Raw genomic sequence first — 57671 nt, forward strand, 5'->3', positions numbered from 1 at the left:
CGCTCGCCGACGTCGATGCTGGTCTCGGTCCGTTCATCGACGTCACTCACCGGCACCTCGTAGACTCTCTTTGCGGGACGACTAACTGTAATGCTTACGGTAAGTTTATTCAACAGCCGGAGCGCCGGATACGAGGGAGCCGATTTGGTCAAGGTCATGGAGGGCGTGCGCGTCCTCGAAGTCGCACAGTTCACGTTCGTCCCCGCAGCGGGGGCGATCCTCGCCGATTGGGGCGCCGACGTCATCAAGGTGGAGCACCCGGTGCGCGGTGACACCCAACGCGGCTTCATCAACATGGGCGGATTCCAACTCGACCCCAACCGCCATCCGCTGATCGAACACCCCAACCGCGGTAAGCGCAGCGTGGGCATCGACGTGTCGACGCCCGAGGGTCAGGAGGTGCTCTACGAGATCGCCAGGACTTCTGATGTCTTCCTCACCAATTACCTTCCCGCACAAAGGCAGAAGAACAAGTTCGACGTCGAACACATCCGCGCCGCGAACCCCGACATCATCTACGCGCGCGGAAGCGCATACGGCGACAAGGGACCCGAGCGCGATACCGGAGGTTTCGACGGCACCGCGTTCTGGACGCGCAGCGGGGTCGGGCACGCCTTGACCCCCGAGGAAATCGGCGGCGCACTGTCGCAGGGCATTCCGGCGTTCGGCGACTCGATCGGCGGGATGAACATCGCAGGCGGGATCTCGGCCGCACTGTTTCACCGGATGCGCACCGGCGAGGCGGTCGAGCTCGACGTTTCGCTGTTGAGCACGGCGTGGTGGGCCGGCGGTGCCAGCATGACACAGGGCATGGAGACCGGCGAGACCATGCGCTCGCTGATGCCGGATGCCGCGGGCCCGAGCGTGAACCCGTTCATGGCCAACTACCTGACCTCCGACGGCGGCACGATCAACTTGTGCATCGTCAGCCCGACCGGATACATCCGCGACGCGTTCGAACATCTGGAACTGCCGGAGCTCGCCGACGACCCCCGTTTCAGCGACGTGATGCCGCTGATCGAAAACGCCGCAGCCGCAGTCGAATTGATTCGAGAGAAGATTCGCAGCAAGCCGTTCGAGTACTGGCGCCAACGGCTGAAGACGATGAAAGGCCAGTGGGCGCCGTTCCAGAGCTTCCTCGATCTGGCCACCGACGAGCAGGCGCTGGCCAACGACATGGTCGTCGAGGTCGAGGCGGCCGACGGCGGTGAGCCTTTCAAGGTCGTCCGCGGCCCGGTGCAGTTCAATCACGAGCCGCTGGAGACGACGCGCGCACCGCAGGCCAGCGAGCACACCGAGCTGGTGCTCATGGACATCGGCATGGACTGGGACCGCATCGAGGCGCTGAAGGAAAAGGGCGCCATCGCGTAGCGTTCTTCTGCGCGAGCGACCGTGTCTGCCCACGGACGCGCCGCGACAGGTGTGCATTTCGCGGTCGCTCGCGGCGAAGCTACGCCCGCTCGACGCGCACGGGTACGCCCGTCAGCCACGCCATGCCCGACAGCGCCTCCACATGGGCGGGGTCGCTGGATGTCAGCTGGTTGACGTTCGCGCCGCCGGCGCGGTTGGCCAACCGCCAACTCCCGGTTCCCTTGTGCCCCCAGCCGTGTGGCACCGCGACGACACCGGGTACGAGGTCCTTCGTCGTCAGCACCGGCACGGTGATGGCGCCGTACGGTGACGCGATCCGCACCTCGTCGCCGTCGACGATGTGCAATTCGGCCGCGTCGTCGACATGTATCAGCGCATGCTGGCGACGGTCGCCGCGCATCAACAGCGGCGAGTTGTGCATCCACGAGTTCTCCGAGCGCGGCTCGCGCAGCCCGATCATCCGCAGCGGATAGCCGTCGGGCAGCACCCGCCGAGACAGCTTGTCGACTTCGTCGGCGATCCCCGGATGGGCCAGCCGAACCCGGCGCGACAGGTAGCCGACGGCCCCGCGCAGCACGCCCGTGCGGATGTGCGGTGCGACCACCACGCCATGCGGATGCTGCTCGGCCAGCCGTCGCAGCGACAGCCCGCCGCGCCGCAGCCCGAACCTGTCGCCGCCCTCCGACATCCGCACCAGGGCGTCCATCATCATCCGCGGCGAAGCCTCAATTCCCAACAGCCGCGCCACCTTCCGCATACCGGAGAACACCGTGAAGGCCGGCACGCGACGGGCCAGCCGCCGGGCCAGGTCCTCGACGATGTCCCACTCCCCGCGGGCCTGACCCACCGGCGCCAACACGGCTTCGGTCGCCTGCCGGAACGGCGTGGCCTGAAACCCCTGGAACGTGTACGGGAAGTCGTCGCGCTCGTACATCGTCGTGACCGGGAGGATGTAGTCGCACTGCGCGCCCGTCTCGGTGACGTAGAAGTCGAGCGCGACCGACAGCTCCAGCTCACCGAACGCCGCCTCGAGTTCCTCACCGTTGGGCACCGACAGCACGGGATTGCCTGCCGAGACGAACAGCGCCCGGATCTGGCGCTCGCCAGGGGTCGTGATCTCCTTGGCCATCAGCGCGGCAGGTTCCGAGCCGATCGCGCTCGGGATTCCGCTGATCCGCGAGCGCTTCCGCCGGTAGGACCGCCGCATCACGGCGCCCATCGCGACGTTCTGCCACTTCTGGCCGACGGTGTGCATGGAGCTGAACACCGAGCCGCCCGGCACGTCGAGGTTGCCGGCCATCAGGTTCACCGCGTCGATCAGGTACGTGGTCAGCGTGCCGTGGGTGCCGACACAGGTGCCGAGCCTGCCGTAGACCGCCGCCCGCGGCGTGGTCACCAGATCGCGGGCCAGTGCGCGGACGCTCTCGGCGTCGATGCCGGTGCGGGCCGCCGTCGACTCCGGAGTGAACGGACCGCACAAATCCCGAAGCCAGTCCACGCCGTCGGCCTTCCGTTTCACCGCGGCCACGTCGACCAGACCCTCGGCGAACATCACCTGGAGCAGGGACAGCAGGAACAACGAGTCGGTATCCGGCACGATGCCGAGCCATTCGAACGCCACGGCGGTCTCGCTGCGCCTCGGGTCGACGATCACCACGCGCCCACCGCGCTTGACGATGTCGTGCATGCGGTCCTTGATCCGCGGCGCGGTGAGGAAACTGCCGTGGGACACAACCGGATTCGCGCCCATTATCACCAGGAGGTCGGTCCGCATGAGGTCCGGAATGGGCACCGAGGTCGGCACACCGTAGAGCAGCTGGCTGGCGATGAGCCTGCTGTTGGTGTCCTGAGAGGATGCGGTGAAGTAGTGGCCGTGACGGCCGAGGCCCTTCATGAACAACAACGCCGCGAAGGTGTGCGCGTAGCTGAAGGCGCCGGGATTGCCCATGTACCAGCCGACCGCACCGGAGCCGTGGCGGCGCAGGATCGCCGACAATCGGGCCGCGATGTCGTCCATCGCCTCGTCCCACGTCACCTCTCCGAAGCCGTACGGCCCGCGGCGCAACGGCCGCGTCACCCGATCCGGATCGTTGACGACCTCGGTGAACGCGATGCCCTTCTGGCAGGCGAAACCGGCGGACAGCGGGTGGTCCTTGTCCGGCCGCAGCGCTACGAGGCGACCGTCCTCGACGGTCGCGATCATCCCGCACAACGGCTCGCAGATCCGGCAGAAGGTCGGCTTGTTCTCGATGACCGGCGCCACGCCGATTACGATACTGTAAGAGTTACAGTTACACGTCGGATCGGCGTTGACCAGAGAGGATCAGGCATGCACGACGTGGCGATCATCGGTGTCGGACTGCATCCGTTCGGCCGCTTCGAAGGCAAGTCCGCGATGGAGATGGGCGTCGACGCGATCTTCGCCGCCGTCGCCGACGCCGGAGTCGAGTGGCGCGACATCCAGTTCGCCACCGGGGGCAGCTGGACGGTGGCCAACCCCGACGCGATCGTCGGCATGGTCGGGCTGTCCGGCATCCCGTTCACCAACGTGTTCAACGCCTGCGCCACCGCGGCCAGCGCCGCGAAGGCCTGCGCCGACGGAATCCGGTTGGGCGACTACGACATCGGCATCGCGATCGGTCTGGACAAACATCCGCGGGGCGCGTTCACCGAAGACCCCGCCCTGGTCGGCATGCCGCGCTGGTACGCCGAGAACGGTCAGTACCTCACCACCCAGTTCTTCGGGATGAAGGCCAACCGCTATCTGCATGAGCACGGCATCTCCCAGCAGACGCTGGCCAAGGTGGCGGCCAAGAACTTCCGCAACGGCGCGCTGAACCCCAACGCGTTTCGCCGCAAGCCCATCCCCGAGGACCAGATCCTCAACTCCACGATGCTGAACTATCCCCTCACGCAGTACATGTTCTGCGCTCCGGACGAGGGTGCGGCCGCCGTTGTGATGTGTCGCGCCGACATCGCCGAGCGCTACACCACCAAACCGGTGTACCTGCGCGCGGTCGAGGTCCGTACCCGTAAGTACGGCGCCTACGAGGTGAACACCACGTTCGCACCCGTCGAGGAGGACGTCGCACCCACCGTCTACGCCGCGAAAGCCGCGTTCGAAAAGGCCGGTGTGGCACCGCAGGACGTGGACGTCATCCAGCTGCAGGACACCGATGCCGGCGCCGAGATCATCCACATGGCCGAGTGCGGTTTCTGCGCCGACGGAGACCAGGAGAAGCTGCTGGCCGACGGGGCCACCGAGATCAACGGATCGCTGCCGATCAACACCGACGGCGGGCTCATCGCCAACGGCGAGCCGATCGGCGCGTCGGGGTTGCGCCAGATCCACGAGTTGGTCCGCCAACTGCGCGGCGAAGCCGGTGATCGCCAGGTGCCCGGCGAGCCGAAGGTCGGCTTCGCGCAGCTCTACGGCGCACCCGGAACCGCCGCCGCGACGATCCTCACGAGGTGACCATGACCCAATTCACCGGGGCGCCGATCTTCGACGCCGACCAGCACATGTACGAGACGGCCGACGCGCTGACCAAGTACCTGCCCGAGAAATTCTCGCGCGCCGTGCAATTCGCGAAGTTCGGCCGGCACACTCGCATCGTCATCAACAACCGCGTCAACGACTTCATCCCGAATCCGACGTTCGAGCGCGTCGCCGCGCCCGGCGCCCACGAGAAGTTCTTCGCCGGCGAGAACACCGAAGGCCTGACGCTGCGCGAGATGCAGGGCCCGGCGATCGAAGCGCCCGCCGCGACGCGCAACCCCGACGACCGCATCGTCGAACTCGACCGCCAAGGCGTCGTCGAAGCGTTGAACTACCCGACCTTGGCCAGCCTCATCGAGCACGCCACCGCCGATGATCCCCAACTCAGCCTCGCGATCATCCACGCCCTCAACCAGTGGATGTGCGAACACTGGACCTTCAACTACCAGAACCGGATCTTCTCCACGCCGATCATCAACCTCTCCGAGGTCGACGGTGCGCAACGCGAACTCGAGTACATCCTCGACAACGGCGCCAAGGTCGCGCTCGTGAAGCCGGGACCGGTTCGAGGACTGCACGGTTGGCGCTCACCGGCGCTGCCCGAGTTCGACCCGTTCTGGCGCGACGTCGAAGCTGCCGGGTTGCCCATCGTGCTGCACGCGAGCTATCCCCCGCTCGACGACTACGTCGGGCAGTGGGAGCCACCGCACACCCAGAACTTCATGGCGCAGAGCGCGTTCCGGTGGATGGTGCTCGGCCACCGCGAGATCGCCGACATGATCACCAGCCTGATCTGCCACGGCACGCTGACGCGCTTCCCAAAGCTGCGAATCGCCAGCGTCGAGAACGGCAGTTCGTGGATCGGACCGCTGTTCAAGGACTTCGACGATCTCTACCGGAAGATGCCACAGAACTTCGGTGAGCATCCGCACGAGGTGTTCCGGCGCAACATCTGGGTGAGCCCGTTCTGGGAGGGTTGTGTATCCGACGTCGTCGAGACGGTCGGCTGGGACCGGGTGCTGTTCGGCTCGGACTACCCGCATCCGGAGGGTCTCGCCGAGCCGAAGGGCTTCTGGAAGTATGCCGAAGGCATGGACGTGCGTCGCACCTACGACTTCATGGGCGACAACGCGCGCCGGTTCATGGGCCTGCCGATCGCCAACCCGGACCCGGACGCCGTCAGACCGCCCGCGCTGTCAAACGCCTGACGAGCGCGACGAGAAGTCGCGCGTAAGCAGTGCAAGCGTGGCAGAGTGCGCATAGCCGGACGTTCCCCGGGAGGAGCCAGCATGCCCACGATCACCACCAGCGACGGCGTCGAGATCTTCTTCAAGGACTGGGGGTCGGGTCAGCCGATCGTGTTCAGCCACGGTTGGCCGCTGTCGGCCGACGACTGGGACACGCAGATGTTGTTCTTCGCCCAGCACGGGTACCGCGTGATCGCCCACGACCGCCGTGGGCATGGCCGCTCGGCGCAGGTCGCCGACGGACATGACATGGACCATTACGCCGACGATCTCGCCGCTGTCGTCGAGCACCTCGACCTTCACGACGCAGTCCACATCGGCCACTCCACCGGCGGTGGCGAGGTGGCGCATTATCTGGCCCGGCACGGGCAGGCGCGAGCGGCCAAGGCGGTGCTGATCAGTTCCGTGCCGCCGCTGATGGTCAAGACCGACGCCAACCCCGGCGGGCTGCCCAAAGACGTGTTCGACGATCTGCAAGCGCAATTGGCCGCCAACCGCTCGGAGTTCTACCGCTCGCTCGCGGCCGGCCCCTTCTACGGGTTCAACCGGCCGGGAGTGGAGCCGTCGGAGGCGATCATCGAAAACTGGTGGCGCCAAGGCATGATGGGCGGCGCCAAAGCGCACTACGACGGCATCGTCGCCTTCTCGCTGACCGACTTCACCGAGGACCTGAAGAAGATCACCATCCCGGTACTGGTGATGCACGGCGACGCCGACCAGATCGTGCCGTACGAGAACTCCGGTCCGCTGTCGGCGAAGCTACTGCCCAACGGCACCTTGAAGACCTACCCCGGCTATCCGCACGGTGCGTTCGTCACCCACCACGACGTCATCAACCCGGATCTCCTGGAGTTCATCCGGTCCTGACCGCCCTCACTTCATCGCGCGACGCGAGGCTTTCACGATGAGTTTGCGCACCCGCTCGGAGATGTAGACAGCAAAGAGTCCGTTGAAGACGTCCTCGCGCAACCGCGTCAACGTCGAACTCGTGAAGCGCCACCGGCCGTCGAGCTTCTCGTAGGTCTCGTGGTAGTGACCGTAGCCGCGCAGGTTGACACCGGGGCCGAAGCGCACGACATCCTCGAGCGCCCACACCCCGCGTGCGGTCGTCGGCGATGTCAGCTCGATCTCCGGGGCGTGCACCTGATGCACCGTGGCCTGGCCGCGCAAGCTCTTCCGGGTGAACGCGACGAACTCGTCGGCGCCTCGGATCACCTTTCCACCGGCGGGGGACGTGTCACTGAGAAAGTCATCGGCGAACAGGGTGCGCCACGCCGCCCAGTCCTTGGTGTCCAGAAGTCGGCAGTAGCGCGCCTTCAGTTGCTTGATCTCCTCGATCTCGACGAGGTCGACCTCGGTCATCTCGTGGACATCTTCTGTGCCTGCTCGACGTAGAACCGCGCCGCCCGTTCGAGCGACTCGGCGGTGGGCCGCGGATGCCACCCGAGTTCCCGTGACGCCTTACTGTGGTCGGCAGGCGCCATGATGTGCAGCAGCCGGATCCCGGTGGTGTTCATCGGGATCTCCCGCCGCAACAGCCGGGCCACCACGCCGGCGACCCGTACGGTCGCGTACACCACCGGAAGCGGGACGCCGAAACGCGGTGGCTTCGCCCCGACCGCCCGTGCGGCTGTGGTGAGCATGTCACGCATCGGCATGTAGCTCTCGGAGATGATGTATCGCTCGCCCACGCCGCCGTGTTCGGCAGCGAGCAGGAAGGCCTCGGCGACGTCTTCGATGCCGACGACCTCGGTGGACACGCCCTTGATGTAGGCCGGGATCTTGCCGAACGCGGCGTACTGAACCATCAGCCCCTGGTGCGGTTGCCAGTCGCGGGGCCCGTACGGGTTGGACACGTTCATCACCACGGCGGGCAGGCCGCGGTCGCGGGCGTAGGACAGGACCAGTTCCTCGGCCTGACGGCGCGATTCGATGTACGCGCCGCCCCGGTCCCCCCAGTCGAACGGCATGTCCTCGGTCACGGGACGGCTTCCGTCGCCGAGGGCGATCGTTCCGATGGTGCTGCAGAACACGAACCGGTGCAGGCCCGCCTTCGCCGCGACATCGAGCACCCGGCGCAAACAGTTGACGTTGGTTTCGAACAGCGGTGCGGGGTCGCTCAGATGAAATCTGGTGTCGACGATGCAGTAGTGGACGACGTCGCGGTCGGCCATCGCCGCGCGAAGCGCTTCTTCGTCGTACAGGTCGCCGTAGCAGCGCTCGACGTCGAGGTCGTCGATGGCGACCGTCGAACTCGTCTTACGCAGGTACACCCGCACGTCGTCGCCGCGCTCGACGAGTTTGCGCGTGACGTGTGAACCGACGAACCCGCTCGGGCCCATCACCAGCGCGCGGCGCGCGGGCTGTTTCGCTGTCGGGGGTGCGTCTGTCATGTTCTCTACCTCGCGAGCGACCGGAAAATGTCAGATTTTCGCGGCGTTTCGTGTGCAAACACGGACGCTCGCGAAAAAAGGGTTAGGAGGCTTTCTTGGCCGGCGGGGCGTATGCGGGCTTGCCGAGGCCGAGCACGTACTGGGCGATCATGTTGCGGAACACCTCCAGCGTGCCGCCGTAGATGCCGACCAGCGGCGCGAAGCGGTACACGTACTCGGCCGCGCCGTCGTCGATCGCCCCGTCGGTGCCCAGCGGCAGCGAGGACGCCGTGCCGAGCAGATCCATCAGATCCGGGGAGATGTCGCGCATCGTCTGCGCCAGGGCAACCCTTCCGAAGATGCTGGTGGCCGAGAAGGCCGCCTCCATGCGGGCGACGCTGCGTCCCAACCGGTATGCCACCGATCCGTCGTCGATCAACTTGCGGCCGTTGGGATCCGGCTCGGCGACCAGCGCGGCGGCCTTGTCGACCGCGGCGGCCATCGTGTTGGCCTGGTGCATCATGATCGAGACATCCTGCAGACCGTCGACGGCCGCTTCCACCGCGCCGTGCTCGACGTTGAGTGGTTCGCGCACCACCGTCCAGCCGTCGTTCACCTCGCCGAGGCGGTACTTGTCGTCGACGCGGACATCGCTGTAGTAGACGATGTTCGTCCGGTCGCCGTCGACGGTGCGGATGCCCTGGATCTCGATTCCCGGCGAGTCGAGCGGCACCAGGAACATGGTGAGGCTCTTGTGCTTCGGCGCGTCGGGGTCGGTGTTGGTGATCAGGAAGACGTACTGGCAGTTGTGGGCGCCGGTGGTGAACATCTTCGAGCCATTGATAATCCAGCTCGATCCATCCGCTTCCCGCACGGCCCTGGTCTTGCAGGTCGCGACGTCGGATCCGCCCTCGGGCTCGGTGTAGCCCAGGCAGAGCCGGACCTCGCCGGTGTACACCCGCGGCATCACCTCGGCCTTGAGTTCGGGTGAGCCGAACTTGTCGACCGACCGCGCGATCATCGCCGTCGTACCGAACGTCACCCACGGCACATGCGCACGGCGCTTCTCCAGCTCCCAGATGCGCCGCCGGACCCGGTTGAACCCGCCTTCGGATTCCGGCTTCCATTCGCGCGCAAGGTATCCCGCCTTGCCGAGCGCCAGATGCACACCCTCGTCGAAGTTGTCGCCGGTCTCGCGGTCCCGCCGAATCACCTCCTCGGTGACGATCTCGGCCAGGAAAGCGCGCGACTCCTCGAGGAACGCCTGATCCTCTTCGGACAGTTCGACCCGTGAGAAATCCATTAATTACCCTCTCCGCTCTCGCGAGCCGCGACGATGCCGGCGATGTACTTGGCGGCGGCGGCCGGGTCTCCCCCGGCGAGCGCCCACCCGCGGGCCCGCAGCAGGTACGCACTGGCGGCGGCCTCCGCCGAAACCCCCAGCCCGCCTTGCACCTGCACCGCCATCGTGGCGGCCTTGGACGCCTCCTCGGCCATGAACACGAACGCCGACGGCGCCAGTTCGGGCCGCTCGTCGGGTTCGTTGTCGAGGAACCACGCGGCGCGGCGCGCCAGGTTACGCCCGCCCTGCACCGTGATCGCGATGTTGGCCAGGGGATGCGAGATCGCCTGCAACGTCGAGATGGGCACCCCGAGGGTGTAGCGGGTCTTGGCGAACTCCGCGGCGATCGTCATCGTCTCCTCGACCAGACCGACGAGCGCCGCGCCGGTCAGCACCCGCCATTCGTCCAGTGCCCGTTGGTATTCCGCCTGCGCGTCGGCCCCGCTTGCCAGGACGGTCCGGTTGTCGGCGGCGGCCGGGTCGATCCACGCCATCGGCAGCCGGCCGATGTTGTCGACTTTGGTGGGGCGGGTCGCGAACGTCAGCTTGACGATGTCGTCACCGTCGCGCAGGACGATGTGGTCGGCGATCGATCCGCTGGGCAGCAGGCGCACCCCGGATACGCTGTCCTGCTGGGGGTCCAGCCCGACGATCTGCGTGCCGCTCACGATGTCGGGGTCGGCCGCACCGAGCCGGCCGAGCAGCCGCGCCGCGCTGACGTGGTCGATCCATGGCACCGGTGCCAGCGAGCGACCGATCTCCTCGGCCACCAGGGTGAGGTCGACCAGGGTGGCGCCGTCGCCGCCCGCGTCTTCGGGCAGCGCCATGGTGGCCGCGCCCATCGTGCACAGCCGCTCCCAGAGGCTCTTGTCGAAACCGGATGCCTCCGCGGCGCGGACGGTTTCGATCGAACAGTGCGCCTTGAAGAAGTCCTTGTACGCCGCCTGCAGCGCCTGGTGGTCGTCGGACAGGCTGTAGTCGAGCCTGCGCAGTTCGTAGCGGTCCATCACTGCTCCTCGTCGGCGCCGAAGAAGAACTTCTGCGCGTTGTTGTACAAGTAGTTGTCCAGCACCTCGGCCGGCAGGTCAAGGGCGAGCGCCTCGGGCACGACGCGGCGCATCTTGAGCACCGGCCAATCCGATGCGTAGATCACCTTGTCGGGTCCTCGGGTCCGCATGTAGTGCAGCAGGCTGTCGGGCAGCCGTTTGGGTGACCACGCCGACGTCATCAGGCGCAGATTCTGGTACTTGATCAGCAGGCGGATCGCGACGTCCCACCACGGGTCGGCACCGTGGATCATGCAGAGCTTGAGTTCGGGAAATCGCACGCAGACCCGGTCGAGGTGGATCGGGTTCTGCACCTCGCCGGGGATCGGCGGTCCGGGGATCCCGGTGTTGACGCACAGCGGCAGCCCGAGTTCGGCGCATTTGGTGTAGAGCGGGTAGTAGACCGCGTCGCTGGGCGGGTACTGCCCGTCCCCCCAAAAGCTCGGTCCCACCGCCGCATACGCCACCGGCAGGTCGTTGACGACGGATGCCAGCTCCCGCAGCGACGGGATCGGCCGCAGCAGGTTGACCCCGCCGATCGCCAGCGCGAACCTGTCGGGCCGGGCGTCGACGAACTTGCGTGCCGTGGTGGAGGGTTTGGCGATGCTGTCCATCAAGATCGCCTTCTGAACCCCCTGCTCGTCCATCTCCTCGAGCAGCTCGCCCATGTCGACGGGCGCGAACATCGACTGCGGGCCCTTGAAGTAGTCGTCGCGTACCTTGAGCATCCAGGTCGGCTGCTGTTCGGTCTCGCCGAAGTGCACGTTGACCAGGCAGTCAATGGCCCGGCTGGCGCGCGCGCTCACGCGTTCACCTGTTGTGTCGCAGCGGCTTTGGCCCAGCGGTAGTCCGGTTTTCCGTTTCCGAGGCGACGCACCTGGTCGACGAAGATGAACTCTTTGGGCGCCTTGAACCGCGCCAGGCTCGATGTGCAGTGCGCGTGCAACGGGTCGTGGGCGGCCTCGGCACCGTCGCGCAGCGAAACGAGCGCGACGATCTCCTCACCCCAGCGCTCGCTCGGCCGCCCCACCACCAGGGCGTCGGATATGGCCGGATGCGCGCGCAGCACCTCCTCGACCTCCTCGACGAACACCTTCTCGCCTCCCGTGTTGACGACCAACGAATCACGTCCGAACAACCGCAGCGTGCCGTCGGCGGCCAGCGATCCCCGGTCGCCCGAGATCACCACACGCTGGCCGTCGACCACCGGGAAGGTCCGGCGTGTCGCCGCCTCGTCGTCGAAGTAGCCGAGGGGAATTCGGCCGCCGCGCGCAACAAAACCGATCTCGTCCTCGCCGGGTTCGAGGAAGCGTCGGTAGTCCTCGGAGAGCACCAGCGCTCCCTCCCGCAGCTCGAAGGTCTCCTTCTGCTCACCGCGCTGGCTGCGGCCGAACCCCACGTTTCCGGTCTCCGAGGATCCGTACCCGTTGATGAGGGTGATCTGGGGCAGTAACTCCAGAAGCGCGCGTTGGTGTTTCGGGTTGGTGGCCGCCCCGCCGGTACCGATCGCGAACAACGACGACAGGTCGTAGGAGCCGCGTCGCAGCTCCTCGACCAACGGTGCCGCGTAGGCGTCACCGACCATCGTCATCAAGCCGACCTTCTCCCGCTGGGCGGTTTCCAGCACCGCTCGTGCATCGAATCGGGTTCGGTCGTAGAGGATCACGGGCAGGCCGTTGAGCAAGGCGGCGAACGCCGTCCACATCCCCGCCGCGTGCATCAGCGGAGAGACCGCGAACCAGGGTTGTCCCCCATGCGCGACCTTGGCGTGGATCTCGTCGACCGACTCGTGGTCGGCGCCGTTCATCGAGATGACGTAGGTGTCGCTCTGGCGCCACATCACGCCCTTGGGCCTGCCGGTTGTCCCGCCGGTGCACACCATCATGACGTCGTCGGGTGAGGCGGTGATGTCGATGTCGGTATTGCCCTGCGCCAGAACATCATCGAGTGTGAGGGCGTCGGCGAGCTGACGTTCGGACGTCCCGTCGTCGATCTCGATCAGCAGGTCCGCCGAAGCGGGCGGCAGCACGTCTGCGAACTTCGGGCCGAATGACCGGTGGTAGATGACCGCGCGCGGGCGCAGGTAGTCGAGGAGTTCGGCGACCTCGCGCGGCGTGTAGTTGTAGTTGACGTTGACCGGGACCGTGCGGGCCTTCAGACATCCGATCACCATGTCCGGGTACAGGTCGTTGTGCATGAGCAGCGCGACACGGTCTTGTCCGCACTCCCAGTTCTGCAGGTCGCCGCGTTCGCGGTGCGCGCCGAGTCCCTGAGCGGCGAGATAGTTGGCCAGGCGGCGGGTGCGGTCCGCCGATTCACCGAAGGTGCTGCGGCGGTTGCCGCAAACCGTCATCACCCGATCGGGCACCGCCTCGGCGATCGCGTCGAGAACCGCCCCGATCGTCCACTCGCTCATCGGCCGGCACCCCCGCTGTTCCCGTTGTGCGGTTTCATCCGCGACACGCCGCGATGTGCGGATGAAACCGCACAATGGCGCGTGATTCCGAAGGTCGGCATCACACGGCCGCGACGTTCGCGCCGAGCAGTTCGAGGGCGTTGTCGCGCATGACCTTTCGGGTGTCTTCGTGGCTGAACTCGGGGAACTGCGGGATGTCGGCGGTGAACGAGGTGGGATCTGCCAACCCCTCACCATGCGGCCAGTCGGACCCGAACAGAATCTTGTCCACACCGATGGTGTCGGCCAGCAGCTTCACGTCGTCCTCGTAGTACGGCGCGATCCAGACGTTGTTGCGCAGCTGCTCGACCGGATCCTCCTTGTAGTGGTACGGCGCGTTGTTGGCGGACTTCTTGAGCCGCTTGATCAGGCGGTAGACGAAGTAGGAACCGTTCTCGATGCTGACCACTCTGAGCTTGGGATGCCGGGTGAACACCTGGTGGACGATCATCGCGGCGATGGTGTCGTGGATGGCGCGGTCGTCCATGATCACCATGTCGAGCGGATCGCGCTTACCGAAGCCCTTGAACACACCGCTGCCGCCCCACAGCGCAGGGATCGCCATGTAGCCGGAGTCGGACAGGTGGAAGACCACCGGGACGCCCGCCTCGGCCAGACGCGCCCACACCGGGTCGTGCACCGGATCGCCGAGCGAGCGCGGCCGTACCTCACCCGGCACCGGCGCCGGCCGCACGCACACCAGCTTCGCGCCCCTGTTCAGGACGAATTCGACCTCCTCGATGGCCTTCTCGGGGTCGGCCAGCGAGATGATCGGCGCGGCGATGATGCGGTGATCGGGCCGGTCGAATCCCCAGTCCTCGTCGAGCCACAGGTTGAAAGCATGGACCGTCGCCATGGTGGCCGGGATGTCGTGCTTGAGTCCCTCCTCGACGCCGCACGCGAAAGTCGGCAGCATGAACACGGTTTCGAGGTTCTGCTTGTCGAGGATCTTCACGCGGGCGTCGCGGTTCTGGTACTCGGGATGGTCGGCCAGCCGGTCGACCTTCATCAGCGACGCCGGGTCGACACCTTCGGGTATCTCGCCGCGGAACAGCAGGTCCAGGCAGCCGGGTTCGATGATCGGGTCGAACGTCGGGTTCGGGATGAAATGGTTGATCACACCGCCGAACACCGCGTACGTGCGTTTTCCGTCGGTCAGCATCTGCACGCCGCGGCTGCGGAACTCTTTGGGCAGGTGCCGGGTGCACGCGTCGAGCGGTTCGTAATAGTGGTTGTCGACGTCGATGGCCATGTAGTCCAGGGGCTGTGGTGCGCTCATGTCGCATCCTCCTCACGTGTCAGGGGCGGGAAGTTCGGGGCGCGCTTCTCGAAGAAACTCGTGATGCCCTCGAGGAAGTCGGGTCGTGTCATCGACTCGTGCATCAGCTTCTCGGCGTGGTCGCTGGCGTCGAAGACATCGCGCATGGTGTCTGCGTACACCTGTTGTTTGATCACCGCCAGGGAACTGGGCGCACAGTTGGCGGCGATGTCCTCGGCGTAGCCGATCGCGCGGGCCAGCAATTCGTCGGCTGCCACCACCTCGTTGACCACGCCCAGCCTGGCGGCCTCGTCGGCGAAGAACACCCGTCCCGACAGCAGCAGGTCCATGGCCACGCCGGTGCCGACGATGCGCGGCAGCATCCACGAGATGCCGTATTCGGCGATCAACCCGCGCCGGGCGAAGGACGTCGTGAACTTGGCGCCCTCGGCCGCGAAGCGCACGTCGCACGCCAGCGCCAGCGTCAGCCCGATGCCCGCGCAGGCGCCGTTGACCGCGGCGATGACGGGTTTGCGCATGCCCATCAGGAAGTGCGGATGCCGGGCACCGACGAGCTTGCCGACGTCGGTGTCGGCCGCGGCGTCGACCGTCGTCGCGCTGATCGTCGTCAGGTCTCCCATGTCGGCACCCGCGCAGAAGGCGCGGCCGCTGCCGGTGACGACGATCGCCCGCACCGCAGGGTCGGCTTCGGCGTCATCCATGCGTTCGTAGAACGTGCCGGCAAGTCCGCCGCCCCAACCGTTCATCCGGTCCGGCCTGTTGAGGGTGAGCACCGCTACCCCGGTGTCGAGCACCTCGTAGCGGACCGGCGCGTCATCGGAGTCGGAACGGGCGTCGACGACGTGGTCAGGAGCGCTCACCCAGCAGTCCTCCTCCAGCGGCGCGCTTTGTGAATGCTCATACTGTACACCTATCGGTAGCGCCTTCCGCAACCGTTGCCGCCGCCTGCCGAACGTGGTCGGACGGCACGTCGAGACGCTTACGCATCGACCAGTCCGAGCCGCCGATACGCGGCGTCGATCTGGGCTTTCGCCTCAGCGGGCAGCTGCGCCTGGGGCGGACGAGAGTGCGGATACTCCCCGATCGGCAGGCCCAGCACCGACGCCGCGTATTTGAACGCCCCGCCCCAGTGGGTGAAGTAGTCGGGCCGCCCCGGATAGCAGGTGAACCACGAGCCCATGTCGAGGTCGAACTGGTCGAGCCCGGACTCGCGCGCGTGGTCCATCGCCTCCACGAGTTTGTCGTTGACGATGAGTTCCCAGTACTCGCTGAACACGCGTCGCTCCGGGGTTTCGAACAGATAGCCGGCGGTGCCCAATTGCGCGGGGCACACGATGCCGTCGCGCAGCCACCCGGCGCGGTACACGGTCTTGTCGCACTCCCACACCGCCAGACCGGGCGCCAACTCGTGCAGCATCCTGCTCGCCATCGGCCGGAAGGCGCCTTCCTTCGTCGCGCAGACCGCCGGAATCTCGTTGTAGATGGCGGCGCTTTCGGCCGGCGTCAGGACGTAGCCAGACGACGGCGAATTGAACATGCCCAATGCGATGTCGGTGCGGTCGGCGATGTAGCGGAAGAAGTTCAGCACACCCCGCCCGCCGTGCGCCTCCATCATCGGGGTCTGGATGTACACGATGTCGGCTCCGGCCTCCTGCGCGTGACGCGTGAGCTCCAGGCAGTCCTTGGCGGCCGTCGCCGCGGTGCACGCCTGCACGACGACATCGGGGTTGGCGGCGCGGCCCTCCTCGATTGCGACCTCCAGCAACCGCTTTCGCTCGTCGATCGTCAGCGCCCAGAATTCGGCGATACCGCTCGTGCACCACAGCAGCGGATGATTCAACGCACCGACACAGTGCCGCACCAGCGTCCGGTAGGCGTCCCAATCGATGTCGTCACCGTCGACGCCGCAGAACGGCGTGTAGAGCGAATCACCGATCCCGCGCAAATGATTGCGGGCCCACTCCCGGGCATCCTTCGCCGAAGCCACGACGACCTCCTCAGCCGATTCGATCGGATCTCACGTGAAGGCTCAGGTGAAATCTGAGCCCCCGTCGACATTTACGTTGGCGCCGGTCATATACGAGTTGCGGCGGGAGGCGAGAAATGCGACAACGGGCGCGATTTCGTCGGGCAGCCCCGCGCGCGGGAGATGCGCCGGATGACCGAAGTGCTCGCCGATGGCGGACATCAACGCGTACGGATCGTTGCCGTCGACGCCCACCGACTCGGCCCATCCGATCAGCGCTTCGGAGGCGATGCTGCCCGGAGAGACCACGTTGACCATGATCTCGTCGGGGGCCAGCAGCAGCGACAGGTTCTTCGAGATGCTCGTCAGCGCCGCTTTGGCGGCGGTGTAGGCGGGCAGGATCACGCTCTGCCGTTGCGTCGAATGTGCGGAGAAGTTGACCACCCGCGCCCATTCGGCCGCGCGCAACAGCGGTAAAGCCGAGCGCACGCAGTGCACCATGCCCATCACGCCGCTGTCGAACGCGATGCGCCACTGCTCGTCGGTCAGGTCCTCGAAGGTGCCGACCGCGTCTGGACCGACGGCGTTGATCAGGATGTTGAGCCGACCGTCCCAGCGCTGTGCGACTTCGCCGAAGGCTCGCTGCACCTGGTCGGCGTCGGTGGTGTCGGCGCTCAGCGCGAGCGTGTCCGGGCTTCCGATTTCGGCGAGGGCGGTCGCCGCGTCTGCGAGGACATCCGGCGTCCGCCCGACAACCGCGATCCTGGCCCCGTCCTCGGCCAGGCAGCGCGCCGTCGCAAAACCCATCCCGCGCCCGCCGCCGACCACGACGGCGGTGGCGTCCTTCAGCCCGAGGTCCATGCGGCCTTTCGCTCACCCGATTGCGTAGAAAAGCTTACTATAGGACTTACAGTAGAACAGCGAAATCACCGTGGAGACCGGCGACGGAATGGCTGCCGGTATGGTTGACGGCAACGGCGTGGCCGCGACACCCCTGCATTGGCGCAGATCAGAGGCGGCTGACGGTACATTCAGGTCCACCAACCCGCTTTGCAGGCTGCGCGGCTAATTCGATGGAGGTGCCCTAGTGGCAAGGCAGGCGACCGCGGAGAAGCGTCAACGACGCGAGCGCGGATCGATCAATCCCGACGACATCATCAAGGGCGCCTTCGAACTCGCCGAACAGGTGGGCATCGACAACCTGTCCATGCCGCTGCTCGGTAAGCATCTCGGCGTCGGCGTCACCAGCATCTACTGGTACTTCCGCAAAAAGGACGATCTCCTCAACGCGATGACCGACCGCGCACTGCGCCAGTACGTGTTCGCCACGCCCTATGTGGAGGCCAAGGATTGGCGCGAGACGTTGCGCAACCATGCGCGCACCATGCGCAAGACGTTCATGGGCAACCCGATTCTGTGCGACCTGATCCTCATCCGGTCGGCGCTGAGTCCCCGGGTGGCCAAGCTGGGCGTGCAGGAGGTCGAGAAGGCGATCGCGGGCCTGGTCGAGGCGGGTCTGTCAGCCGAGGATGCGTTCGACACGTACTCGGCGGTCTCGGTGCATGTCCGCGGTTCCGTTGTGCTGCACCGCCTTCGGGAGAAGAACCGGGCCGCCGACGAGGGCCCCAGCGACCTCGAGGAGACCATGAGCATCGACGCCGACAGCACACCGCTGCTGGCGCTGGTCACCGAGAAGGGCCACCACATCGGTGCGGCCGACGACAAGAACTTCGAGTTCGGCCTCGAGTGCATCCTCGACCGGGCGGAACGCCTGATCGAGGACGTCGGTAAGGCCAAGAAGACGGCCCGCAAGCGCTGACTTCTGGGCTTGCGCCCTCGTTTGTGGATCTGACGACGGTTTGGAGCGAAATTCGTCGCCAGATGCACAATCGAGCGGTGGTGGGCTGGACCGCCTAAACCTCCACGACGACGGCGCCGCCCTGGCCGCCGCCGGCACACATCGCTGCGACTCCGATTCCGCCGCCGCGCCGCTGCAGCTCGTAGACCAGCGTGGTGACCATCCGCGCACCCGATGCCGCGATGGGATGGCCGAGGCTGCAACCACTTCCGGAGAAGTTCACAAGCTCCTCGTCGATCCCGTACTCGCGGCACGCCGCGATCGGCACCGATGCGAACGCCTCGTTGATCTCCCACAGCGTGACGTCGGACGGCTTGAGGCCGGCGCGGTCGAGCACCTTGCCGATCACCTTCACCGCGCCGAGTCCGCAGTCGCGGGGCGGCACACCCGCTGCGGCCCAGGCTTTCACGGTGGCCAGCGTGGTGAGGTTGTTGGCGCCGGCGTAGTCGGCGTCGACGAGCGCCACCGCCGCCGCCGCGTCGTTCGTGCCGCTGCTGTTGCCCGCGGTGATCGAGAAGCCCTCGATCTCGGGGTGCAGCGGTTTGAGACCCGCCAGCTTCTCAACGGTGGTGTCGCGGCGCGGATGCTCGTCGACACTGAACTCGGTGACCGAACCGTCGAACTGCTGCACCTTCAGCGGCACGATCTCGTCGACGAACTTGCCCGCGTCCATCGCGGCGATCGCGCGCTGGTGCGACCGCGCCGCCCAGGCGTCCATCTCCTCGCGCGTGATGCCGACCGCCTGCGCGGTGTTCCACCCGACGGTGATCGACATGTCGCGTGTCGGCGCGTCAGGCGTCTCGACGTGGGTGGGCGGCATCCACTTCTCTTCGAACTTCAGTTCAGGGCCCGGGATACGCCAGTTGACCAGGGGCGTCATCGACAGCGACTGCACACCGCCGGCGATCAGCGCGCGCTCCATGCCGGAACCGATCTGCGCTGCCGCGTTGCCGATCGCAGTGAGGCTGCCCGCGCAGTGTCGGTTCACCGACTGGCCCGGAACATCGGGCAGCCCGCAGGCATCGGCCGCGTAGCGCGCCAAATCGCCGCCGCCGTAGTGAGATTCGGCGAAGATGAGGTCGTCGATGTCGTTGGGGTCGATACCCGAGCGACGGATCACCTCCGGCAGGACGGCGGTGATCAGCGTCTCCGGCGGGGTGTTGACCAGCGTGCCCTTGAACGAGCGGCCGATCGCGGTCCTGGCGGCACCGACGATGACGGGTGTTCCCATGTTTCTACCTCGGGTTTCGACGTTAGCGGCGTTACAAAACTAGCAGCTAGTGTAGCGGACCCCGCTACTCGGGCTCGGGTACGTGGAAATGCTCGTCACGCAGCCGGAACGCTTCCTTGGTGCCGTGCTGCGCGCGGGTCTTGACGAAGTTGAACTCACCCTCTGCGAACTGCAGGTTCGTCCCGTACGCGTGAAACAGGTAGCTCGCCACCTCCTCGCCCTGGTAGGCCTGGCTCTGCTCGACGAGGCGGAACGCCTCCTTGGCGATCACGACTCCATCTGCGGGCATCTTGGCGGCCTTCTCCGCCCAATACCGGGCCCGTGCCGCGACCTTGTCGGCCTCGCAGGTCTCGGTGAAGACGCCGAGGTGTTCGACCGCGCCGGCCTCGATGATGTCGCCGGTCAGCAGCAGCCGGCGGGCCAGCACCGGGCCCAGGCGGTGGAAGAACATGTGCAGGCTGCCCAGCGCGGGCCCGAGGAAGCGGGTCGCGGGCATGCCGATCTTGGTGGTGCGGGCGATGACGGAGATGTCGGTCATCAACGCCATCTCGAAGCCGCCGCCCAGCGCATACCCGCTGATCTCCCCCACCGTGACCTTCGGGAAGCCCATGAAGTTGTGGTAGAAGCCGAAGGACTTGCGGTCCACCGTCAATCGTCGACGTTGGCTCGGGCGCCTCTTCGCTTGCGCGGAGTCCTTTGCCTTCCGCTCTTCGCGCGAGCGCTCATCGCCATCGCCGTACCAGCCGTACGCGTTGTTCATATCGGCCCCCGTGCTGAACACCCCCTCGGCGCCGCGCAGCAGGACGACGGTGATGTCGTCATCCTCGGCGACCTGGTCGAGGTGACGGCCCACCGTCTCGCGCATCGCCGCGTCGTAGGAGTTGCGCTGCGCGGGGTTGTTCAACGTGATGGTCGCGATCCGCTTGTCGCGGTCGACGTCGAACAGCACGCGGTCATCGGCGTTGGTCATGGGTGTCCTCACTGAACGTCGGAAATGAGCTTGGCCTCAATGGTTTTGTCCGTTCCGGCCGCGAGCGTGTTGCGCCGGGCGACCGCAAGATGGTCGGCGGCCAGCTTGGCGGCACGGGACTGGTTGCCGTCGCGGATCGCGTCGAGCAGGCGTTGGTGATCCCGCAGCGCGGCCCGCATCGTCTTGTCGTTCATCGGATCGGCTCCGGTCTCGTCCCCCCACACCGACGACTCGTGCGCCGACCAGATCAGCTCCAAGGAGCCGATCAACAGGATCATCGGCTCGTTGCCGCAACGGGAGACGATCGTTTCGTGGAACCGCCGGGCGTTGGGGACGTATCGTGCTGGGTCGTCGAATTCGTCGATCTGCCTTCGTATCTCGTCCTCGAGATAGGGTACGACCTCGGTCATGCGGTCGGCCCTGGCGGCGCACATGCTCGCGCAGATCGGTTCGAGGTGCAGCAACGCGCCGCTGACGTCCGCCGGTGTCGCCGAGCGCGCCTGCAACACCATGCTGATCATGTGCGCGGTCCGGTCCGCCGACGGTTGATGCACGATCGCGCCGCCCATATTGCCCCGCCGCACCGAGATCAGCCCGTCCGTCTCGAGGATGTGGATCGCCTCGCGCAACGCCGGAGGGCTCACTCCGAACTCGGCGAGCAGGCCGTCTTGAGACGGCAGCACATCGCCCTCCTTGAGCCGCCCGGACAGGATGTCGTCGCGCAACCGCGCGGCGATGATCTCCGCGACTCGCGGCTGACGAATCCTGTGCGCGTTGGTCATTTCGTCCGGCGCTTCCCGAACTGAAATACCGACAGCCGCTCTGGTGAGGACGCCGACGTGCTGAACTCGCCGGTGCACAACACCTCGTCACCGAGCAGCAGCCGTGCCGTGGACGTCACGCGACCGTCGGCCTCCGCGCGGGTCACGTCGAATCTCAGCTCGGTGAGGATCGGCGTCGGCCTGCGGAAGGTGACGGTCAGCGAGCGGGTCTTGCCGGTTCGGCCGGTCGCGCAGCTGTGGTGCTGGGTCACGCAGTCGAAGAACACCGCGAGGAATCCACCGTTGACCAGGCCCGGCGGACCTTCGAACACGACCGGGAACGTGACCCGCCCCGACGCGGAGTCGGCGTCCAGTTCGTCGATGGTGTATTCGGGAAACGCCGGGTTGTACGCGCCGATGTCGAAGGCGTGGTCGAGGTAGACGCGTTGTGACTCGGTGGCGTCGGGTCCGATGCGCGGTGTCGGATCCGGGGGTGCCGCCGACGCGAGCTCGCGTTCCCACTCGTCGATCTGGCGCAACATCACATCGACGGTCGGATGTTCGTGTTCGAGCGAAAGCAGCAGACTGCTGAGCCGGCGAAGGGCGCTTGCGGCGGCGACGGTCTGCGCCAGCGGTTGCTCGCCATAGCTGGGCGTGTCCTGTGCCATCGATGGCCTCTCGTCGGCGGCGCCGTCTATTCGACCGCTGTCCTTGCTAACTTGTACAAGATAGCAATACTGTATGTCTAACCGTATAGCTCGAGATTGGCGGATTCAACGGTGACCGATGCGGCCGACGAGGGCGTGGTGCAGACATCACGCGACGACGCGATACTGCGCATCACGCTGAGCCGGCCCGCCCGGCGTAACGCGTTGAGCCGCAGCATGACCGACACACTCGTAGCGACGTTGACCGCCGCCGCCACCGACGACTCCCTGCGGGTCGTGCACATCCGCGGCGACGGGTCGGATTTCTGCGCGGGGGCGGACTGGGTGGCGTCCAACGCCGGTGGTCAGCGCCCGCGGACCGGGGATATCGTCCGGCGCCAACCCCACACCGCACACCGGGTCGTCGAACTGATCCACACGCTGCACCTGCCGGTGGTGTGCACGGTGCGCGGATGGGCCGCTGCCCTGGGGTGCAACCTCGCGCTGGCAGCCGACTTCACCGTCGCCGCAAAAGACGCCGTGTTCTGGGAGCCGTTCCTCGGCCGCGGTTTCAGCCCCGACTCGGGCTCGTCCTGGCTGTTGCCCCGGCTCATCGGCCTGGCGCGCGCCAAGCGGATGCTGCTGCTGGGCGAGAAGGTCAGCGGCGCCGACGCGGCCGAGTGGGGCCTGATCCACGCCGCGGTACCTGAATCCGAATTGTCCGCGGTGAGCGACGAACTCGTCGAGCGGTTGGCGTCCGGACCGACCGTCGCGCTCGGCCTGGCCAAACAGTCCGTCCACTACGGTCAGCACGCATCGCTCTCCGACACCATGAACAGGGAGCTCTACAACGTCGAGTTATCCTGCCGGACCACCGATTTCAAAGAAGGGCTGGCGGCGTTCCGTGACAAGCGCCCGCCGAAATTCCAAGGGCGCTGACGGATAGGAACAAGAATGTCCCACACTTTTGACGACATCAAATACGAAGTCGACGGGCACAAGGCCACGATCACCTTGAACCGGCCGAATGCGCTCAACGCGCTGAGCCCGCACATGGTCACCGAACTTCGCGCCGCCTACGACGAAGCCGAGAACGACGACGACATCTGGATCCTGATCGTGACGGGCACGGGCCGCGCGTTCTGCACCGGCGCCGACGTCGGCGAGATCCCCGAGGACGGCCGCGTCATCTACGAGCGGCCGTACCTGTCCACCTACGAACAGTGGGAGGCCCCGCAGGAGGGCACTCCCCCGTTCCGGCGGATGGCCAAGCCGGTCCTGACCGCGGTGAACGGATTGTGTTGTGGCGCAGGGCTGGACTGGATCACCACCGGCGACATCGCGATCGCCTCCGACAAAGCCACGTTCTTCGATCCGCACGTGAGCATCGGGCTGGTCGCGGGACGCGAAATGGTCCGCCTGGCGCGGATCCTGCCCCGCAACATCGCGCTGCGCATGGCGCTGATGGGGAAACATGAGCGGATGAGTGCCGAACGGGCCTACGAACTGGGGATGATCAGCGAAGTGGTGGAGCACGACCGGCTGTTGGAGCGCGCGCACGAGATCGCCGACATCGTGAACTCCAACGCCCCGCTTGCGGTCCGTGGCACCCGGTTGGCCATCCACAAGACGCTGGACCTACCGCTGCACGAGGCCGAGATCCTCGCCGAGACGTTCCGTGAGCGAGTGGTACGCACCGACGACGCCGCCGAGGGACCCAAGGCGTTCATGGAGAAACGCGCCCCCAACTGGCAGTGCCGATGACCATGCCGATAGACCCGCCGACGCCGTCGTTCGAGACCATCATCGTCGAGGTGGACGCCACCGACCACGTCGCGACCATCACGCTGAACCGACCGGAGTCGCTGAACGCCTTCAACCGCACAATGTGCGAGGAGATGTCGCAGGCCTGGCACCTCGTCAAGACCGACGACGCCGTCAACGCGGTGGTGCTTCGCGCGGCGGGCGACCGCGCGTTCAGCGCGGGCCTGGACATCAAGGCGTCCTATGGTCAGCCGGACAACGTGTGGAACCACGAGGATCCCGGCGAGCACCTCAGCCCGAAGTGGCAGAAGATGTGGAAGCCGGTCGTCTGCGCGGTACAGGGCATGTGCACCGCGGGGGCGTTCTACTTCCTCAACGAGGCCGACGTGGTCATCTGTTCGCAGGATGCCACCTTCTTCGACTCCCACGTCAGCGCCGGCCTCGTGTGCGCGCTGGAGCCGATCGGGCTGATGCGCCGCGTCGGGCTGGCCCAGTCGCTGCGAATCGCGTTGATGGGTAACGACGAACGCGTCAGCGCCACCACGGCACTGCAGATGGGCCTGGTGACCGAGGTGGTGCCCGCCGACCGCCTGTGGACACGCGCACATGAGATCGCCGCCGGCATCGCCGCAAAGCCACCGTCGGCGACACAAGGCACCGTCAAGGCGATCTGGGAGTCGCTGGAGAAGCCGTATCGCGCGGCGATGGAGCAGAACCTGATCTACACCCGGCTGGGGAATCCGCTCGGTCAGGCCGAGTTGGCCCAGGCGCCGCCGATCGCGCGGCCCGAACCGAGGATCCGATGATGGGTGATCACCCGCTGCGCCAACGCATCAGCGATGTCCTCGCCCTCGATGCGGACGCGCCCGCCATCGAATACGACGGCGAATGGGTCACGTGGGGCCAGCTGGCCCAGTTGGCCGCCCAGATCCACGGTGTCGGGGTGACGGGTCGGCAGGTCGGAATGTTGTTGCGTAACAAGCCCGCCCACGTCGCGAGCTTCCTCGGTGTCCTGCTCGGCGGGGGCACCGTGGTGGTCGTCAACCCATCCCGCGGCGACGACCGCATCAAGGCCGACCTCGACGCGCTTGCGCTACCGGTGGTGATCGGCGAACAGGACGACCTGACGCGGTTGGTGCGCACTCCGGGCACCGACATGGTGGCGATCTCGACGGTCTCCGATCCCATCCGCCTGACCGCGGCGCGCGCCCTGGTGCCAGAGGAGAACCGCATCGGTGTCGCGGTGCGGATGCTGACCAGCGGCACGACGGGGCCGCCCAAGCGGATCGATCTCACCTACGACATGTTGGCGCACAGCGTGATCGGCAAAGGTTTCGACGAAGCGCCACCGCCGAGGCAACTGCGGGGCGGGGTGGCCATCGTCAACGCGCCGCTGGTGCACATCGGTGGGGTCTTTCGGGTGCTGCAGTGCGTCTGCGAGGGGCGCTCGTTCGTCCTGCTGGACCGCTTCGAGCTGAACCGCTGGGCCGACGCGGTGCGACGGCACCGTCCACGCGCGGTGTCGCTCGTGCCGGCCGCGCTGCGCACGGTGCTGCACTCCGAGCTGACCCGCGACGATCTGGCCGGCATCCAAGCGGTCACCTCCGGCACCGCACCGCTGTCCGCCGAGGACGCCGACGCGTTCACCGAGAAGTTCGGCATACCGGTGCTGACGTCCTACGCCGCAACCGAGTTCGGCGGCGGGGTCGCCGGCTGGACGCTGGCCGATTACCACCAGCACTGGCAGACCAAGCGGGGCAGTGTGGGGCGAGCCAGCCTCGGCGCACAGCTGCGCGTCGTCGACCACGACGGGCGCCCCCTCGGCGTCGACGCGCCCGGCCTGCTCGAGGTCAAGCCCGGCCAGTTGGGTCCGGCGGCGAACTGGATGCGCACCACCGACATGGCCCGCATCGACGGCGACGGGTTCGTGTGGATCCTGGGACGCGCGGACCAGGCGATCATTCGCGGCGGTTTCAAGGTCATGCCCGACGATGTCCGCGCAGCACTGGAGAGCCACCCCGCGGTGCACAGCGCCGCCGTCGTCGGTCGGCCCGACGAACGACTCGGAGAGACGCCGGTGGCGATGGTGCAGCCCCGCGAACCCGTCGATGCGGCGACGCTCGAGGAGTTCCTGCGAAACCGCCTGGCCCGCTACGAGGTTCCCACGGCGATCGCGATCGTCGAACAGATGCCGTGCACGCCGTCGGGTAAGCCCGACCTGAGCGCGGTGCGGCAACACTTCACAGTCGAAGCCACCGTCGACAATGCCTGATCGCACCGTCGGCTCGATGCTGCGAGCGCAGGCCGCCGCGCGCGGTGATCACCCTCTGCTGATCTGCGATGCGGACCGCTTGAGCTATGCCGACGCCGAACACCGATCGGCCCTGTTGGCTCGGGGACTGATCGGTCTCGGCGCGGGCAAGGGCACGCACGTCGGTGTGCTGTATCCGAACGGGTCGGCGTTCGTCGTGGCGATGCTGGCCGCCGCGCGGATCGGCGCCGTCGTCATCCCGGTCTCGACGCTGGCGACCGCACCGGAAATGCGCGAACAACTCGGCCACGCCGACGTCGAGATCCTCTTGGCCACAGCGTCGTACCGGTCCCACGACTACCGGCAACGGCTCGCCGATGTCACGGGCCTTCCGCTGCTGCGCCACGTTCTCATCGACACCGAGGCCACGGAGCTTGCCGACGCCGAACTGCTGACCGCGCTCGAGCACGACGTCGAGCCGTGCGACGAGTTGGCGATCATCTACACGTCGGGGTCGACCAGCGCGCCCAAGGGCGTGGTGCACACACACGCGGGGCTGCTCGACCACCAGGTGGTGCTCAACGAGATCCGCGGGCTGACCGCCGATGTGAAGCTGTTCAGCAATTCGCCGTTCTTCTGGATCGGCGGGTGCGCCTACTCCGTACTGGCCACGCTGCTCGCAGGCGCAACACTGTTGTGCTCCAACGCCGTCGATGCCGGCGAGACGCTCGATCTGCTGGAGGCCGAGAAGCCGACGATGACCAACGGGTTCGTGGCCGGTATCGCACACCTGGCCCGCCATCCCAGCCTGCCGAGCCGCGATCTGTCGTCGATCAGGCGAGGCAACCTGTACCCGATCATGGCACCCGACGTCCGGCCCGCCGACCCCGAACTGCGCCACACCATGCTCGGCATGACCGAATCCGGCAGCGTCATCCTGGCCTGCGCCGACGAATCCGATCAGCCCGAGCACCGGCGCGGATCGTTCGGCAAGCCGGTACCCGGGTTCGACGTCAAGGTCGTCGATCCCGACACCGGAGCGCCCGTGGGCGCCGGCGCCGTCGGTGAACTGTGCGCTCGTGGGCCGTTCATGATGCAGCGCTATTACAAACGCAGCCGCGAGGAGTGCTTCGACGCCGACGGCTGGTTCCACACCGGCGACCTCGTCCGCACGGATGCCGACGGCTTCTTCTACTTCGTCGGCCGCCGCGGCTCGATGATCAAGACCGCGGGCGCCAATGTCGCACCCGCCGAGGTGGAACGGGCGATCGCGCAGGTGACCGGCGGCGCCGTCGCGCACGTGATCGGCCTCCCCGACGCCGAACGCGGCCAGCTCGTCGCCGCGGTCGTCGCGCTGGAGGACGGCGCGTCGTTCGACGAGGCCGGATGTCGTGAGCGGCTCAGCACCGAGTTGTCTGCCTACAAGATCCCCCGGCGGTTCGCCGCCGTGCCCGCCGCCCACATCCCGGTGTTGTCGAGTGGAAAGGTCGACTTGTCCCGTTTGGCAGAGGTTTTCGATGTCTGACACGATCGACGCGGTGGTGCGGCTGCGAGCCGCCGAACATGGCGACAAGCCGGCGGTGATCGACCCGTCGGCCAGGATGACCTACGCCGAGCTCGACGCCACCACGCATGAGTTGGCCGCGGCCTTCGTGGCTGCGGGCGTGGGCAAGGGCAACCGGGTCGCCTTGATCATGCCCAACAGCGTCGAGTGGGTGCGGATCGCGATCGCGCTGACCCGCATCGGCGCCGTGCTCGTGCCGTTGAGCACGCTGCTGCAGCCACCCGAACTCGCTGCCCAGCTTCGCATGGCCGCGGTGCAGTTCGTGGTGGCCGTCGAGGAGTTCCGCGGCCACCGCTACCTCGACGACGTCCGCGCCGAGCGCGGCAGTCTTCCCGCCCTGCGCCAGGTTTGGCGCGCGGACCGGCTGCCCCCGGGCGGCGCGGCACCCGTCGACGAGATCGCGGCCGCGGTCACGCCGAGCGACACGTTGGCGATCATGTTCACCTCCGGCAGCAGTGGCCCGCCCAAGGGAGTGATTCACTCGCACGGCAACGCTTTGGGCGCGGTGCGATCCGGTCTGGCGGCGCGATGCATCTTTGCCGAGACCCGGCTGTATCTGCCGATGCCCTTCTTCTGGGTGGGCGGGTTGGCCGGCGGTCTGCTGTCCGCGTTGCTGACCGGCGCGACGTTGGTGACCGAGGAGATCCCGCGACCGGAGACGACCTTGCGGCTGCTCGAACGTGAACGCGTCACCCTGTTCCGCGGCTGGCCCGACCAGGCGCAGGCGATGGCACGCGCGAACACCACCGTGGGAGCTGACCTTTCGGAGCTGCGGCCCGGCAGCATGGAGGCGTTGCTGCCACCCGAGCAGCGCGCGGCCCCCGGCGCGCGGGCCAACTTGTTCGGGATGACCGAATCGTTCGGCCCGTACTGCGGCTATCCCGCCGACACCGATATGCCGCGCTCGGCATGGGGCAGTTGCGGAAAACCGTTCGACGGCATGGAGGTCCGCATCGTCGACACCGACAGCGGTGTGCCGGTGCCGATCGGGACCATCGGGATGATCCAGATCCGCGGGCCACACGTCATGCGAGGAATCTGCCGACGTAGCCGCGAAGACGTGTTCACCCCTGACGGCTTCTACCCCACCGGTGACCTCGGGCATGTCGACGACGAGGGCTTCATGTTCTCTCACGGTCGCTGCGATGACATGTTCAAGGTCAGCGGCGCGACGGTCTATCCCAGCGAGGTGGAGCGCGCGTTGCGGACCATCGACGGCGTGCACAACGCGATCGTCACCGACGTGGCGGGTGCCGTCGGCGCCGCCGTGGTGTCGGAACGCCCCGTCGACGAGTTGCGCGCAGAGGCGCGAACCCGGTTGAGCGCCTTCAAGGTCCCAACCGTGTGGCTTGTCACGGGCAACGACGGCGACCTCCCCCGCAAGGCGTCGGGCAAGGTCGACGTCCTGGCGCTGCGCAAGGTCCTGCGGGATCAGGTCAGGTGACCACGCCCCGCTCGGTGAGGTGGTCGATCAGGGGCTTCGCGCCCGCGGCGAGGTGCTCGGACATCTCGGCGCGGGCCAGGGCCTGGTCGTGCTGTTCGAGCGCCGCCAGTAGCTTGCGGTGGTGATCGTTCGACTTCTCCGGCCAGCCCGCGATGACCGGGAACACCGATTCGGGCGCGTAGCGGGTGATCTGCGACATGAGCTGCGCCAGCTTGGGCGAGTCCGCGGCGACATTGATGGCGCGGTGGAATTCGTGATTGAGCCGTACCGCCCGCTCGTCGTCGGCGGCGGCGTACGCGGATTCCAGGTCTGTCTGGATCTGCTTCAGGTCGCGTAACTGCTCGTCGGTGATGTTGGCCGCGGCGCGCGCCGCGAGCTCACCACCGATGTAGGCCTGCACATTCGACACATCGGTGAGATCGCGGCCGGTCACCGGCAGCACGACGAATCCGCGCCGCGGCTGTTGGGCCAGAAGCCCTTCGGCCTTCAACTCGAACAGCGCCTCGCGGACCGGGGTGACACTGATGCCGAGCTCGGCGGCCAATTGATCCAGCCGCACGTACTCACCGGCGGCGTAGGTTCCGTCGAAGATGCGTTTACGCACGAAACGTGCGACGTCCTCGGCGAGCTGGGGCCGGAAGGCGAATTCGGGCGCTGTCACCGGTCATACCTGATAGTCGGCGAGCAGGCGCTTGCTGATGATGTTCTTCTGGATCTCGCTCGTGCCCTCGCCGATCAACAGGAACGGCGCGTCGCGCATCAACCGCTCGATCTCGTATTCCTTCGAGTACCCGTAGCCGCCGTGGATCCGGAAACTCTGCTGGGTGACCTCCGCGCAGAACTCGCTCGCGAGGTACTTCGCCATGCCGGCCGCGACGTCGTTGCGTTCTCCGGAGTCCTTCAACCGGGCCGCGTTGACCATCATCAGATGGGCAGCCTCGACTTTCGTTGCCATTTCGGCCAATTGGAAGGCGATGGCCTGGTGCTCGGAGATCGGCTTGCCGAACGTCTGCCGCTGCTGGGCATAGCGGACCGCCAGTTCGAAGGCGCGGATGCCCACACCGCACGCCCGCGCCGATACGTTGACCCGGCCGACCTCGATCCCGTCCATCATCTGGAAGAAGCCCTGCCCCGGCGCCTCGCCGAGGATGTCGCCGACCTTCGCCAGGTAGCCGTCGAAGATCAGCTCGGTGGTGTCGATGCCCTTGTAGCCGAGCTTGTCGAGCTTGCCGGGGATGGTCAGGCCAGGCGCGACTTCCCCATAGCCGACCGGCTTTTCGACCAGAAACGCCGTCAGGTTGCGATGCGGTTTGTCGGCCCCCTCGTCGGTGCGCACCAGCACCGCGATCAGTGTGGACGTACCACCGTTGGTCAACCACATCTTCTGGCCGTCGATCCGGTAGGTGCCGTCGTCGTTGCGGGTGGCCCGCGTCCGGATCGCGGCGACATCGGATCCGAGTTCGGGCTCGGACATCGAAAACGCGCCGCGCGTCTCCCCCGTCGCCATCCGCGGCAGGTAGTGCTGCTTCTGCGCATCGGTGCCGTGCTGGCGGAGCATGTAGGCGACGATGAAGTGGGTGTTGAGCACACCGGAGATACTCATCCAGCCGCGCGCCAACTCCTCGACGCACAGCGCGTACGTCAGCAGCGATTCGCCGAGACCGCCGTACTCCTCCGGGATCATCAACCCGAACAGTCCCATCTCCTTCATCGCATCGACGATGGCCTGCGGGTAGGTGTCGGTCTTCTCGAACTCCGGCGCGTTCGGGATGATCTCCTTCTCGACGAATTGGCGTACGGTGGACAGGATTTCGGTCTGTACATCGGTCAGGCCGACCGTCTGGGCGAGTTTCGTCATGCGCCGATCCTCTCGAACACCGCGGCCAGCCCCTGGCCTCCGCCGATGCACATCGTCTCCAGACCGTAGCGGGCGCCGCGCCTGGTCAGCTCGCGCGCCAGCGTCGCCAGCATCCGCCCGCCCGTCGCACCCACGGGGTGCCCCAACGAGATTCCCGAACCGTGCACGTTCGTGCGTTCGGTGTCCGCCGCGCCGAAATTCCACTCCCGCATCACCGCAAGGGCCTGTGCGGCGAACGCCTCGTTCAGCTCGATCAGGTCGATGTCGGTCAACGACAGTCCCGCCTTGGCCAGCGCAACCTCGGTGGCGGGCACGGGCCCGATCCCCATGATGTTGGGCGCCACACCCGCCGAACCCCATGACACCAGCCGCACCAGCGGCGTCAGCCCCAGCTCTTCGGCCTTGTCACGCGTGGTCACCACGCACATCGATGCGGCGTCGTTCTGGCCGCTCGCGTTGCCCGCGGTGACCGTCGCCTCCGGATCCTGCTTGGCGAGAACCGGTCGCAGCTTCGCCAGCGATTCGAGCGACGTGTCCGGGCGCGGGTGCTCGTCGGTGTCGATCACCTCCTCACCCTGCCGGGTGCGCACGGCGACGGGGATGATCTCCTCAGCCAGGATGCCGGCCTTCTGGGCGGCCACCGCGCGGCGATGCGACGTCACGGCGAGCTCGTCCTGCTCCTCACGGGAGATGCCGTACTGCCTGCGCAGGTTCTCGGCGGTCTCGAGCATCCCGCCGGGCACCGGGTAGTCCCGGCCACCGGCGGTGGTGCGTCCGCGGGCCAGCGAATCGTGCAGCATGACGCCGCCGGATTTGGACCCCCACCGGATATCGGTCGAGTAGAACGTCACGTTGCTCATGCTCTCGGCACCGCCCGCGACCACGACGTCGTTGTCGCCGTTGGCAACCTGCAGACAGGCTTGGACGACGGCTTGCAGACCCGAACCGCAGCGCCGGTCGACCTGCATGCCGGGCACGGTCACCGGCAATCCGGAATCCAGCGCCACCACGCGTCCGATGGCGGGCGCCTCGCTGCTCGGATAGCAGTGCCCCAGGATCACGTCCTCGACCGCTTCGGCCTGAATTCCGGTGCGCTCCAGCAGACCCTTGAGCGCGGTGACGCCGAGATCGACGGCCGTCAGCGATTTGAACATTCCGCCGTAGCGGCCGATCGGCGTGCGCACCGGTTCGCAGATGACGGCCTCGCGCATCAGACGTACCTCCCGCCGGTGACCTCGAGGACGGTGCCGGTCATGTACGACGACAGGTCGCTGGCCAAAAAGAGCGCGACCTTGGCCACCTCGTCGGGCTCACCCGCGCGACCCATCGGCACCTCGGCGAGCTTATGATCCCAAATGCGTTGCGGCATCGCCTCGGTCATCGCCGAGCGGATCAATCCGGGCTGAATCGCGTTGACCCGCACGCCCAGATGGGCGAGTTCCTTGGCGGCCGCCTTGGTCATGCCCACGATGCCCGCCTTGGCCGCCGAATAGTTCGTCTGCCCGACCAGGCCGACCTTGCCCGAGATCGACGACATGTTGATGATTGCGCCCCGTTTGTTCTCGCGCATGATCGGTGCGGCCGCCTTCAGCCCGTTCCATGTGCCCTTGAGGTGCACGGCGATGACCTGATCGAACTGCTCTTCGGTCATCTTGCGAAGCGTTGCGTCTCGGGTGATCCCGGCGTTGTTGACCATGATGTCCAGACCACCGAACCGCTCCACGGCGGCACCGACCAGGGCCTCGACGTCGTCGGCCTTCGTGACGTCGCTGCGCACCGCGATCGCGACCGGATCTTTCGAGGCACCTCCGAGTCGCTCGGCCGCCGCCTCGGTCGCCGCCAAATCCAGATCGCCCAGCACCACCCGGGCACCCTCGGCGATAAACCGTTCGGCGATCGCGTATCCCAGGCCCTGCGCACCTCCGGTCACGACCGCCGTCTGTCCGGCCAACAGCGACACCTGATCACCCCTTCCGCTGGTCAAGGCCCACCCAGGGCCGCATCAATCGAACATCATATTTCATATATGATCGCGTCCATTCGATGGCCCGACCGGTCATACGGCGCGGGCGTTCACCGTCGCCGATCGACGCTCACATGGGCAGATGAGGGACAGGAGCACAGGATGACGACGTCCGAAGTCAGCGACGAGGACTTCCAGGAGATCCTCGCGCAGACCCGTCACTTCGTCCGGACCGCGGTGATCCCCCGCGAACAGGAGATCCTGGCCTCCGACCGCGTCCCCGACGACCTTCGCGAACAGGCCAAGAAGATGGGGCTCTTCGGCTACGCCATTCCCCAGGAGTGGGGCGGGCTGGGATTGGACCTCTCGCAGGACGTCGAACTGGCGATGGAGCTGGGCTACACCTCGCTGGCCCTGCGCTCGATGTTCGGCACCAACAACGGCATCGCAGGACAGGTCCTGGTCGGTTTCGGTACCGACGAGCAGAAGGCGCGCTGGCTCGAGCCGATGGCCACCGGTGACGTCGTCGCATCGTTCGCGCTCACTGAGCCCGGCGCAGGTTCCAATCCGTCGGGGCTACGCACCAAAGCCGTTCGGCAAGGCGATGATTGGGTGATCACGGGCCAGAAGCGGTTCATCACCAACGCCCCAACAGCCGACCTTTTCGTCGTGTTCGCCCGTAGCCGCCCCGCCGACGCGGACGGCGCCGGCATCGCCGTGTTCCTGGTGCCCGCCGACACCGCCGGCGTCCAGGTCGGCGCCAAGGACGCGAAGATGGGCCAGGAAGGCGCGTGGACGGCGGACGTCAGCTTCGACGACGTGCGCGTGCCCGCCCAAGCGCTCGTCGGCGGCAGCGAGGACATCGGCTATCGCGCCGCGATGATCTCGTTGGCGCGCGGACGCGTACACATCGCCGCTCTGGCGGTCGGGGCCGCGCAACGGGCGCTCGACGAGTCGGTCGCCTATGCCGCGACCGCGACCCAGGGCGGCACACCGATCGGCGACTTCCAGTTGGTACAGGCGATGCTCGCCGATCAGCAGACCGGCGTGATGGCCGGGCGCGCACTGGTCCGCGACACCGCGCGCCAGTGGGTCCGCGGCGAGGACCGCAGGGTGGCACCGTCGGCGGCCAAGCTGTTCTGCACCGAAATGGCCGGCGATGTCGCCGATCTCGCGGTCCAGATCCACGGCGGCAGCGGCTACATGCGCGAGGTTCCCGTCGAACGCATCTACCGCGATGTCCGGCTGCTGCGACTTTACGAGGGCACCAGCGAGATACAGCGGCTCATCATCGGGTCCAATCTCGTCAAGACTGCGCAGAAGGAGCGCTCATGAACAGGCTCACCGACAAGGTCGCGTTCATCACCGGCGCCGCGCGTGGGCAGGGCCGCGCACACGCGGTACGAATGGCCACCGAGGGCGCCGACATCATCGCCGTCGACATCGCCGGAAAGCTCCCGGACTGTGTGCCTTACGACCATGCCACACCTGAGGACCTGGCCGAGACGGCCCGGCTGGTCGAGGCCACCGGCCGGCGCATCCTCACCTCCCAGACCGACATTCGCGACGCCGAGACCCTGGGCGAGGTTGTCGCCGAGGGGGTTGCGGCGTTCGGCCGGCTCGATGTGATCGTCGCCAACGCGGGTGTCTCACCACCGCAGGTGTGGGACGAGATCACGCCGGAGGACTTCCGCGACGTCATGGACATCAACGTGGCGGGCACGTTCAACACCGTGCGGGCCGGCGCGCAGCACATCATCGACGGGGGCCGGGGCGGATCGGTGATCCTGATCAGCTCGGCGGCGGGAATCAAGTTGCAGCCGTTCATGGTTCACTACACCGCCAGCAAGCACGCCGTCACCGGCATGGCCCGCGCGCTCGCCGCCGAACTCGGCAGGCACTCGATCCGCGTCAACAGCGTGCACCCCGGCCCCGTCAACACCGCAATGGGTTCCGGCGACATGATCACCGCGATCGGCAAGGTGATGGAGACCAATCCTCAGTTACAGCACATGATGACGCCGTTCCTGCCGACGTGGATCCTGGAGCCCGAGGACGTCGCCGACGTGGTGTGCTGGTTGGCCAGCGACGAGTCGAAACACATGACGGCGACGGCCATTCCGGTGGATCAGGGCTCCACCCAGTACTGACGCCGACCCAGGGGCGCCCGGAGGCCTCAGCGGATGAAGCGGACGATCGACTCCGCAACCGCGGCAGGCTTCTCCGAACCCTCGATCTCGACCGTGGTGGTCATCGTCGACTGCACGGCACCGTCGAGCTGGTCGATCTTCGTCAGTTCGGCCCTGGCGCGGATCTTGGCGCCGACCTTGACCGGTGTGATGAAACGAACCTTGTTGTATCCGTAGTTGATCGCCATCGCGACATTGCCGACCGTGTACAGCTGGTGCGAGAAGTGCGGAAGCAGCGACAGCGTCAGCAAGCCGTGGGCGATCGTCTGACCGAACGGTCCGTTGGCCGCCTTCTCCGGGTCGACGTGAATCCACTGGTGGTCCTCGGTGGCGTCGGCGAACAGGTTGACGCGGTCCTGGGTGACTTCGAGCCATTCGGTGGGGCCGAGCTGGCTGCCCTCGGCCGCGATGAACTCGTCGAGGTCGCTGAACTTCTTCACTGCTTCTCCTTCGTACCGGCGACAGGATCCGGCTAGAAGACGATGGTCTGGTTGCCGAATCGGATGATGCGGTCCTCACAGTGCCACAGCACCGCCCGGGACAACACAACGCGTTCGACGTCGGATCCGAGGCGGACCAGATCCTCAACGCTGTGCCGATGGTCGACCCGCACCACATCCTGCTCGATGATCGGGCCCTCGTCGAGGTCCTCGGTGACGTAATGCGCCGTCGCGCCGACCAGCTTGACCCCGCGTTCCTTGGCCCGCCGGTAGGGCGCGGCGCCGATGAACGCCGGCAGGAACGAATGGTGGATGTTGATGAGCGGACACCCGACGTCCGCAATGAATTGCGGCGTGAGGATCTGCATGTAACGTGCCAGGACCACCAGGTCGACGTTGCCGCGCAACAATTCGAGCTGACGACGTTCGGCGTCTTCGCGGATTTCCCTACTGGCGGGTACGTGGAGGAAGGGAACGGAGAACGGCCGGACCTGATCTGCGAGATCGGGATGGTTCGCGATCACCATGGCCACGCTCATGTCGAGCTCGCCGCGCCGGTTGCGCCACAGCAGATCGAGCAGGCAGTGGTCTTCTTTGGACGCCATGATCGCCACCCGCTTGGGTTTCGCGGCTTCGGTCAGCCGAAAGTCCATACCGAATGGTACGGCGACCTGCTCGGCGAATTCGCGTTCGAGCTCATCGCGTGCGGCGGTCAGTCCGGGCAGATGAAAAATGGTGCGCTGCATGAATGTGCCGCCCGACTGTTCGGTCGCGTGCTGATCCAGCGACACGATGTTGGCACCGGCGGCGGCGAGAAAAGCGCTGACGGCCGCCACCAATCCGGGCCGATCCACACAACGAAGCAGCAACCTGCCCACATCCTTAACGGGTAGGTTCCCTGCACCCGGACTCGGATATCCCCCGGTCACCTCTCCCAGCGTGGCACTCGGCCGCCACAAGCGCAGGTGAACCGCCGCATCGCGGGTTCGCGCACCGAATCCGCGGGCAGGCCCGTTCCATTCCGCAACGGATCGCGACCAATTAGCTGTAGGCGATCCAACGCACGATGTCGAACATCCTTTTCGCGCCGACAACAAGCTTTTTCACAACAAGATCAGTGCGCTTGCTGGTAATAAAACAGAACTCGGCGAGATACTCATATGGATGTGGGAAATCCACACGTAATCAGCAGCGACCTGACCATGGGAACTGCCGGATGATCGGACGATTATGACCATTGCACAATTCCAGCCCGCCACCGATGTTGCCGCCAGTTTGCGACAGACTCCCAGTTTCTGGGATTCGGACACGGAATGCACGATCACCTTTGCGCACCCCGCTGTCGAACCCGAGCTCTGGCGCGATTTCGTCCAGGGGGCCGCCCGCAGTTACACCAAGCACGGTGTCGCAAAAGCACTCGACATGGATGCGTTGCACACCGGCTCGGACACCATCCTGTTCGCCGCCTGCGTCGACCGGACGGGAAAGGTGGTCGGCGGCCTACGCGCGAAAGGGCCCTACCAGTCGGCCGACGAGGCCCATGCGCTGCTGGAGTGGAAAGGCCAACCGGGCTTCGATGCGGTGCGAAAGATGATCAGCGACCGGCTACCATTCGGCGTCGTGGAGATGAAAACCGCATGGGTGACTGACGATCCCGATCGCAACCGTCAGCTCACCTACGCGATCTCCCGAACACCGCTGCACGCGATGGGGCTGCTCGACATTCAGTTCATCGTCGCCACGGCGGCCTCCTATGTGCTCAAGCGATGGCTCTCGTCCGGCGGCATCCTGGCGACGAAGATTCCTCCGACGCCGTATCCCGACGAGCGTTATGAAACTCGACTGGCCTGGTGGGATCGTGCGACTTTCGCCAAACACGCCGACCCCAAACAGCTTTCGCTGTATTTCGCCGAACAACAGATGCTGGCTCCGGTTCACAAGGCGGCGGGGGAATCGGCCGCCACCGGGACGGAGCGGTGATCGGCGGGGACAACGACAAGAGTTGGTGCACTGCAGTAATTCTGCGCGCCGACGATCCCGACCTCGCCGAACTGCAGTCAGATCCGGGCATCGCGTTCACCGACAGCGCAGCACAACAACAGCGAGAGCTGCGCGAGATCCGGCCGCCACCGCCGGAAGACGTTCTCGCTGAACCGACTCGCTGGGCCTACTATCCGTGGCGGCGGGCCGCGGCCAGCATCCTCGGCCCCAGAGGATTTCGGCGTGTGCGGCTGGACCGCAACCGGAACCTGATCACGCCGGCCGAACAGAAGAAGCTCGCCAACCTCACGGTCGGCGTCGTCGGTTTGAGCGTCGGTCACACGATCGCCTACGCGCTGGCGGCTCAGGGGCTGTGCGGTCACTTGCGGTTGAGCGACTTCGACGACATGGATCTGACGAACCTGAACCGGGTGCCCGCCTCGGTGCTCGACATCGGGGTGAACAAAGCGATCGTGTGCGCCAGAAGGATCGCCGAACTCGATCCGTACCTACCCGTGCGGGTCGACGTCTCCGGCGTGAACGAGCAAACCGTGCACGGATTCCTCGACGGCCTCGACCTCGTGATCGAGGAATGCGACTCCCTGGACGCCAAACTGCTGGTCCGCGAGGCCGCACGGGAGCGCGGGATCCCGGTGCTCATGTCGACCAGCGATCGCGCGCTGCTCGATGTCGAGCGGTTCGACCTCGAGCCGGCGCGCCCGATCCTGCACGGCCTCGTCGGAGACCTGGACGCGGCGGGCCTCGCGAATCTCAGCAGCACCGACAAGCTGCCGTACTCGCTTCGCCTGGCCGAGGCGAGCCAGGTTTCGGCCCGGATGGCGGCCTCGCTGATCGAGGTGGGCCAGACCTTGTCGACGTGGCCGCAGCTGACGTCCGAAGTGGCGCTGAACACGAGCCTGGTCACCGAGGCGGTCCGGCGGATCGGCCTGGGCGAGCATCTCCCGTCGGGACGGGTGCGGATGGACATCGCCGAGGTCTTCGACCGCCTCGTGACCCCAGTGGTGCCCGGTGCCGACCACACCGTCGATGATCCGCCCCCCGACGCCCGACCAGACCGCGCGACGGACGCGATCGTGGCCGCCGCGCAGCGCGCGCCCTCGGGCGGCAATGCTCAGCCGTGGCGCATCGAGGTGACGGCCGAATCGGCGAGGGTCTCGTTGGACACGCGCTTCACGACGACGATGGACGTCGGTTTCCGGGCCAGCGCCGTCGCCGTCGGCGCCGCCACGTTCAACGTGCGCGTGGCTGCCGCCTCGCATCACATGACCGCGCAGGTGGAGTACGGACGCGGCGACGAGGCCTCCCCGTTGATCGCGACGGTGCATTTCGAGCCGGGCGACGATCCCGAGCTCGCATCGCTGTACGAACCGATGCTGTCCCGGGAGACGAATCGGCATCTCGGCAACGCGGCGCCAATACCCGCCGACACGATCGCCACCTTGGTCGCCGCCGCGGAGGCCGAAGGTGCCCGGCTGAGCGTCCTGACCGAGCGGGACGACCTCGAATCGGCCGCAACGATCCTGGCTGCCGCCGACCGCATCCGGTACCTCACTCCGCGCCTGCACGCCGAGATGTTCGCCGAACTGCGATGGCCCGACGCCCCCTCCCTCGATGACGGCATCGACGTACGGACACTCGAACTCGCTCCGTCGGACTTGGTGATGCTCGACATCCTGCGGCGACCGGAGGTGATGAGCCACCTGAAGGCGTGGGACGGTGGGCGGGCCCTCGGCGACGACACCGCGCGCCGCGTACGCGAATGCGCCGGTCTCGCCGTCATCTCCGTGACCGGGCGCCGGCTCACCGACTACGCGCGCGCCGGGGCGGCCGTCGAGTCGGTGTGGATCCGGGCCCAGCAGCATGGGCTTGCCGTACAACCGGTTTCACCACCGTTTCTGTACGTGCTCGACGAGCAGGACCGCCGCCGGGTCTCGCCCGCCTTCGCCGACGACCTCGGCAGGCTGCAATATGATTTCCGGCAACTCGCGGGAACCGGTACGGCGCAGTCGCAGGCGTTGATCCTCAGGTTGACCTACGCGGCCCGCCCTTCGGCCCGAAGCCGGCGCCGCAGTCATCACCGTCGCGACAGCGCCGACGGCGTTAGGGAGGGTTAGTGCCCAGCAGTCTGGAGAACCTCGTCACCTCGGTCGCCACGCACCTGATGGGTGTGAACGCCGCGACCTCGGTCGAGGTGAGTCAGCGTGTGCTGGCCGATCTCGTCGAGTACCTCGGCGTCGACGTCAGCTTCCTGCGCCACAACGATCACTCGATCCGGGCGTCGGTGCTGGTCGCCGAGTGGCCGGTCCGTCCCGGAATTCCGGACCCCGACCCGTTGGGCGTGGTGTATTTCGCCGACGCCGACCCGGTGTTCGCCCGGTGCGAGCACCAGAAGGAACCGATCGTGTTCCGCCCGGAGCCCTCGACCGAGGAGTACCAGCAGACCATTGCCGAGGGCAGACAGGTTCCCTCGACGTCGATGGCGTGCGTGCCGATGCTCTCGGGCGAGGTCACCTCCGGTGTGCTCGGATTCGTCAAGTTCGGCGACAGAGACTGGACGCCGGAGGAACTCAACGCGCTCAAGGCGATCGCGTCGTTGTTCGCCCAGGTTCAAGCGCGCGTCGATGCCGAGGATCGCCTGCGCTACCTGGCCGAACACGACGACTTGACGGGATTGTGTAACCGGCGCGCGCTGCTGGCGCACCTGGACGCCCGTCTCGAGCGGGGACAACCGGGGCCGGTCTCGGTGCTGTTCTTCGATCTGGACCGGCTCAAGGCCATCAACGACTACCTCGGCCACACCGCCGGTGACTGGTTCATTCGCGTGCTGGCCGAACGGCTGCGTCAAAGCGCTGACGACAGCACATTCCTCGCTCGGCTGGGTGGTGACGAGTTCGTGGCCGTGCCTGCAGGGCCGACGGACGTCGACACCGCCAGGGAACTGGCCTTCCGGCTGCAATCGGCGCTGAACGAGCGGGTGGCGGTCGACGGCGAGAGACTCACCCGGACGGTCAGCATCGGTGTGGCGTTGGGCGAGCCGGGCCGCGACGACACCTCAGACCTCTTGCGGCGCGCCGACCAAGCGGTGCTGACCGCCAAGGCTTCCGGCGGCAACGACGTCGCGGTGTTCACCGAGCAGATGTCGATGGAGTCCGATTTCCGCAACGACATCGAGCTTCACCTGCACAACGTCATCGAAACGGGCGCCCTCCTCTTGCACTATCAGCCCGAGGTCAACATGCGCACCGGCGAGATCCTCGCCGCCGAGGCGTTGGTCCGCTGGCAGCATCCGACGCGCGGCCTGCTTGCACCCGGCTCCTTCATCGGTGTGGCCGAATCCATCAACCTGGCGGGCGAATTGGGGCGCTGGGTGATGAGGACGGCGTGCCGCGAGTTCGCACAGTGGCGCGCGAACGGCGTCGGCCGCGACGCGGTGTTGCGGGTCAACGTCTCGCCGGTCCAACTGGTGAGCGACGGATTTGTGGAATCGGTCGCCGCGACCATCGGCGAGTTCGGCCTCGACGGCGGATCGGTGTGCCTGGAGATCACCGAGAGCGTCGTGGTTCAGGACATCGAAACCACCCGCAAGACGCTGGCCGGTCTCAAACAGGTCGGCGTGCAGGTCGCCATCGACGACTTCGGCACCGGCTACAGCGTGCTGTCGCATTTGAAGTCGCTGCCCGTCGACACCCTCAAGATCGACAAGGGCTTCGTTCGGGAGCTGGGTGAGAATCCCGGCGATCTCGCGATCGTGCGCGCGATCATCGCGCTGGCCGACGCGTTCGGCCTACAGCTCGTCGCCGAGGGTGTGGAGACCGAGGAGGCCGCCCGCACCCTGCTCGAGCATGGATGCCACCGGGCGCAGGGGTTTCTGTTGTCGCGTCCGCTGCCCGCTGCCGAGATGGAATCGCTACTCGCCCAGGGACGGATACCCGTGGACTTTGCCGCATCGCCACGATCCTGAGTGGCGGTACGTCTCACGAAGATTGGCCGGTAGACGGCGGCCGCGCGCATGGCACGCCGCGCCGGACAGTGCGGGCGGCTCGGAGGTGAGCACCTCGACGCGGCCGAACCTGCTGGCGCGCTGTCCGACCAGGCAGACACGCAGGATGTCACCCGACACCGAGCGGCGATCGACCTCGGAAAGTCGCACGGCTCCACTGGTGACGGTGACACCGTGCCGGGCCCGGACCGCCGTCGGTCCGGCGGGAGTCGCGAACACCGCGCCCACCGCGACGCCCTCCTCAAACACCAGGCGTTGCAGCGCGTGCTCGGAGTGCACCTCGATGTCCCGGTCGGCTACGCCCTTGGTGAGCAGATCGAGCACGGAGCCGGCGAGCTCCTCGGTATCGGCGGCGAGCGCACCGATCTCGAGCACCTCGAGGATCTGGCCGTCGGACGCCTGAACAGTCGTCGCGCTCCAATCCGGAAGCCGCGTGGAGAGGTAGCCGAACGGTGTCGCCAGACATTGGGCCGCCCACTCCCGCAAGCGCGCCCCGACGAACGGTGCCACCGTGCGGCCGTTATCAGCGGGCACGTGCGAGGGCACCGCGCGGATCGGCAAGCCGACTTCATTTGACTGGCGATGCGGCGGGCCCAGATCCGACGTCATCTCCTCGAAGAAGTCCCGAGTACTTGCGTCGGCCGCGGTCGTGCCGAGCCAGTTGCGCTCCGCGACGCCCCAATCGGCGACGAACACCTCGCCACCGAGATCGTCGAGCGCGATGGCGTGTGCGAGCCCGGCCGCACCGGCGCCGGCGCACACCACATCGACTTCCTCATCCCACTGCACCGTTAACTTCTCCAGGGTCGCTGAAACTTAGAGTCGGGCCTCGCTGCCGAGACGAATCTCCGCATAACTCCATGGTCGAGCCCGTTCAGAAAGCTGCCATTGCCTGTAGGGCGTTTTCGAGGGGTTTGCCGCTACAGGCAATGGCAACGCGATAGGAAACAACGTGCGCGGCGCCGGGCAGGTCCGCTCGCGGTGAGCACGGGATGCCGGCGACGCAGTGAGACCGACGGGTCGCGATAGGCGTTGGCGCGAACCGAAAGTCATCACGGGGGGTACTTTACATACTTTTCGGATGTTATGGGGGTCTAACTATGACTTAGAGTTTGACGTGTCGGACACAACAATTCGACGTGCGGGATTCTTGGAATAGTCAGACGAAAGATTGCAAGAAGAATCGAATGTGCCGGAAGAACAGGTGGCCACCCGCGTTGTCGCACACAGCTAACTCGAGAGAATTCGTCGAACCGGGGAAGTGGATGGAAGAATTGCAGGGTTGGTTAATTTCAGGCAAACGAGGCCCCCGCTGAACCGCGTACCCCCACCGGCCGAACAGGTCGATCGACGGTCGGACTCGACGCGGCTCCAGATCTTGCGTGCGGCGTCTCGTCTGTTCGCCCGCAGCTCCTACAGCCGGGTCAACCTCGACGACATCCTCTCCGACGCCGCGGTCACCAAGGGGGCGATGTACTTCCACTTCCGTTCCAAACATGCGCTGGCGTCGGCCATCGTCGAACTACGCATGGAGGAAGCGCGGGCATCGGTCGATGAGGTGCTGGCACGCAGATTGTCCGGCCTCGAGACGCTCATCGATCTGTCCTTTCGGCTCGCGATCGACGACATCGGCAGCGAGGTGGCCAGGGCAGGACTGAATCTCCTGGAGTCCATCGGCCGCACCGATGGATTGCAGCCCGACATTCTGCGCACGTGGGTCGAGGGTTACGCGAAGGTCATCGACCGAGCGGTCGCCGAGGGCGACATCCGCGACCACGCCGACACCGCGGCGATCGGCCGCCTTCTGGTATCTGTCTACATGGGCTTACGTCAGACCAGCGATCTCGACGACCCCGAACGCTTCATGCGCGACCTCCAGTCGGCCTGGATGCTGCTTCTGCCCGGCCTTGCCCACCAGGACCGCTTCTCCTATCTCGCCGAGTTCGTCAAGCGGCGCACCGCCGTCGCCGTGAAGAGGGCAACCCCGCTTGGATGATCTATGATCCCCCGACCAGGCCATCTCCACCCGGTTGAGGCCGTCGGAGGATCCGGAGGTACCGGCGATGGCGCGCCAAGCCCGATCTGAGGCGACCCGACGACGGATCATCGACTCGGCCGTGGGATTGTTCAATGAGATCGGTTATGCCACAACGAGTCTGGGCGATATCATCGAGCGCGCGGAAATGACGAAGGGCGCTCTGTACTATCACTTCGATTCAAAGGAGGCGCTGGGCACCGCGATCATCGAGGAAGGCAGCGCGATCCTGTTCCGGGAGTTCGCCAGGATCCGGGAATCGTCGGCACCTGCGCTCGAACGCATCATTCACAGCAGTTTCGTCATCGTGGGCCTCCTCAACACCGACGCCATTGCCCGCAGCAGCATCCATCTGATGCGCGCCTTCGGCGAGTTCCACATAGCGGCGGCCAGCGCCTACTCCCGCTGGCTCGACGAGATCACCTCGCATGCCGTCGAGGCGATCGAAGACGGCGATCTGCGAGCCGAGCTGAATCCGTCAGCCGTCGCCGAGACCATCCTCGGAACGATGGTGGGCGCCGAACTCCTGTCCACGATCATGGCTTCCGGTGTCAACGTGGTCGAGCGCCTCGGGCGGGTATGGGAGATATTGCTGCCGGCCCTGGTGACCGACGAGTCGCTGAGCTATTTCCAGCAGTACCTGGCTCGCGAGTCGATGCGCCAATCCGCCCCGCCCCTCGAGCCCTGACTCACAGTTCGTCGACCCAGAGCTGTTCGGTCAGGTCCTGGAAGGTGGCCAGCGCGACCGGGTCGCTGCCGCGCCGCAGGGCCGATTTGCTCATCCTGGCCCGCACGATCGATCCGTCCCGGTGTAGCAGTTCGACGACCAGCTCCTCGTGCGCGCGCATCACCGACACCGCGGACTCATCGGCGGGCAGGGTGTGGAAGATCTGATGAAAATGCAGCTCGCGGAGCGCATCGGCGGAATAGCCCACCATGTCGGCGAACGCCTCGTTGGCGAATACGATCGCACCGTCTTCTGCGATCGCCAACACCGGTACCGGCAGACGATCGAGCACCACCACAGCCGGCAACTCCCCGAGAACAGCCGTCGGTGATTTCGCAACCTGACCGTCTCGTCGTCGCTCCACGGATTCAATTATGCCGTCGCCCCAGCGCCCCCGTTCCACTATTAGGTACGAGCGCCGTCCACTCAACGCCCCCGGAAAGGCCACCTAGTCAACTAGGTTTACTGTGTAGGGCGTCAAGAGACAGGGGATCGACGATGGACCTGAAGTGGTCACCGGCCGACACGGCGTTTCGTGACGAGGTGCGCAGTTTTCTCGACGAGAAGCTCACGCCCGAGATTCGCCGCGCGGGCCGCCTCATGACGAGCGTCTACGCCGACCACGACGCAAGCATGAAATGGCAGCAGATCCTGCACGAGCGGGGCTGGGCCGCACCGGCTTGGCCGGTCGAGTACGGCGGCTGCGATTGGAGCCTCACCCAGCACTACATATTCAGCCGGGAGTCCACGCTCGCGGGTGCGCCGTCGCTGTCACCGATGGGGATCCGGATGGTTGCCCACGCGCTGATCAAGTTTGGGACCGACGCACAGAAGGACTTCTTCCTGCCCCGCATCCTCACCGGCGAGGTCTTCTTCTGTCAGGGTTACTCCGAACCCGAGGCGGGGTCCGATCTGGCCGCGCTGTCGATGGCGGCGGTCCTCGACGAGTCGGCCGGCGACCTCGTCTGCACCGGCAGCAAGATCTGGACGACGCACGCCCGCGAGGCGAACTGGATGTTCGCGCTGGTGCGCACGTCGAAAGGTCAGAAGAAGCAGCAGGGCATCACGTTCGTGCTCATCGACATGTCCTCCCCCGGCATCGAGATCAGGCCGCTGGTGATGACATCCGGAGAAGAGGTACAGAACCAGGTCTTCTTCGACGAGGTGCGCGTGCCCATGTCGAACGTCCTCGGCGAGATCGATGACGGATGGACCGTCGCCAAGTATCTGCTGGAGTTCGAACGCGGTGGAGGGGCGTCGTCACCGGCACTGCAGGTGATGGCGCAGGAGATCGCCGCCGTCGCGGCCACTGAACCGGGCCCCGGCGGCGGCCGACTGATCGACGACCCCGCCTTCGCCCGCAAGCTGGCCGATGCGCGGATCCGCACCGAGGTGCTCGAGATCCTCGAGTACCGGGTGCTGGCGACGGTGGCCGAAGGTAAGAACCCCGGCGCCGCTTCGTCGATGCTCAAGGTGCTCGCAACCGAGTTGAGCCAGGCGATCACCGAACTCGCCATGGAAGCGGCCGGACCGCGCGGCCGCGTCTACCAGCCGCACGCCACCTGCCCCGGCGGACCGATCGCCGAGTTCGAACCGCCGTCGGACGGATACACCAGCGGTGAACCGTGGCAGGCGGTCGCGCCGTTGCGCTACTTCAACGACCGGGCCGGCTCGATCTACGCCGGCAGCAACGAGATTCAGCGCAACATCCTGGCCAAAGCGGCGCTGGGACTCTGAGGGGCTTGAGATGGACTTCAACCTGAGCAAGGAACAAGAACTGCTGCGCGACGGCTTGAACAAGTTCTTGTCAAGCCGATACGAGCTCGAGAGCAGCCGCGCGGCGGCGAAGTCGGGTGCCGGTTGGCAGCCCGACATCTGGGCCGGGTTCGCCAACGAACTCGGAATCCTCGGCGCCGCGTTGCCCGAGGACCTCGGCGGGATCGGTGGCGGGCCGGTCGAGGTGATGGTGATCGCCGAGGCGCTCGGACATGCGTTGGCCGTCGAGCCGTACGTGGACACCGTTGTCGTGTCCGGTGGCCTGCTGCAGCGTGCGGGCGGTGAGAGGGCTTCGGCGCTGCTCGAGCGGATCGTCGAGGGAACGGCGATCGTCGCGCTGGCGGCGAACGAGTCGGCGTCCGGCCACAATTGGGCGGAGGTGGCGACCAGCGCGGAGCGCGACGGTGACGAATGGGTGCTGCGGGGGTCCAAGATCGTCGTCGCGAGTGCGCCTCTGGCCACTCACCTTCTGGCCACCGCGCGCACCACCAACGGGATCTCGCTGTTTCTCGTCGATCTCGAGTCAGCCGGTGACGCCGTCGCCGCCCACCACTACCGCACCATCGACGACCGCAGGGCATCCGACCTCACCTTCGACGCCCTGCGGCTTCCGGCCGACGCGCTGCTCGGCGAGGAGGGCTCGGCGTGGCCGTCGCTGGCGCAGGCCCGCGACGAAGGAGCCGCCGCGGTCTGCGCGGAAGCGGTCGGGTGCATGCGGAAGGTGTTGGCCGACACCATCGAATACGCCAAACAACGCCAGCAGTTCGGCCAGCCGATCGGCAGTTTTCAGGTGTTGGCGCACCGCATGGTCGACATGTACATGGAAGTCGAACAGGCGGTGTCGGCCACCTACCTGGCGGTCCTCAATCTCGAGGCCGAACCGGATGTGCGGGCACGCGCGGTTTCGGCCGCCAAGGCCACCGTCGGTCGGGCCGCGCGATTCATCGGACAGCAGTCGGTTCAGCTGCACGGCGGTATGGGCATGACCGAGGAACTCGCGATCGGCCACTATTTCAAGCGGCTCACGGCGCTGCAGTACGAGTTCGGCACCACCGACTTCCACGTCACCCGATACGCGGAGCTGACCAGGTCCTGACCCTCGCGTCGGCATGAGGGACCAAAGGCTCTGTCCACATGCACCGCCGACCACCTAACGTGGAGTCGGTCAACCGCCATGTGGCGAAGGGAGAGATCATGGCTGCCGGTCCCAGCGGAATTCTTGTTGGCGTCGACGGATCACCGGACTCGGAGGCCGCCATCCGGTGGGCCACTCGCGAGGCCCTGTTGCGGGACGAACCGATCAGGTTGCTCCATGCGATCGCGCCCGTCGTGGTGACCTGGCCGGTGGCGTATCTGGAAGCCAGCTACGTCGAGTCGATGGAATCCAACGGCCGCGACATCCTCGACGCGGCGCAGAAAAGCGTGCAGGCCGCTGCGGGTGACACGGCGCCGCCGGCCATCGAAACGCACATCGTGAACTCCGCTCCGCCCGCGGCGCTCGTCGCCGCCTCGCGCGACGCATACATGACCGTGTCCGGGTCCCGAGGCCTCGGTGTCCTCGGCCGGGCCTTCCTCGGCTCGGTCAGCAGTGCCCTGCTGCATCACGGACGCGGGCCGATCGCGATCGTGCGCACCGATGACGCGCCCGCCGCCGAGACCAGCGCACCCGTCCTCGTCGGCGTCGACGGATCGCCGGCCTCCGAAGAGGCCACCGCGCTGGCGTTCGACGAGGCCTCGAGGCGTGGGGTGCCGCTCATCGCCATGCACGCGTGGAGCGACGCGTCGTTTCCTTCCATCGGAACCGACTGGGAACGGTACGAAGAGGGCGGGCACCGGATCCTCGCCGAGCGCCTCGCCGGCTGGCAGGAGCGGTACCCGGATGTGCAGGTACAGCGCCGGATCGTCAGCGACGACCCCGCGCGACGGCTCGTCGAGGAGTCGGGCGAGGCTGCGCTCGTCGTCGTCGGCAGCCGGGGCCGCGGCGGATTCTCGAGCCTTGTGCTCGGCTCCGTCGCCACCAAGGTCGCTCAATCGGCCAAGGCACCGGTAATCGTCGTCCGGCCGCGGTGAGCTACCGCGCGGCCCGGAGCCGAAGTTCGACGTAGGCCGTGACAACGTCGGTCAACGCCCGCAGCTCGCGGCCGACGTCGACCGGTTCCTCGACCGCCATCTTGGCCACCATCGCCCCCATCAGCGTGGTCCAGATCAGGTTGCCCACCGCGTCGGCGTGTTTGCGCTCGAGGCCCTCGGCGACGAACCGGCCGAGCCGGGTCAGTGTGGAGAACAGCTCCGCCAGATGACGCTGCTGAGCATCGGCGCGCCCGGTTCGGGTGGCGATCAAGATTTCCAGCGCCGCAACGGATGTCGGGCTCAGGAAGGCGTCGGCGACCGCGTTGATCACCAGTTCGGTGCGCGCGCGCCCGTGGTGCTCCCCCAGTTCGGCCTGGACGTCGTGCAGGCAGGCCACCAGTTGCCCGAAGCCCTCGTCGACGACGGCCATCAACAACGCGTCCCGGTCACCGAAGTGGTACTGGATCACCCCCCAGGTCACGCCCGCGCGTTCGGTGATGTGCTTGGCGCTCGCCGCGGCGAATCCCTCCTCGAGGACGCAGCGCACCGTCTCCTCGATGACCATCGCGCGGGTGCGATCCGCGCGGACCTGCTTGCCGTTGGGCGGGCGGCGCGGCGCGACGTTGGCGGCCTGGGGCATTCCTACCTCTTGAAGCGGCCGGCGAACCCGCGCAGTGGCAGGTCGGCGCTGGTGATCAACCCCGGCGGCGCGGCCACCACAGACCGGATGGCATGCAGCGCAGGCATTCCCGTGACCGTCATGCCGATGGAGGCGAAGTCCTCGGGATTCGACAGGTCCACGCCGGGCTTCGGGAAGATCATGTGCTTGTTGTACACGCACGGGTCACCCTTGATCTGGGTGATGTAGCAGCCCTTGATATCCCAGTGTGGGTCGGTGTGCGGTGTCATCTGCCATTCCAGATGTGTCTCCACCCGCGGGACCCCGTCGACCATGCCCTGGTACTTGATGTAGTTCCCGCCCAGCGAGCCCTTCGGAAGCTGATACCAGCCGAGGTCCACATCCTTTGTGCAGGCGCCCAATTCGTAGCTGAACTTGACCTCGTCGAGTTCCAGATCGAAGCAGTCGGCCATCATCAGCACGCTGTCGGCGAACACCCGGGTGTACTTCTCCAGCTTGCCCGGGATCTGCGGATCGTCCACGGGTTGGCCGTAGCCGACCTCGATCCAGGTGTCGCGCGAGTGATGGCACGACACGTCGACGGACTCGATCGTGGTGACGTTCTCGATCTCGGCGACGTCGGCCGAACACACGACGCCGAGAATCTGGTTGAGGCCGGGGTTCATCCCGGTGCCGTAGAACGTGGAACCGCCTTTGCGACAGGCTTCTTCGAGGAGCTGGGACACGGACTTACCCGAGGGATGCGGATGGTTGGTGTCGCGGTGCCAGCCGGTGATCCAGTCGGCCGTGGTGACGATGTTGATGCCCGCCTCGAGAACCCGGACGTAGAGGTCCTCATCGGGGAACACGCCGTGGAAGGTCAGCACATCGGGTTCGGCGGCGAGGATCTCCTCGACCGTGCCGGTGGCCGTCACCCCGATCGGGTCGATGCCGACGATCTCACCGGCGTCACGTCCGACCTTTTCAGGTGTGTAGCAGTGCAGTCCGACGAGCTCGAGATCCGGATGCTCCCCGATCCGCTTGATCATCTCGGTCCCGAGGTTGCCCGTGGCAACCTGGAAGACACGTGTCGGGCGGGCGGGGTGTGCGGTCATCGGGTCGGGCCTTTCTCGGATGACGTGGTGGCGCGGGATGTTTCGAGGTCCGCGGCATTGCCGCCGCGGCCGTCGGGATAGAACTGGATCGCCCATTTGCGTAATGCGGTGAAACCCTCGTACTCGGCCGTCGCCAGCGCGGGCGGGTCGGAATAGCGCTGGTGCGACCAGATGTGCACATCCTGGGTGAATTGGCGGATGACCTCGGCGCCGAACTCGGTGGCCTTGGCCTCGGCCCGTTGGTCGTCGCGGCCGGGGGTCCGTCCGATGTAGACCATGAACCGGACATCCGATGTTCGGTCGTCCACGGGGGTGATCGCCGAGATCGTCCGGTTGTCCACCATGCCCCAGCTCTTGGTCACCGCGATGCCGAGACCACCGTTGATGGCTTCCACACCGCTTCGGACGTCGTCGATCGACTGGGTCTCGTCGCCTTCGAAGGTGATAGTGAAGTCGACATACGACCACGGCTCGGCGAAGTCGTGGCGAGTGAAGACCGGGATGATCGGTGTTTTGTGCACGAACTTGAAGTGCGCGAAATCGACGCCGTTCTCCAGCACGTACTGAGGATGCAGTTCGAGGCCCTCGCGGTGCAGCGTCATCGGCGGGTAGTAGTCGGCAGCGGTGCGGGTGTCACCGAAACTGCCGAAGATGTCCGGCGCGTCGAAATAGGGTGCACGTCCGTCGATGTCGTGCCAGATGTAGATCGAGTCGTTGCGTTCGGTGACGGGGTAGCTGCGGATCCGACGGCCGCGGTTCGGCCGGTCCTGGTACGGGATACAGACGTTGCGGCCTTCGGAGTTCCACTGCCAGCCGTGGAACGGGCACTCGATGACGTCACCCTCGACATGGCCGCCGTAGCCCAGATGGGCCCCCAGGTGCTCGCAGTACGCGTCCATCACCACGGCCTGGCCGGAAGATGTTCGCCAGGCGATCATCTCGCGGTCGAAGTACTTCATCCGCCGGACGTCGCCGGGCTTGAGCTCTGCCGACCACGCGACCTGGAACCATCCGGTCGGCTTCATCGACAGGGGTGGCTTGGCCATCGACGTCCTCTCGGGCTGCGCTGCCACTGGGTCTCGGTCCGACAAATGATAGAGCACTCAATGTAAAAATGGCCAGGGTATTTCGCCGCAGGCGGGCCTCACCGCAGAATGACGTCGTGACCAACCGAATCCAGGAGCTCCTCGGCGTCGACTTCCCCGTCGTGCAGGCGCCCATGACCTACATCGCGCGGGCCGAACTGGCCGCGGCGGTCTCCGAGGCCGGCGGCCTGGGCATGATCGAGACGCTGACCGAGGACGGCCGCGCCGATCTGCAGCGGGTGCGGGAGCTCACCGACAAGCCGGTCGCGGCCAACCTGATGATCCAAGGCTGGAAGGCCGACCCGTCGATCGTCGACATCTTGGCCGCGGCCGGGGTGAACCACGTCTTCACCTCGGCGGGCGATCCGGCGTTGTTCACCGCACGCCTGCACGACGCCGGCATGACGGTCGTACACGTCGTCGGATCCTTGAAGGGCGCGCGCAAGGCGGCCGATGCCGGCGTCGACGCGTTGGTGGTCGAGGGCGTCGAAGGCGGCGGGTTCAAGTCGCTGCTGGGCGCGTCGACGATGGTGCTTCTCCCGTTGGTCGCCGAGAACGTGGACCTGCCGATCATTGCGGCGGGAGGTATGTGCGACGCCCGCTCGGCGGCCGCGGCGCTGGTCCTCGGCGCCGAAGGCGTCCAGATGGGCACCCGGATGCTGGCCAGCGTCGAGGCGGCCGTGCACGCGAATTTCAAGGACGCGATCGTGACGGCCGACGACTCCGGGACCGTGCTGCTCGACATCCCCGGCAACCCGACGATGCGCGTCCTGCGCACCGGGCTGGCCGCACGGGTCGCGGCTCACGACCCGGGCGCCCGCCTGCTGGGCAAGATCACCGAGCTGTACTTCGACGGCGATATGGACGCCAGTGTGGCCAACACCGGACAGGTCTCGTCCCGGATCGGCGAGCTGCTGCCGGTCGCGGACATCGTGCGGCGCACATGGACCGAGATCGATGCGGCGTTGACCGACGCCAAATCGAGGATGTAGCCGCAGGCTAGGCGACGCGTTCGTGGCTGCGCGCCAGGCGGTCCGCCTCCGGGCACACCGCGCGTTTGGTGCGCGGCCCACGGGCGCGCTGTCGTAGCGCAACCATGGAGCCCGCGCGGACGACGCCCAGCGGACCCGGTCCGGCGAACCGCGCGATACCGGAGGCTCGCAGCGCGACAGCGGCTTTCGCCTGCCGGTAGCCGACACGGATGCCCGCGGCGGCGACGATGAGCAAGGCGCCGACACCCGGCAACGCCAGAGCAGCCAGAGCCGTCAACGATGCCGGCACCAGGACCGCCTCGATGACGTGCTCGAAGATGGACTTCGCACTGGCGGGCGCCGCGGCGGTGCTCAGCGGCACCGTTCCCGAGACCGAGAGCGGTTGGACGGTGTCAGTGGTGGCCACCTTGCCCTGTACCGGGGGCGGGGCCATGGTGCCGAACAACGACCCGCTGTCCGCGGGGACCACGGGCCGCGTGGCTTCACCCGGATGGGGTCCGACCAGTGTTCCGCCGGTCGGGGCGTTGACCTTCCTGGCGTCCAGCGTGCCGCTTCCACCGATGAACGACTGGGGCGGACCGGCCGAAGTGGGGATGCCCAGCATGGCGTAGAAGTCCGACGGCACCCGCGTGACTGCGCCGGCCACGGTCGTCAGCATGGTCTGCAGCGAGGTGATCGCATCTCGGACCGGCGTCTTCGATGTCTGCAGCGCGGCGAGCGACTCCGACCACGTCACCATCGCGCCATTGATGGTGACGAACGCGTTGGTCAGCGGATCGGCGGTCTTGGCCTCCGGCGTGACCGGGGCATCGACCTCAACTGCGGGTGTCGTCCCCGTCTGCGGCGTCGTCCCCGTCTGCGGGGTCGGTGACGCCGCGGCATCGTCTGCGGCGGAGTTCGAGTCGGGTTGAGTTCCCGAGGCGTCGGCGGGCACCGTCGGCACCGGGCCCTCAGCACCGGTTTCGGTCTCCGTCGTCAGTTCCTGGGTGGCGGGGCCGGTTGCGTTCTCGGTGGTCTCCGCCTCGATGCCGAGTTCAGTCCCCTGCGGATCGGATGTGGTCTTGGCATCGTCGACCGCCGCGGTCTCGTTGTCGGACGCGAGGTCGGAACCCTCCAGCTTCGCGTCCTTCTCGGCCTGCGTCTCGACGCCGCCGCGCAGGATGGTCGTCGGCCGGTTGAATCCGTTCTGCCGCGAGGGCGACTGCCGGGAGAAATCCGGGAGGCGCAGCCGGAAGCGCCGGTCGATCTTCGGAGTGGTGTTGGTCGCGGTCCCGGTGGTCGCGCCGGGAGTCTCCGAACCGTCGGCGCTGGTGGTGGAACCCGGGCCCGCCCCGGTCGAGCCGCTCGTTCCCGCGCTACTCGAGTCGTCAGCACTGGCGATGGCGCCGCCGGCGCCGAACAGCAATCCGGCAGCGAGTACACATACACCCGCCGTGACGCGCAAAGGTGACGTGGGAATGATCGCCTCCGTCCGAAAAGAGAACCCTCGTTGAGAGAGGGTTTGATAGACGATTGTTACATAGATATAGCCCCGCAATACAGAGCTATTGGTGACGTTTGCGAGTGGATTGCTGCAAATCTTTGCCGACCGAAGAACCATCGTGAATGGCGGCTCAAGATCAACCTCGCCGCGACTGGTTCACAAGTCGAGGTCCGGAATGGCGACGACTGGTTCGCGGGGTGGGCAGCGCGGCCTCATCCTCCGCCATCGGGGCAGGTCGTGGTCGGTGACCACCCCGCCATGACACCGCGACGTCCGAGCCGGAGGTCCACTGGGAAACGTGCGCTTCCCGGAGGCGAAACCAAATCGCCGGAACATTGATCTTGGTGACCATTTAGTAGCCGGGAAACGGTCCGCTGGAACGAGGACACGGCGTTTTAAGCGGAAGGTCTAAACAGCCCCGCCGCGGGCGAGCGCTGACAGACTGTCCACGAACCGGTGGCGCGTGGCGTCACCGCTAGTGAGTGAGGTCCGGTGGAAGGCGGAACGCAGATGACGGTGAGCGCTGACGAAGGTGTGCGAGACAGCCGAGACAGCGCCGTCAAGAAGGGGGACGTGCACTACGACCCCCACCTCAACCGCGATGCCGATCCGATGTTCGCCCGGATCCGCGTGCACGCGCCGCTGTACTACAGCGCCGAGCACCACTTCCATGCGCTGAGCCGCTACGCCGATGTCGACGCAGCGCTGCTGTTCAGCTCGGCGCGCGGGGCGGTTCTGGAGAGCATCAAAGCCGGTCGGGGCAACGCGCTCGCAGGACTGGAGGGACGGATCGCGCTGGACGAGATTCTTCAACGATTCCCGGACTGGCACGTCGACCTCACCGATGCCGAACTCAGCCCGACGTCCACCGTGCGTGGATGGGACTCGATGCCTGCCGTGGTGGTTTGACGGACGAGCGATACGCATAACGATCAGAGTCTTCGCCGCTGACGAATTCGATTGCGTCGGAGGCGTTCAGCTGCCCGGCTGCCGGGCCGCCTACTGGAGATGACACAAAGTGGAGGAAGCGACGATGCCAGAGTACGACTACGAAGAGATGAAGCGGGAAGCCGAGCAGCACATCCGGTTCGAGAAGGACCGGAAGAACCGGATCGCCTACATCACGTTCAACCGGCCTGAGGCGCAGAACTCGACGACGATGGGCATGCGCCAGCTCTACGCCGACATGATCCACAAGTGCAACGTCGACGACGACGTCAAGGTCGTCGTGATCCGCGGTGAGGGAGAGGATTTCGGTAGCGGCGGCGATCTTCCCGAACAGCGGGACATGCTCGAGAACCCGGGCATGCCGCTGCTGCACGAACTCGCGATCAACGACGACGACGTCAAGTACCCGCCCGGCGGCTCGTATCGCTACCTGTCGACGGTGACCGACTTCTACGCCAAGGCGCGTGCCGGCAACCGGCCGCTGCAGGAACTTCGCAAGGTCAGCATCATCGAAGCGAAGGGGTATTGCTACGGCTGGCATTTCTATCAGGCGGGCGACGCCGATCTCGTGGTCTCCTCCGACGACGCGCTCTTCGGCCATCCGGCGTTCCGTTATGTCGGCTGGGGCCCGCGGTTGTGGTGGTGGGCCGAGACGATGGGCTTGCGCAAGTTCTCCGAGATGTTGTTCACCGGCCGGCCGTTCAGCGCGAAAGAGATGTACGAGTGCGGCTTCCTCAACAGCGTCGTGCCCAGAGACCAGTTGGAAGCCGAGACCGAGAAGTACGCGCTCGCCTGCTCGAAGTCGCGTCCGACCGACACGGTCGCGGTGCAGAAGACCTTCCTCGAGTTGTACAAGCAGCACAAGGGCGAGTACTTCGGCAGCCTGTTGACCGGCATGGTCGAGGGGATGCTGCCGCTGATCCAGAACGACCAGCGCAACGACGTCGATCTCACCGAGGGCACCTTCGAGAAGGGGCTCAACAACGTGGTCAAGGACAACGATATGAACTTCCCACCGGAGTGGCGGCTGAGCCGGTCGGGACGCAACAAGCCCTGACCGGCATGTCGGCGCTGACCGGCTTCCGGATCGTCGAAGTGGCCGAGCGGGTCGCCGGTGAGTACTGCGGCAAGCTGCTCGCCGATCTGGGCGCCGACGTCATCAAAGTCGAACGGCCCGGGTGGGGCAGTCCCACCCGGGCCATGGCCCCCCTCATCGGTGGCGATGACGGTCCCGAGCGCAGCGCGCTGTTCGCCTACCTCAACACCAGCAAGCGATCCGTCGAATTCGACGCCGCCGCAACACATGAGTTGATCGCCACCGCCGACGCGGTGATCGACGACCACAGCGCAACCTGGGCCTCCGAGCACGGAGTGACAGCAGCCGAGGTCGCCCGTCGTCATCCCCACGTGGTGTTCTGCGCCGTCACGCCATTCGGCCGCACCGCACCGATCGCACTCGACAACGCGGTGGGGCTGAACGTCTTTCACGCCAGCGGGTGGGGCTACCACACTCCCAGCCACGCCGACCCGGACCGGCCGCCGTTGAAGGGACCCGGCCGGTTCCTCACCGACTACGAAGGCGCTCTGGATGCCGCCCTGTGTGTGATGTCGGCGCTGTTCGACCGCATGCACACCGGGCGGGGCGAGTACATCGACGTGTCAGCGCAGGCCGTCATGGCTTCCCGGGCCGATTGCATCCTGGGCCGGTTCATCACCGGGGAGATCGCGCCGCAGAATCGCCGCGACGACTACGACCAGGCCGGACCCGCGACGTCTTTCGCCTCGAGCGACGGCTTCGTCTACCTCTACATGACCAACCGCGCGCACTGGCTGGGCCTCAAAACGCTGATGGGTACCCCGGCATGGCTCGACGAATTCGAGGACGACTGGCTGGAATTCGGCGTCACGCCCCAGAAAGTCGCCGACTTCCGGCGCGGCTTCGCCGACTGGATGCGCGACCGGCCGGGTGCGGACACCGCGGAATCCGCGCAGGGACTCGACGTTCCCTTGGTACCGGTGAACGGCGCGGCCGAACTCCTGCGTTCACCGCAGTACCGGCACCGGGAATTCTTCTGTGAGGTCACCCATCCCGCACTGGGCACAAGCGCCTACCCCACCGTGGGTTACCGACTGAGCGCGACGCCGGCCCGCATCGCTCGCCCCGCACCCTGGCTCGGCCAGCACACCGACGAGGTCCTGGCCGAACTCTCGCGCCCGCACACCCCGCCCGCGGTGCGCAACCCTCAACTCAAGACCCCGAACGATTCGCGGGGTGGTCCGCTGCAAGGTGTACGCGTCGTCGAGCTGACCAAGGTGTGGGCGGGACCCTACGCCGGCAAGTTGCTGGCCTTCCTCGGCGCCGAGGTGATCAAGGTCGAGTGCTCGGCCACTCCCGAGGAGATGCGCGCCTACGGCGGCACCGACATCAACCACGCCCCCTATTTCCTGAGCATCAACCCCGAGATCCTCAGCGTCGACCTCGACATCAAGACTCCCCGGGGCCGGGATGCCCTGTTGGCATTGATTTCTCGCAGCGACATCGTGCTCAACAACCTGCGGCCCGGCGCCATGGAACGCCAAGGCCTCGGATACCGGGACCTGACCGCGCTCAAACCGGACATCATCTCGGTGTCGGTCAAGATGTGGGGTAACGACGGGCCGCTGGGCCACCAGACCGGCTACGCGCCGTGTTTCGCCGCCCTGGCGGGCCTCGCCTCGCTGGTCGGCTATCCGGACGGCCCTCCGCTCGGGGCGAGCATGCGCTACGGCGATTCCACCGTGGGTGCGGCCGCGGCGATGTCCGCCGTGGCGGCGCTACTGCACCGAGAGCGCACCGGGCAGGGCCAATTCGTCGACGTCTCCGCCGTCGAGGTGCTCTCATCGATGGTGGGCGACTGCCTGTTCGAGCAGAATCTGACCGGCATGCTGCTGGGGCCCGACGGCAACCGCAACCCCGACATGGCGCCGCACGGCTGCTATCCCTGCGCGGGCGGTGACTGGATCGCGGTCGCCGTCGCGGACGACGATGTCTGGCACCGAATGTGCGGCGCGCTGGGCGCCGGTGTGCTCGCCGCCCGTTATCCGACGGTGGATGCGCGGCAATCCAACGCGGCGGCCCTGGATGCCGAGCTGAGCGCGTTGACCCGCCATCATGACGCTGCCGACCTCGCGTGTCGGTTGCGTTCTTTCGGCGTGCCCGCGGCCAAGAGTGCAACGGCCACCGAGGTCATCGGTGACGAGATGCTCTGGGAACGCGGCACGTATCGGTTCGTGTCGGACCGGCTCGAGGGACAGCGACCCGTG

The 57671-nt window shown here is 66.6% G+C and carries 52 protein-coding genes and 1 pseudogene (2 of these 53 cut by a window edge); 25 read left to right on the forward strand and 28 right to left on the reverse strand.

Annotated features, from left to right (window positions below):
* Positions 1-50: the 5' end (the start) of an aldehyde dehydrogenase family protein gene (locus RMCN_RS25195; RefSeq protein WP_067395218.1), read on the reverse strand. The gene continues 1504 nt to the left of window position 1, outside the view; the window shows 50 of its 1554 coding nt (coding positions 1-50); it begins with the start codon at positions 48-50; its stop codon lies beyond the left edge, outside the window.
* A 106-nt stretch (positions 51-156) separates the two neighbouring features.
* On the opposite strand from RMCN_RS25195, the gene RMCN_RS25200 reads away from it, so the two are divergent.
* Positions 157-1371 (forward strand): CaiB/BaiF CoA transferase family protein, encoded by a 1215-nt coding sequence (locus RMCN_RS25200; RefSeq protein WP_067395036.1) that lies wholly within the window; start codon positions 157-159, stop codon positions 1369-1371.
* A gap of 79 nt (positions 1372-1450) precedes the next feature.
* Here RMCN_RS25200 and RMCN_RS25205 read toward each other — a convergent pair whose 3' ends face one another.
* Positions 1451-3574 (reverse strand): molybdopterin-containing oxidoreductase family protein, encoded by a 2124-nt coding sequence (locus RMCN_RS25205; RefSeq protein WP_067395221.1) that lies wholly within the window; start codon positions 3572-3574, stop codon positions 1451-1453.
* 126 nt (positions 3575-3700) lie between these two features.
* Between RMCN_RS25205 and RMCN_RS25210 the strand changes: the two genes are divergently transcribed.
* The 3 genes from RMCN_RS25210 (at position 3701) to RMCN_RS25220 (ending at position 6984) form a co-directional block, all read left to right on the forward strand.
* Positions 3701-4846, forward strand: coding sequence for a thiolase family protein (locus RMCN_RS25210; protein ID WP_067395039.1), 1146 nt, complete (start codon positions 3701-3703; stop codon positions 4844-4846).
* Between the two features lie 2 nt (positions 4847-4848).
* Positions 4849-6078: an amidohydrolase family protein gene (locus RMCN_RS25215; protein ID WP_067395042.1), complete on the forward strand. Its 1230-nt coding sequence runs from the start codon at positions 4849-4851 to the stop codon at positions 6076-6078.
* Between the two features lie 81 nt (positions 6079-6159).
* A complete protein-coding gene (locus tag RMCN_RS25220; RefSeq protein WP_067395045.1) occupies positions 6160-6984 on the forward strand; it encodes an alpha/beta fold hydrolase in 825 nt (274 codons plus the stop codon).
* A 6-nt stretch (positions 6985-6990) separates the two neighbouring features.
* On the opposite strand, the gene RMCN_RS25225 is transcribed toward RMCN_RS25220, so the two are convergent.
* From RMCN_RS25225 to RMCN_RS25270, 10 genes are all read right to left on the reverse strand, one after another.
* Positions 6991-7479, reverse strand: a complete 489-nt coding sequence (locus RMCN_RS25225) for a nuclear transport factor 2 family protein (protein ID WP_067395048.1) — start codon at positions 7477-7479, stop codon at positions 6991-6993.
* Positions 7476-8510, reverse strand: coding sequence for an NAD-dependent epimerase/dehydratase family protein (locus tag RMCN_RS25230; protein ID WP_067395051.1), 1035 nt, complete (start codon positions 8508-8510; stop codon positions 7476-7478). Before RMCN_RS25230 ends, RMCN_RS25225 begins: the two co-directional genes overlap by 4 nt.
* An 82-nt stretch (positions 8511-8592) precedes the next feature.
* The gene (locus RMCN_RS25235) at positions 8593-9792 is read right to left on the reverse strand and encodes an acyl-CoA dehydrogenase family protein (RefSeq protein WP_067395053.1); all 1200 of its coding nucleotides are present in this window, start codon (positions 9790-9792) and stop codon (positions 8593-8595) included.
* The gene (locus tag RMCN_RS25240) at positions 9792-10838 is read right to left on the reverse strand and encodes an acyl-CoA dehydrogenase family protein (RefSeq protein WP_067395057.1); all 1047 of its coding nucleotides are present in this window, start codon (positions 10836-10838) and stop codon (positions 9792-9794) included. Before RMCN_RS25240 ends, RMCN_RS25235 begins: the two co-directional genes overlap by 1 nt.
* Positions 10838-11683, reverse strand: coding sequence for an amidohydrolase family protein (locus RMCN_RS25245; RefSeq protein WP_067395060.1), 846 nt, complete (start codon positions 11681-11683; stop codon positions 10838-10840). The genes RMCN_RS25240 and RMCN_RS25245 overlap by 1 nt, the downstream gene beginning before the upstream one ends.
* Positions 11680-13293 (reverse strand): acyl-CoA synthetase, encoded by a 1614-nt coding sequence (locus RMCN_RS25250; RefSeq protein WP_067395063.1) that lies wholly within the window; start codon positions 13291-13293, stop codon positions 11680-11682. The genes RMCN_RS25245 and RMCN_RS25250 overlap by 4 nt, the downstream gene beginning before the upstream one ends.
* 100 nt (positions 13294-13393) lie before the next feature.
* Positions 13394-14611, reverse strand: a complete 1218-nt coding sequence (locus RMCN_RS25255) for an amidohydrolase family protein (protein ID WP_067395066.1) — start codon at positions 14609-14611, stop codon at positions 13394-13396.
* Positions 14608-15471, reverse strand: a complete 864-nt coding sequence (locus tag RMCN_RS25260) for an enoyl-CoA hydratase (protein WP_067395069.1) — start codon at positions 15469-15471, stop codon at positions 14608-14610. Before RMCN_RS25260 ends, RMCN_RS25255 begins: the two co-directional genes overlap by 4 nt.
* Before the next feature lie 119 nt (positions 15472-15590).
* A complete protein-coding gene (locus RMCN_RS25265) occupies positions 15591-16598 on the reverse strand; it encodes a dihydrodipicolinate synthase family protein (protein ID WP_067395072.1) in 1008 nt (335 codons plus the stop codon).
* A gap of 42 nt (positions 16599-16640) precedes the next feature.
* Positions 16641-17438: an SDR family NAD(P)-dependent oxidoreductase gene (locus RMCN_RS25270; RefSeq protein WP_067395074.1), complete on the reverse strand. Its 798-nt coding sequence runs from the start codon at positions 17436-17438 to the stop codon at positions 16641-16643.
* A gap of 226 nt (positions 17439-17664) precedes the next feature.
* Here RMCN_RS25270 and RMCN_RS25275 point away from each other — a divergent pair, with 226 nt between their 5' ends.
* The gene (locus RMCN_RS25275; protein ID WP_067395076.1) at positions 17665-18396 is read left to right on the forward strand and encodes a TetR/AcrR family transcriptional regulator; all 732 of its coding nucleotides are present in this window, start codon (positions 17665-17667) and stop codon (positions 18394-18396) included.
* 94 nt (positions 18397-18490) lie between these two features.
* Here the strand turns inward: RMCN_RS25275 and RMCN_RS25280 are convergent, their stop codons facing one another.
* The 4 genes from RMCN_RS25280 to RMCN_RS25295 form a co-directional block, all read right to left on the reverse strand.
* Positions 18491-19666, reverse strand: a complete 1176-nt coding sequence (locus tag RMCN_RS25280; protein ID WP_067395079.1) for a thiolase family protein — start codon at positions 19664-19666, stop codon at positions 18491-18493.
* A 64-nt stretch (positions 19667-19730) separates the two neighbouring features.
* Positions 19731-20636 carry an enoyl-CoA hydratase/isomerase family protein gene (locus tag RMCN_RS25285; protein ID WP_064414407.1) on the reverse strand — a complete coding sequence of 302 codons (906 nt, stop codon included), beginning with the start codon at positions 20634-20636 and terminating at the stop codon, positions 19731-19733.
* Between the two features lie 8 nt (positions 20637-20644).
* Positions 20645-21418, reverse strand: a complete 774-nt coding sequence (locus RMCN_RS25290; protein ID WP_067395082.1) for a FadR/GntR family transcriptional regulator — start codon at positions 21416-21418, stop codon at positions 20645-20647.
* Positions 21415-22065 carry a hotdog family protein gene (locus RMCN_RS25295; RefSeq protein ID WP_067395085.1) on the reverse strand — a complete coding sequence of 217 codons (651 nt, stop codon included), beginning with the start codon at positions 22063-22065 and terminating at the stop codon, positions 21415-21417. The genes RMCN_RS25290 and RMCN_RS25295 overlap by 4 nt, the downstream gene beginning before the upstream one ends.
* Positions 22066-22176: 111 nt before the next feature.
* On the opposite strand from RMCN_RS25295, the gene RMCN_RS25300 reads away from it, so the two are divergent.
* Genes RMCN_RS25300 through RMCN_RS25325 form a run of 6 tightly spaced genes read left to right on the forward strand, consistent with a single transcriptional unit; the run spans position 22177 to position 29067 of the window.
* The gene (locus tag RMCN_RS25300; RefSeq protein WP_067395088.1) at positions 22177-22983 is read left to right on the forward strand and encodes an enoyl-CoA hydratase/isomerase family protein; all 807 of its coding nucleotides are present in this window, start codon (positions 22177-22179) and stop codon (positions 22981-22983) included.
* A 15-nt stretch (positions 22984-22998) separates the two neighbouring features.
* The gene (locus tag RMCN_RS25305; protein ID WP_064349579.1) at positions 22999-23808 is read left to right on the forward strand and encodes an enoyl-CoA hydratase/isomerase family protein; all 810 of its coding nucleotides are present in this window, start codon (positions 22999-23001) and stop codon (positions 23806-23808) included.
* 2 nt (positions 23809-23810) lie between these two features.
* Positions 23811-24614: an enoyl-CoA hydratase/isomerase family protein gene (locus RMCN_RS25310; RefSeq protein WP_067395091.1), complete on the forward strand. Its 804-nt coding sequence runs from the start codon at positions 23811-23813 to the stop codon at positions 24612-24614.
* Positions 24614-26080, forward strand: coding sequence for a class I adenylate-forming enzyme family protein (locus RMCN_RS25315; RefSeq protein WP_067395094.1), 1467 nt, complete (start codon positions 24614-24616; stop codon positions 26078-26080). Before RMCN_RS25310 ends, RMCN_RS25315 begins: the two co-directional genes overlap by 1 nt.
* Positions 26073-27584, forward strand: a complete 1512-nt coding sequence (locus tag RMCN_RS25320) for a class I adenylate-forming enzyme family protein (protein WP_067395097.1) — start codon at positions 26073-26075, stop codon at positions 27582-27584. Before RMCN_RS25315 ends, RMCN_RS25320 begins: the two co-directional genes overlap by 8 nt.
* Positions 27577-29067 carry a class I adenylate-forming enzyme family protein gene (locus tag RMCN_RS25325; RefSeq protein ID WP_067395100.1) on the forward strand — a complete coding sequence of 497 codons (1491 nt, stop codon included), beginning with the start codon at positions 27577-27579 and terminating at the stop codon, positions 29065-29067. Before RMCN_RS25320 ends, RMCN_RS25325 begins: the two co-directional genes overlap by 8 nt.
* On the opposite strand, the gene RMCN_RS25330 is transcribed toward RMCN_RS25325, so the two are convergent.
* From RMCN_RS25330 to fabG, 4 genes are read right to left on the reverse strand one after another with little or no spacing between them, the layout of a single operon-like run.
* On the reverse strand, positions 29060-29728 hold the full coding sequence (locus tag RMCN_RS25330) for a GntR family transcriptional regulator (RefSeq protein WP_067395103.1): 669 nt from the start codon (positions 29726-29728) through the stop codon (positions 29060-29062). The two genes, RMCN_RS25325 and RMCN_RS25330, sit on opposite strands and share 8 nt — an antisense overlap.
* Before the next feature lie 3 nt (positions 29729-29731).
* Positions 29732-30925: an acyl-CoA dehydrogenase family protein gene (locus RMCN_RS25335; protein ID WP_067395106.1), complete on the reverse strand. Its 1194-nt coding sequence runs from the start codon at positions 30923-30925 to the stop codon at positions 29732-29734.
* Positions 30922-32136 (reverse strand): acetyl-CoA C-acetyltransferase, encoded by a 1215-nt coding sequence (locus RMCN_RS25340; RefSeq protein WP_067395110.1) that lies wholly within the window; start codon positions 32134-32136, stop codon positions 30922-30924. Before RMCN_RS25340 ends, RMCN_RS25335 begins: the two co-directional genes overlap by 4 nt.
* The gene (gene fabG, locus RMCN_RS25345) at positions 32136-32885 is read right to left on the reverse strand and encodes a 3-oxoacyl-ACP reductase FabG (RefSeq protein WP_067395225.1); all 750 of its coding nucleotides are present in this window, start codon (positions 32883-32885) and stop codon (positions 32136-32138) included. Before fabG ends, RMCN_RS25340 begins: the two co-directional genes overlap by 1 nt.
* 165 nt (positions 32886-33050) lie before the next feature.
* On the opposite strand from fabG, the gene RMCN_RS25350 reads away from it, so the two are divergent.
* Both RMCN_RS25350 and RMCN_RS25355 read left to right on the forward strand, forming a co-directional pair.
* Positions 33051-34223: an acyl-CoA dehydrogenase family protein gene (locus tag RMCN_RS25350; RefSeq protein ID WP_067395112.1), complete on the forward strand. Its 1173-nt coding sequence runs from the start codon at positions 33051-33053 to the stop codon at positions 34221-34223.
* Positions 34220-35038: a mycofactocin-coupled SDR family oxidoreductase gene (locus RMCN_RS25355; RefSeq protein WP_064414394.1), complete on the forward strand. Its 819-nt coding sequence runs from the start codon at positions 34220-34222 to the stop codon at positions 35036-35038. Before RMCN_RS25350 ends, RMCN_RS25355 begins: the two co-directional genes overlap by 4 nt.
* 26 nt (positions 35039-35064) lie before the next feature.
* On the opposite strand, the gene RMCN_RS25360 is transcribed toward RMCN_RS25355, so the two are convergent.
* Both RMCN_RS25360 and purU read right to left on the reverse strand, forming a co-directional pair.
* Positions 35065-35517 (reverse strand): MaoC family dehydratase, encoded by a 453-nt coding sequence (locus tag RMCN_RS25360; RefSeq protein ID WP_064414393.1) that lies wholly within the window; start codon positions 35515-35517, stop codon positions 35065-35067.
* A 32-nt stretch (positions 35518-35549) separates the two neighbouring features.
* Positions 35550-36446, reverse strand: a complete 897-nt coding sequence (purU, locus tag RMCN_RS25365; protein WP_082681057.1) for a formyltetrahydrofolate deformylase — start codon at positions 36444-36446, stop codon at positions 35550-35552.
* 301 nt (positions 36447-36747) lie between these two features.
* On the opposite strand from purU, the gene RMCN_RS25370 reads away from it, so the two are divergent.
* From RMCN_RS25370 to RMCN_RS25380, 3 genes are read left to right on the forward strand one after another with little or no spacing between them, the layout of a single operon-like run.
* Entirely contained in the window at positions 36748-37497 is a 750-nt protein-coding gene (locus RMCN_RS25370) for a hypothetical protein (protein ID WP_067395115.1), read from the forward strand.
* Complete coding sequence (locus tag RMCN_RS25375) at positions 37494-39632, forward strand: Rv1355c family protein (protein WP_067395118.1); 2139 nt, start codon at positions 37494-37496, stop codon at positions 39630-39632. Before RMCN_RS25370 ends, RMCN_RS25375 begins: the two co-directional genes overlap by 4 nt.
* 47 nt (positions 39633-39679) lie before the next feature.
* Positions 39680-41479, forward strand: coding sequence for a bifunctional diguanylate cyclase/phosphodiesterase (locus RMCN_RS25380; protein WP_067395230.1), 1800 nt, complete (start codon positions 39680-39682; stop codon positions 41477-41479).
* On the opposite strand, the gene RMCN_RS25385 is transcribed toward RMCN_RS25380, so the two are convergent.
* Positions 41426-42307, reverse strand: a complete 882-nt coding sequence (locus RMCN_RS25385) for an FAD-binding protein (protein ID WP_067395121.1) — start codon at positions 42305-42307, stop codon at positions 41426-41428. The genes RMCN_RS25380 and RMCN_RS25385 overlap by 54 nt on opposite strands.
* Before the next feature lie 523 nt (positions 42308-42830).
* Between RMCN_RS25385 and RMCN_RS25390 the strand changes: the two genes are divergently transcribed.
* Together RMCN_RS25390 and RMCN_RS25395 are read left to right on the forward strand one after the other, a co-directional pair.
* Positions 42831-43514: a TetR family transcriptional regulator gene (locus tag RMCN_RS25390; protein ID WP_067395233.1), complete on the forward strand. Its 684-nt coding sequence runs from the start codon at positions 42831-42833 to the stop codon at positions 43512-43514.
* Positions 43515-43581: 67 nt separating this feature from the next.
* Positions 43582-44241, forward strand: coding sequence for a ScbR family autoregulator-binding transcription factor (locus tag RMCN_RS25395; protein WP_067395124.1), 660 nt, complete (start codon positions 43582-43584; stop codon positions 44239-44241).
* Between the two features lies 1 nt (position 44242).
* On the opposite strand, the gene RMCN_RS25400 is transcribed toward RMCN_RS25395, so the two are convergent.
* Entirely contained in the window at positions 44243-44644 is a 402-nt protein-coding gene (locus RMCN_RS25400) for a PAS domain S-box protein (RefSeq protein WP_064414387.1), read from the reverse strand.
* Positions 44645-44778: 134 nt separating this feature from the next.
* On the opposite strand from RMCN_RS25400, the gene RMCN_RS25405 reads away from it, so the two are divergent.
* The 3 genes from RMCN_RS25405 (at position 44779) to RMCN_RS25415 (ending at position 48126) form a co-directional block, all read left to right on the forward strand.
* Positions 44779-46017: an acyl-CoA dehydrogenase family protein gene (locus tag RMCN_RS25405; protein WP_067395127.1), complete on the forward strand. Its 1239-nt coding sequence runs from the start codon at positions 44779-44781 to the stop codon at positions 46015-46017.
* Positions 46018-46027: 10 nt separating this feature from the next.
* Positions 46028-47152, forward strand: coding sequence for an acyl-CoA dehydrogenase family protein (locus RMCN_RS25410; protein WP_067395130.1), 1125 nt, complete (start codon positions 46028-46030; stop codon positions 47150-47152).
* Between the two features lie 98 nt (positions 47153-47250).
* Positions 47251-48126 (forward strand): universal stress protein, encoded by an 876-nt coding sequence (locus RMCN_RS25415; RefSeq protein ID WP_067395237.1) that lies wholly within the window; start codon positions 47251-47253, stop codon positions 48124-48126.
* 1 nt (position 48127) lies between these two features.
* On the opposite strand, the gene RMCN_RS25420 is transcribed toward RMCN_RS25415, so the two are convergent.
* The 3 genes from RMCN_RS25420 to RMCN_RS25430 are packed head-to-tail and all read right to left on the reverse strand — an operon-like array spanning position 48128 to position 50906.
* Positions 48128-48766 (reverse strand): TetR/AcrR family transcriptional regulator, encoded by a 639-nt coding sequence (locus RMCN_RS25420; protein ID WP_067395133.1) that lies wholly within the window; start codon positions 48764-48766, stop codon positions 48128-48130.
* A 2-nt stretch (positions 48767-48768) separates the two neighbouring features.
* Positions 48769-49860, reverse strand: coding sequence for an NAD(P)H-dependent amine dehydrogenase family protein (locus RMCN_RS25425; RefSeq protein ID WP_067395136.1), 1092 nt, complete (start codon positions 49858-49860; stop codon positions 48769-48771).
* Positions 49857-50906 carry a Rieske 2Fe-2S domain-containing protein gene (locus RMCN_RS25430; RefSeq protein WP_064414434.1) on the reverse strand — a complete coding sequence of 350 codons (1050 nt, stop codon included), beginning with the start codon at positions 50904-50906 and terminating at the stop codon, positions 49857-49859. The genes RMCN_RS25425 and RMCN_RS25430 overlap by 4 nt, the downstream gene beginning before the upstream one ends.
* A gap of 68 nt (positions 50907-50974) precedes the next feature.
* On the opposite strand from RMCN_RS25430, the gene RMCN_RS25435 reads away from it, so the two are divergent.
* On the forward strand, positions 50975-51937 hold the full coding sequence (locus RMCN_RS25435) for an NAD(P)H-dependent flavin oxidoreductase (RefSeq protein WP_165604482.1): 963 nt from the start codon (positions 50975-50977) through the stop codon (positions 51935-51937).
* Positions 51938-51944: 7 nt separating this feature from the next.
* Here the strand turns inward: RMCN_RS25435 and RMCN_RS25440 are convergent, their stop codons facing one another.
* Positions 51945-53342, reverse strand: a complete 1398-nt coding sequence (locus RMCN_RS25440) for a hypothetical protein (RefSeq protein WP_131808604.1) — start codon at positions 53340-53342, stop codon at positions 51945-51947.
* Between the two features lie 837 nt (positions 53343-54179).
* Between RMCN_RS25440 and RMCN_RS25445 the strand changes: the two are divergent.
* The 3 genes and pseudogenes from RMCN_RS25445 to RMCN_RS25455 all read left to right on the forward strand — a co-directional run.
* Positions 54180-54329, forward strand: a pseudogene (locus tag RMCN_RS25445) (cytochrome P450); the annotation flags it as partial.
* 124 nt (positions 54330-54453) lie between these two features.
* Positions 54454-55425: an enoyl-CoA hydratase/isomerase family protein gene (locus RMCN_RS25450; RefSeq protein WP_067395146.1), complete on the forward strand. Its 972-nt coding sequence runs from the start codon at positions 54454-54456 to the stop codon at positions 55423-55425.
* 5 nt (positions 55426-55430) lie between these two features.
* Positions 55431-57671: the 5' portion of a CaiB/BaiF CoA transferase family protein gene (locus RMCN_RS25455; protein WP_067395240.1), read on the forward strand. 123 nt of this gene lie beyond the right edge of the window; 2241 of the gene's 2364 nt are visible here — the first part of the coding sequence; its start codon is at positions 55431-55433; the stop codon falls past the right edge of the window.

It is taken from the genome of Mycolicibacterium novocastrense (genome assembly GCF_001570485.1).
Taxonomy (GTDB): domain Bacteria; phylum Actinomycetota; class Actinomycetes; order Mycobacteriales; family Mycobacteriaceae; genus Mycobacterium; species Mycobacterium novocastrense.

What these genes read in the sequence shown, in the direction of transcription:
- RMCN_RS25200 (WP_067395036.1), top strand. Translation starts at nt 157, where the DNA reads ATGGAGGGCGTGCGCGTCCTCGAAGTCGCACAGTTCACGTTCGTCCCC.
- RMCN_RS25205 (WP_067395221.1), bottom strand. Translation starts at nt 3,574, where the DNA reads ATGATCGCGACCGTCGAGGACGGTCGCCTCGTAGCGCTGCGGCCGGAC.
- RMCN_RS25210 (WP_067395039.1), top strand. Translation starts at nt 3,701, where the DNA reads ATGCACGACGTGGCGATCATCGGTGTCGGACTGCATCCGTTCGGCCGC.
- RMCN_RS25215 (WP_067395042.1), top strand. Translation starts at nt 4,849, where the DNA reads ATGACCCAATTCACCGGGGCGCCGATCTTCGACGCCGACCAGCACATG.
- RMCN_RS25220 (WP_067395045.1), top strand. Translation starts at nt 6,160, where the DNA reads ATGCCCACGATCACCACCAGCGACGGCGTCGAGATCTTCTTCAAGGAC.
- RMCN_RS25225 (WP_067395048.1), bottom strand. Translation starts at nt 7,479, where the DNA reads ATGACCGAGGTCGACCTCGTCGAGATCGAGGAGATCAAGCAACTGAAG.
- RMCN_RS25230 (WP_067395051.1), bottom strand. Translation starts at nt 8,510, where the DNA reads ATGACAGACGCACCCCCGACAGCGAAACAGCCCGCGCGCCGCGCGCTG.
- RMCN_RS25235 (WP_067395053.1), bottom strand. Translation starts at nt 9,792, where the DNA reads ATGGATTTCTCACGGGTCGAACTGTCCGAAGAGGATCAGGCGTTCCTC.
- RMCN_RS25240 (WP_067395057.1), bottom strand. Translation starts at nt 10,838, where the DNA reads ATGGACCGCTACGAACTGCGCAGGCTCGACTACAGCCTGTCCGACGAC.
- RMCN_RS25250 (WP_067395063.1), bottom strand. Translation starts at nt 13,293, where the DNA reads ATGAGCGAGTGGACGATCGGGGCGGTTCTCGACGCGATCGCCGAGGCG.
- RMCN_RS25255 (WP_067395066.1), bottom strand. Translation starts at nt 14,611, where the DNA reads ATGAGCGCACCACAGCCCCTGGACTACATGGCCATCGACGTCGACAAC.
- RMCN_RS25270 (WP_067395074.1), bottom strand. Translation starts at nt 17,438, where the DNA reads ATGGACCTCGGGCTGAAGGACGCCACCGCCGTCGTGGTCGGCGGCGGG.
- RMCN_RS25280 (WP_067395079.1), bottom strand. Translation starts at nt 19,666, where the DNA reads ATGGGAACACCCGTCATCGTCGGTGCCGCCAGGACCGCGATCGGCCGC.
- RMCN_RS25285 (WP_064414407.1), bottom strand. Translation starts at nt 20,636, where the DNA reads ATGACCAACGCCGATGACCGCGTGCTGTTCGACGTCGACCGCGACAAG.
- RMCN_RS25290 (WP_067395082.1), bottom strand. Translation starts at nt 21,418, where the DNA reads ATGACCAACGCGCACAGGATTCGTCAGCCGCGAGTCGCGGAGATCATC.
- RMCN_RS25295 (WP_067395085.1), bottom strand. Translation starts at nt 22,065, where the DNA reads ATGGCACAGGACACGCCCAGCTATGGCGAGCAACCGCTGGCGCAGACC.
- RMCN_RS25305 (WP_064349579.1), top strand. Translation starts at nt 22,999, where the DNA reads ATGTCCCACACTTTTGACGACATCAAATACGAAGTCGACGGGCACAAG.
- RMCN_RS25310 (WP_067395091.1), top strand. Translation starts at nt 23,811, where the DNA reads ATGCCGATAGACCCGCCGACGCCGTCGTTCGAGACCATCATCGTCGAG.
- RMCN_RS25315 (WP_067395094.1), top strand. Translation starts at nt 24,614, where the DNA reads ATGGGTGATCACCCGCTGCGCCAACGCATCAGCGATGTCCTCGCCCTC.
- RMCN_RS25320 (WP_067395097.1), top strand. Translation starts at nt 26,073, where the DNA reads ATGCCTGATCGCACCGTCGGCTCGATGCTGCGAGCGCAGGCCGCCGCG.
- RMCN_RS25325 (WP_067395100.1), top strand. Translation starts at nt 27,577, where the DNA reads ATGTCTGACACGATCGACGCGGTGGTGCGGCTGCGAGCCGCCGAACAT.
- RMCN_RS25335 (WP_067395106.1), bottom strand. Translation starts at nt 30,925, where the DNA reads ATGACGAAACTCGCCCAGACGGTCGGCCTGACCGATGTACAGACCGAA.
- RMCN_RS25340 (WP_067395110.1), bottom strand. Translation starts at nt 32,136, where the DNA reads ATGCGCGAGGCCGTCATCTGCGAACCGGTGCGCACGCCGATCGGCCGC.
- RMCN_RS25350 (WP_067395112.1), top strand. Translation starts at nt 33,051, where the DNA reads ATGACGACGTCCGAAGTCAGCGACGAGGACTTCCAGGAGATCCTCGCG.
- RMCN_RS25355 (WP_064414394.1), top strand. Translation starts at nt 34,220, where the DNA reads ATGAACAGGCTCACCGACAAGGTCGCGTTCATCACCGGCGCCGCGCGT.
- RMCN_RS25370 (WP_067395115.1), top strand. Translation starts at nt 36,748, where the DNA reads ATGACCATTGCACAATTCCAGCCCGCCACCGATGTTGCCGCCAGTTTG.
- RMCN_RS25380 (WP_067395230.1), top strand. Translation starts at nt 39,680, where the DNA reads ATGGGTGTGAACGCCGCGACCTCGGTCGAGGTGAGTCAGCGTGTGCTG.
- RMCN_RS25395 (WP_067395124.1), top strand. Translation starts at nt 43,582, where the DNA reads ATGGCGCGCCAAGCCCGATCTGAGGCGACCCGACGACGGATCATCGAC.
- RMCN_RS25405 (WP_067395127.1), top strand. Translation starts at nt 44,779, where the DNA reads ATGGACCTGAAGTGGTCACCGGCCGACACGGCGTTTCGTGACGAGGTG.
- RMCN_RS25410 (WP_067395130.1), top strand. Translation starts at nt 46,028, where the DNA reads ATGGACTTCAACCTGAGCAAGGAACAAGAACTGCTGCGCGACGGCTTG.
- RMCN_RS25415 (WP_067395237.1), top strand. Translation starts at nt 47,251, where the DNA reads ATGGCTGCCGGTCCCAGCGGAATTCTTGTTGGCGTCGACGGATCACCG.
- RMCN_RS25420 (WP_067395133.1), bottom strand. Translation starts at nt 48,766, where the DNA reads ATGCCCCAGGCCGCCAACGTCGCGCCGCGCCGCCCGCCCAACGGCAAG.
- RMCN_RS25425 (WP_067395136.1), bottom strand. Translation starts at nt 49,860, where the DNA reads ATGACCGCACACCCCGCCCGCCCGACACGTGTCTTCCAGGTTGCCACG.
- RMCN_RS25430 (WP_064414434.1), bottom strand. Translation starts at nt 50,906, where the DNA reads ATGGCCAAGCCACCCCTGTCGATGAAGCCGACCGGATGGTTCCAGGTC.
- RMCN_RS25435 (WP_165604482.1), top strand. Translation starts at nt 50,975, where the DNA reads ATGGCCAGGGTATTTCGCCGCAGGCGGGCCTCACCGCAGAATGACGTC.
- RMCN_RS25450 (WP_067395146.1), top strand. Translation starts at nt 54,454, where the DNA reads ATGCCAGAGTACGACTACGAAGAGATGAAGCGGGAAGCCGAGCAGCAC.